Annotated in this window: 51 protein-coding genes, 2 tRNA genes and 2 pseudogenes; 33 read left to right on the top strand and 22 right to left on the bottom strand. The window is 55.9% G+C overall.

The window, feature by feature from the left end; all coding sequences use genetic code 11:
* Positions 1-59 precede the first annotated feature (59 nt).
* The gene (locus H6F46_RS09380) at positions 60-311 is read right to left on the bottom strand and encodes a hypothetical protein (protein WP_190354572.1); all 252 of its coding nucleotides are present in this window, start codon (positions 309-311) and stop codon (positions 60-62) included.
* 15 nt (positions 312-326) lie between these two features.
* Between H6F46_RS09380 and fraC the strand changes: the two genes are divergently transcribed.
* From fraC to cysW, 5 genes are all read left to right on the top strand, one after another.
* A complete protein-coding gene (gene fraC, locus H6F46_RS09375) occupies positions 327-908 on the top strand; it encodes a filament integrity protein FraC (RefSeq protein WP_099535239.1) in 582 nt (193 codons plus the stop codon).
* Between the two features lie 71 nt (positions 909-979).
* Positions 980-1,576: a DUF5357 family protein gene (locus H6F46_RS09370; RefSeq protein ID WP_099535237.1), complete on the top strand. Its 597-nt coding sequence runs from the start codon at positions 980-982 to the stop codon at positions 1,574-1,576.
* A gap of 336 nt (positions 1,577-1,912) precedes the next feature.
* Entirely contained in the window at positions 1,913-2,731 is an 819-nt protein-coding gene (locus tag H6F46_RS09365; protein ID WP_099535235.1) for an ABC transporter permease, read from the top strand.
* A gap of 204 nt (positions 2,732-2,935) precedes the next feature.
* The gene (gene cysT, locus H6F46_RS09360) at positions 2,936-3,781 is read left to right on the top strand and encodes a sulfate ABC transporter permease subunit CysT (RefSeq protein ID WP_190354571.1); all 846 of its coding nucleotides are present in this window, start codon (positions 2,936-2,938) and stop codon (positions 3,779-3,781) included.
* Between the two features lie 160 nt (positions 3,782-3,941).
* Positions 3,942-4,808 carry a sulfate ABC transporter permease subunit CysW gene (gene cysW / locus H6F46_RS09355; protein ID WP_190354570.1) on the top strand — a complete coding sequence of 289 codons (867 nt, stop codon included), beginning with the start codon at positions 3,942-3,944 and terminating at the stop codon, positions 4,806-4,808.
* Positions 4,809-4,902: 94 nt separating this feature from the next.
* Here the strand turns inward: cysW and H6F46_RS09350 are convergent, their stop codons facing one another.
* Entirely contained in the window at positions 4,903-5,058 is a 156-nt protein-coding gene (locus H6F46_RS09350; protein WP_099535229.1) for a PCP reductase family protein, read from the bottom strand.
* Between the two features lie 117 nt (positions 5,059-5,175).
* The gene (locus H6F46_RS09345) at positions 5,176-6,387 is read right to left on the bottom strand and encodes a site-2 protease family protein (protein WP_099535227.1); all 1,212 of its coding nucleotides are present in this window, start codon (positions 6,385-6,387) and stop codon (positions 5,176-5,178) included.
* Between the two features lie 148 nt (positions 6,388-6,535).
* Here H6F46_RS09345 and H6F46_RS09340 point away from each other — a divergent pair.
* Positions 6,536-7,423 (top strand): annotated as a pseudogene (locus H6F46_RS09340) (alpha/beta fold hydrolase); the annotation flags it as partial.
* A 426-nt stretch (positions 7,424-7,849) separates the two neighbouring features.
* Positions 7,850-9,055, top strand: coding sequence for a 4-hydroxy-3-methylbut-2-enyl diphosphate reductase (locus tag H6F46_RS09335; protein ID WP_190354676.1), 1,206 nt, complete (start codon positions 7,850-7,852; stop codon positions 9,053-9,055).
* Between the two features lie 385 nt (positions 9,056-9,440).
* Here the strand turns inward: H6F46_RS09335 and H6F46_RS09330 are convergent, their stop codons facing one another.
* Positions 9,441-9,740 (bottom strand): hypothetical protein, encoded by a 300-nt coding sequence (locus H6F46_RS09330; protein ID WP_099535225.1) that lies wholly within the window; start codon positions 9,738-9,740, stop codon positions 9,441-9,443.
* Positions 9,741-10,420: 680 nt separating this feature from the next.
* On the opposite strand from H6F46_RS09330, the gene sds reads away from it, so the two are divergent.
* Positions 10,421-11,392, top strand: a complete 972-nt coding sequence (sds, locus tag H6F46_RS09325; RefSeq protein WP_099535223.1) for a solanesyl diphosphate synthase — start codon at positions 10,421-10,423, stop codon at positions 11,390-11,392.
* 187 nt (positions 11,393-11,579) lie between these two features.
* Here sds and H6F46_RS09320 read toward each other — a convergent pair whose 3' ends face one another.
* From H6F46_RS09320 to pilM, 5 genes are all read right to left on the bottom strand, one after another.
* On the bottom strand, positions 11,580-12,512 hold the full coding sequence (locus H6F46_RS09320) for an Npun_R2821/Npun_R2822 family protein (RefSeq protein WP_190354569.1): 933 nt from the start codon (positions 12,510-12,512) through the stop codon (positions 11,580-11,582).
* Between the two features lie 320 nt (positions 12,513-12,832).
* A complete protein-coding gene (locus H6F46_RS09315) occupies positions 12,833-15,058 on the bottom strand; it encodes a secretin and TonB N-terminal domain-containing protein (RefSeq protein ID WP_347278303.1) in 2,226 nt (741 codons plus the stop codon).
* A 142-nt stretch (positions 15,059-15,200) separates the two neighbouring features.
* A complete protein-coding gene (locus H6F46_RS09310; RefSeq protein ID WP_099534313.1) occupies positions 15,201-15,977 on the bottom strand; it encodes a hypothetical protein in 777 nt (258 codons plus the stop codon).
* Positions 15,967-16,923 (bottom strand): PilN domain-containing protein, encoded by a 957-nt coding sequence (locus H6F46_RS09305; protein WP_190354568.1) that lies wholly within the window; start codon positions 16,921-16,923, stop codon positions 15,967-15,969. The genes H6F46_RS09310 and H6F46_RS09305 overlap by 11 nt, the downstream gene beginning before the upstream one ends.
* 221 nt (positions 16,924-17,144) lie before the next feature.
* Positions 17,145-18,296, bottom strand: coding sequence for a type IV pilus assembly protein PilM (gene pilM, locus H6F46_RS09300; RefSeq protein WP_099534315.1), 1,152 nt, complete (start codon positions 18,294-18,296; stop codon positions 17,145-17,147).
* A gap of 299 nt (positions 18,297-18,595) precedes the next feature.
* Between pilM and H6F46_RS09295 the strand changes: the two genes are divergently transcribed.
* On the top strand, positions 18,596-19,909 hold the full coding sequence (locus H6F46_RS09295) for an ABC transporter substrate-binding protein (RefSeq protein ID WP_190354567.1): 1,314 nt from the start codon (positions 18,596-18,598) through the stop codon (positions 19,907-19,909).
* A 15-nt stretch (positions 19,910-19,924) separates the two neighbouring features.
* Here H6F46_RS09295 and H6F46_RS09290 read toward each other — a convergent pair whose 3' ends face one another.
* Positions 19,925-20,086 carry a hypothetical protein gene (locus H6F46_RS09290; protein ID WP_190404993.1) on the bottom strand — a complete coding sequence of 54 codons (162 nt, stop codon included), beginning with the start codon at positions 20,084-20,086 and terminating at the stop codon, positions 19,925-19,927.
* Between the two features lie 14 nt (positions 20,087-20,100).
* Positions 20,101-20,520, bottom strand: a complete 420-nt coding sequence (locus H6F46_RS09285; RefSeq protein ID WP_099534318.1) for a CAAD domain-containing protein — start codon at positions 20,518-20,520, stop codon at positions 20,101-20,103.
* Positions 20,521-20,594: 74 nt separating this feature from the next.
* Here H6F46_RS09285 and H6F46_RS19565 point away from each other — a divergent pair, with 74 nt between their 5' ends.
* From H6F46_RS19565 to H6F46_RS09250, 8 genes are all read left to right on the top strand, one after another.
* Positions 20,595-20,720 (top strand): hypothetical protein, encoded by a 126-nt coding sequence (locus H6F46_RS19565; RefSeq protein WP_255508950.1) that lies wholly within the window; start codon positions 20,595-20,597, stop codon positions 20,718-20,720.
* 119 nt (positions 20,721-20,839) lie between these two features.
* Positions 20,840-21,901, top strand: coding sequence for a thiamine phosphate synthase (locus H6F46_RS09280; RefSeq protein ID WP_242027880.1), 1,062 nt, complete (start codon positions 20,840-20,842; stop codon positions 21,899-21,901).
* A gap of 162 nt (positions 21,902-22,063) precedes the next feature.
* Positions 22,064-22,288, top strand: a complete 225-nt coding sequence (gene thiS / locus H6F46_RS09275) for a sulfur carrier protein ThiS (RefSeq protein WP_190354566.1) — start codon at positions 22,064-22,066, stop codon at positions 22,286-22,288.
* A 623-nt stretch (positions 22,289-22,911) separates the two neighbouring features.
* Positions 22,912-25,266, top strand: coding sequence for a CHAT domain-containing protein (locus tag H6F46_RS09270; RefSeq protein WP_190354565.1), 2,355 nt, complete (start codon positions 22,912-22,914; stop codon positions 25,264-25,266).
* Between the two features lie 526 nt (positions 25,267-25,792).
* Positions 25,793-27,217 (top strand): form I ribulose bisphosphate carboxylase large subunit, encoded by a 1,425-nt coding sequence (locus H6F46_RS09265; RefSeq protein ID WP_099534321.1) that lies wholly within the window; start codon positions 25,793-25,795, stop codon positions 27,215-27,217.
* A gap of 134 nt (positions 27,218-27,351) precedes the next feature.
* Positions 27,352-27,759 (top strand): chaperonin family protein RbcX, encoded by a 408-nt coding sequence (locus H6F46_RS09260; RefSeq protein WP_099534322.1) that lies wholly within the window; start codon positions 27,352-27,354, stop codon positions 27,757-27,759.
* A gap of 94 nt (positions 27,760-27,853) precedes the next feature.
* Positions 27,854-28,189, top strand: a complete 336-nt coding sequence (locus H6F46_RS09255) for a ribulose bisphosphate carboxylase small subunit (RefSeq protein ID WP_099534326.1) — start codon at positions 27,854-27,856, stop codon at positions 28,187-28,189.
* Positions 28,190-28,395: 206 nt separating this feature from the next.
* Positions 28,396-28,917 carry a bifunctional nuclease family protein gene (locus H6F46_RS09250; protein ID WP_099534323.1) on the top strand — a complete coding sequence of 174 codons (522 nt, stop codon included), beginning with the start codon at positions 28,396-28,398 and terminating at the stop codon, positions 28,915-28,917.
* On the opposite strand, the gene H6F46_RS09245 is transcribed toward H6F46_RS09250, so the two are convergent.
* Positions 28,898-30,085, bottom strand: coding sequence for a tol-pal system YbgF family protein (locus tag H6F46_RS09245; RefSeq protein WP_190354564.1), 1,188 nt, complete (start codon positions 30,083-30,085; stop codon positions 28,898-28,900). The genes H6F46_RS09250 and H6F46_RS09245 overlap by 20 nt on opposite strands.
* Before the next feature lie 173 nt (positions 30,086-30,258).
* On the opposite strand from H6F46_RS09245, the gene H6F46_RS09240 reads away from it, so the two are divergent.
* The gene (locus tag H6F46_RS09240; RefSeq protein WP_190354563.1) at positions 30,259-30,879 is read left to right on the top strand and encodes a nuclear transport factor 2 family protein; all 621 of its coding nucleotides are present in this window, start codon (positions 30,259-30,261) and stop codon (positions 30,877-30,879) included.
* Between the two features lie 93 nt (positions 30,880-30,972).
* Here H6F46_RS09240 and H6F46_RS09235 read toward each other — a convergent pair whose 3' ends face one another.
* Both H6F46_RS09235 and H6F46_RS09230 read right to left on the bottom strand, forming a co-directional pair.
* Entirely contained in the window at positions 30,973-32,088 is a 1,116-nt protein-coding gene (locus H6F46_RS09235; RefSeq protein WP_190354562.1) for a universal stress protein, read from the bottom strand.
* A gap of 32 nt (positions 32,089-32,120) precedes the next feature.
* Positions 32,121-33,632, bottom strand: coding sequence for an efflux RND transporter periplasmic adaptor subunit (locus tag H6F46_RS09230; protein ID WP_347278302.1), 1,512 nt, complete (start codon positions 33,630-33,632; stop codon positions 32,121-32,123).
* A 35-nt stretch (positions 33,633-33,667) separates the two neighbouring features.
* Here H6F46_RS09230 and H6F46_RS19560 point away from each other — a divergent pair, with 35 nt between their 5' ends.
* The 5 genes from H6F46_RS19560 (at position 33,668) to H6F46_RS09210 (ending at position 36,278) form a co-directional block, all read left to right on the top strand.
* Positions 33,668-33,793 (top strand): hypothetical protein, encoded by a 126-nt coding sequence (locus H6F46_RS19560; RefSeq protein WP_255508948.1) that lies wholly within the window; start codon positions 33,668-33,670, stop codon positions 33,791-33,793.
* 98 nt (positions 33,794-33,891) lie between these two features.
* Positions 33,892-33,976 (top strand) — tRNA-Tyr (locus H6F46_RS09225).
* Positions 33,977-33,980: 4 nt separating this feature from the next.
* A tRNA-Thr gene (locus tag H6F46_RS09220) sits at positions 33,981-34,052 on the top strand.
* Positions 34,053-34,133: 81 nt separating this feature from the next.
* A complete protein-coding gene (gene tyrS / locus H6F46_RS09215) occupies positions 34,134-35,342 on the top strand; it encodes a tyrosine--tRNA ligase (protein ID WP_190354561.1) in 1,209 nt (402 codons plus the stop codon).
* Positions 35,343-35,666: 324 nt separating this feature from the next.
* The gene (locus H6F46_RS09210) at positions 35,667-36,278 is read left to right on the top strand and encodes a PH domain-containing protein (protein WP_099532952.1); all 612 of its coding nucleotides are present in this window, start codon (positions 35,667-35,669) and stop codon (positions 36,276-36,278) included.
* A 33-nt stretch (positions 36,279-36,311) separates the two neighbouring features.
* On the opposite strand, the gene era is transcribed toward H6F46_RS09210, so the two are convergent.
* Entirely contained in the window at positions 36,312-37,241 is a 930-nt protein-coding gene (gene era / locus H6F46_RS09205) for a GTPase Era (RefSeq protein ID WP_190354672.1), read from the bottom strand.
* A gap of 449 nt (positions 37,242-37,690) precedes the next feature.
* Between era and H6F46_RS09200 the strand changes: the two genes are divergently transcribed.
* Positions 37,691-39,046, top strand: coding sequence for a bifunctional 2-polyprenyl-6-hydroxyphenol methylase/3-demethylubiquinol 3-O-methyltransferase UbiG (locus tag H6F46_RS09200; protein ID WP_190354560.1), 1,356 nt, complete (start codon positions 37,691-37,693; stop codon positions 39,044-39,046).
* A gap of 230 nt (positions 39,047-39,276) precedes the next feature.
* A complete protein-coding gene (locus H6F46_RS09195; protein WP_190354559.1) occupies positions 39,277-40,623 on the top strand; it encodes a class I SAM-dependent methyltransferase in 1,347 nt (448 codons plus the stop codon).
* Positions 40,624-40,759: 136 nt separating this feature from the next.
* Here the strand turns inward: H6F46_RS09195 and H6F46_RS09190 are convergent, their stop codons facing one another.
* Positions 40,760-41,062: a hypothetical protein gene (locus H6F46_RS09190; protein WP_190354558.1), complete on the bottom strand. Its 303-nt coding sequence runs from the start codon at positions 41,060-41,062 to the stop codon at positions 40,760-40,762.
* A gap of 43 nt (positions 41,063-41,105) precedes the next feature.
* Here H6F46_RS09190 and H6F46_RS09185 point away from each other — a divergent pair, with 43 nt between their 5' ends.
* A complete protein-coding gene (locus tag H6F46_RS09185; protein ID WP_190354557.1) occupies positions 41,106-41,594 on the top strand; it encodes a type IV pilin-like G/H family protein in 489 nt (162 codons plus the stop codon).
* A gap of 134 nt (positions 41,595-41,728) precedes the next feature.
* Here the strand turns inward: H6F46_RS09185 and H6F46_RS09180 are convergent, their stop codons facing one another.
* Positions 41,729-43,243 carry an aminotransferase class I/II-fold pyridoxal phosphate-dependent enzyme gene (locus tag H6F46_RS09180; protein WP_190354556.1) on the bottom strand — a complete coding sequence of 505 codons (1,515 nt, stop codon included), beginning with the start codon at positions 43,241-43,243 and terminating at the stop codon, positions 41,729-41,731.
* Between H6F46_RS09180 and H6F46_RS09175 the strand changes: the two genes are divergently transcribed.
* On the top strand, positions 43,242-43,565 hold the full coding sequence (locus H6F46_RS09175) for a YiaA/YiaB family inner membrane protein (RefSeq protein ID WP_242027879.1): 324 nt from the start codon (positions 43,242-43,244) through the stop codon (positions 43,563-43,565). The two genes, H6F46_RS09180 and H6F46_RS09175, sit on opposite strands and share 2 nt — an antisense overlap.
* Positions 43,566-43,631: 66 nt before the next feature.
* Here H6F46_RS09175 and H6F46_RS09170 read toward each other — a convergent pair whose 3' ends face one another.
* Positions 43,632-43,799, bottom strand: coding sequence for a hypothetical protein (locus H6F46_RS09170; protein WP_190354555.1), 168 nt, complete (start codon positions 43,797-43,799; stop codon positions 43,632-43,634).
* Positions 43,800-43,864: 65 nt separating this feature from the next.
* Here H6F46_RS09170 and pdhA point away from each other — a divergent pair, with 65 nt between their 5' ends.
* Positions 43,865-44,899 (top strand): pyruvate dehydrogenase (acetyl-transferring) E1 component subunit alpha, encoded by a 1,035-nt coding sequence (gene pdhA, locus H6F46_RS09165; RefSeq protein WP_099532957.1) that lies wholly within the window; start codon positions 43,865-43,867, stop codon positions 44,897-44,899.
* A 381-nt stretch (positions 44,900-45,280) separates the two neighbouring features.
* Positions 45,281-46,795: an ABC transporter substrate-binding protein gene (locus H6F46_RS09160; RefSeq protein WP_190354554.1), complete on the top strand. Its 1,515-nt coding sequence runs from the start codon at positions 45,281-45,283 to the stop codon at positions 46,793-46,795.
* 31 nt (positions 46,796-46,826) lie between these two features.
* On the opposite strand, the gene H6F46_RS09155 is transcribed toward H6F46_RS09160, so the two are convergent.
* Positions 46,827-47,753: an iron chelate uptake ABC transporter family permease subunit gene (locus H6F46_RS09155; RefSeq protein WP_190354670.1), complete on the bottom strand. Its 927-nt coding sequence runs from the start codon at positions 47,751-47,753 to the stop codon at positions 46,827-46,829.
* 8 nt (positions 47,754-47,761) lie between these two features.
* The gene (locus H6F46_RS09150; RefSeq protein WP_099532945.1) at positions 47,762-48,520 is read right to left on the bottom strand and encodes a metal ABC transporter ATP-binding protein; all 759 of its coding nucleotides are present in this window, start codon (positions 48,518-48,520) and stop codon (positions 47,762-47,764) included.
* Between the two features lie 268 nt (positions 48,521-48,788).
* On the opposite strand from H6F46_RS09150, the gene H6F46_RS09145 reads away from it, so the two are divergent.
* Entirely contained in the window at positions 48,789-49,925 is a 1,137-nt protein-coding gene (locus tag H6F46_RS09145; RefSeq protein ID WP_190354553.1) for a metal ABC transporter solute-binding protein, Zn/Mn family, read from the top strand.
* A 24-nt stretch (positions 49,926-49,949) separates the two neighbouring features.
* Here the strand turns inward: H6F46_RS09145 and H6F46_RS09140 are convergent, their stop codons facing one another.
* Both H6F46_RS09140 and H6F46_RS09135 read right to left on the bottom strand, forming a co-directional pair.
* A complete protein-coding gene (locus H6F46_RS09140) occupies positions 49,950-52,418 on the bottom strand; it encodes an ATP-binding protein (RefSeq protein WP_099532943.1) in 2,469 nt (822 codons plus the stop codon).
* Between the two features lie 728 nt (positions 52,419-53,146).
* Positions 53,147-55,432 (bottom strand): HAD-IIB family hydrolase, encoded by a 2,286-nt coding sequence (locus H6F46_RS09135; protein WP_190354552.1) that lies wholly within the window; start codon positions 55,430-55,432, stop codon positions 53,147-53,149.
* 268 nt (positions 55,433-55,700) lie between these two features.
* Here H6F46_RS09135 and H6F46_RS09130 point away from each other — a divergent pair, with 268 nt between their 5' ends.
* The 3 genes and pseudogenes from H6F46_RS09130 to H6F46_RS09120 form a co-directional block, all read left to right on the top strand.
* Positions 55,701-57,236, top strand: coding sequence for a glycoside hydrolase 100 family protein (locus H6F46_RS09130; protein WP_190354551.1), 1,536 nt, complete (start codon positions 55,701-55,703; stop codon positions 57,234-57,236).
* The gene (locus tag H6F46_RS09125) at positions 57,227-57,415 is read left to right on the top strand and encodes a hypothetical protein (protein ID WP_190354550.1); all 189 of its coding nucleotides are present in this window, start codon (positions 57,227-57,229) and stop codon (positions 57,413-57,415) included. Before H6F46_RS09130 ends, H6F46_RS09125 begins: the two co-directional genes overlap by 10 nt.
* 132 nt (positions 57,416-57,547) lie before the next feature.
* A pseudogene (locus H6F46_RS09120) lies at positions 57,548-57,671 on the top strand (photosystem II D2 protein (photosystem q(a) protein)); the annotation flags it as partial.

The following is a 57,671-nucleotide window of genomic DNA, read 5'->3' as shown; positions in this document are numbered from 1 at the left end:
CTGAAAAACCGGAATCTGAGCCATTGCTCAGGGGCCTGTGTCTAGTGCCGCTCGGGTCGTCAACGGGACAGGGAACAAGGCATCGCCCCAGGCTCCGGCCGCCGCTTTTCCCGCAGCGCCAGCGATGCAAAATGCAGGGCCAATGCAGGGTCATAATCCCAATGCCGCGCCCTCAGGATCTTAGACCGAAGCGCCCAGACCCGATCGCCCCGATCAGCTCGATCGCGACCGAACCCCCCCGATCGCAGAGAAGCCAGCCCGGTAAAATCAGCATTAACCGGCCCCAACTTCCAGCCTGCAAACCCTGACACCCCCCGATCGCCCCTATGCCTCTGATCTTGCCTTTGCCCACCGTTATTTTTCAGATTTTGTTTCTGTTTATCGCGATCGCCAGTGAAGCGGTGATCTTCAACCGACTGGCGGGCATGAACCAGCGCCGCAGCGTGGAATATGCCGCCGCCATGGAACTGCTGGTGCTGTGCGTGGGGTGGGCCTGTTTCTTCACGGCCTATGAGCTGTTCCCGCCCTCAATTCAAAACGATTTGCAGTCGCTGATCTTGCAAGGCGTTTGGTCGAGCGAGCTAAATAACTGGCTATTAATTGTTGTCCCGATCGTCTTTTTCCTGATCTTTGAACTGAAGTCGATCGCCGTCCAATTCCTAGACTTAATCTTGAAATATCCTGCCCCCGGTGCTGATTTGGGCCTTCCGGAAGAGCCGGAAACCGAAACAACCCCCACCCTCACCATCACCATGCGCAAGCAGCTCCAGAGCTTCTTTCAGCGCTACCAGTCCATTCAAAGTGAATTAGCCAAAAAAACGATCTTTTGGGGACATATTGCCAGCACCGGCATTGGCGCTTTGGTGATTGCCATTCAAAGCATTCTCTTTGCCCTTCGTCAGGCTTAGGGTGACTCATTGAGTTCAAAGACAACCGTAAGACCACAAGACCACTGTAAGTCATAGGAAATTGACAGACAATGCTCAAAGAAATTAGCGGTGATTTTTGGAAAATTGTACAACCCAGAAAAGCCTTTTCCTGGCAAACTCTGCTCTGGGTCAGTATTGGCTTTTTAATCTTGTCTGTTATGGCACGGTTGGGAGCGAATAACCTGGAATTACAGCGCACCTTTGCGGGCTTCAGTGCCCTGATGTTGGCCCTGTCTGGGGTGGTTTGGTCGATCGAGCAAAAGCCAATTCAAATTCGGGGTGTTTCCCTTGGTCCCTGGATGGCCGGTGCTCTGTGCTCCCTGCTGCTCTATCGGTTTTTGGCGGATCCCAGCAGCGATCGCACCGATGCCCTGTACTTAGCTTGCTTAACCTTTCCGCTCAGTTCAATTACCATCAAAATTGTCCAAGATTTTCTCAGCAAGCCCACGGATTCTCGCTACAAAGTGCCGATCAAAGAACGCATTCCTCTGGCGATGTGGTTGCTGGGCCATTTCTTGCTGGCCTTCTGGATTCGGTTTGCTTTCATGATTCAATCCTGGATTGATCAACATCCAGCTCTGAATAATAACGATGTCCGAGCCTATGCAGCTAGCATGTTTGTCTGGCCAGTCGATCTGTTTCAATAGGGTTGATCGATCTCATCAGGATCATTAGGATCAACAGAGTGATCGTAACTTCGGCTTCATTGGCTTTGAGTTAATTAGTCTTGGATCAATCATCCTTGAACTAATTAGCATCAGATCCAGCGTTAGCCCGTAGGGTGGGCAGTGCCTACCTCATAATTGCTCCATGACACCCACGATATGATGTGCCAATCGTTCTAGGTAAAGGCTGTAATTGATTTAGGATTGATTAGTATTGATTGATCTTGAAGGAATCGACACGCGATCAATCAACGTTGAATTCAGCGACTTTGCCCTTTCTCTCTTGTATTCACGTTGCGTTCAGAATTCGTCAGGAACATGGGTCAATTAACAGGTTGGCGAGCATTCTTGGCTGGGTTCAGTGGCCAGCGAATTTGGGCGATCGCCCACAATGCTTTTCTGGAGGCTTGGCGCGCCAAAATCGGCTATTTACTTTTGGTCTATGCCGTAGCCTTGGTGCTGGCGATCGCCCTAGTACCCTTAATTTCCGCCGGTGATTCCGCTGGCAAAATTGTGCTCGATGGCTGCTTGGCCGCCACCAGTCTGCTGGGGCTGTTGGTGACAATTTTGGTGGGCACAAGGCTGATCGATCGCGAAATCGAACGCCGCACCATTTTGCTCGCGATCGCCAAACCCCTCAGCCGCACAGAATTCATGCTGGGCAAGCACTTGGGTTTGTCGATGCTGTTGGCGGCCTGGGTCACGGGGGCCACGCTGGTGCAAACGGTGGGCCTGTGGTTGTGGGGACGGGCCAGCTTTGAACTCAGTGCCATGGTGTTGACGGCTCTGTTTGCTTGGCTGGAGCTGGTGCTGATTGCGGCGGTGACCCTGTTGCTGGGATCCTTCACCAGCCCCCTGCTGGCGGTTGTGCTGACCCTGGCGATTTACCTGATGGGCCACATCAGCCGCAACCTGCTGACGATCGGGATTCAGCTTCAAGATCCCTTTATGCAGCGGCTGACGGAAATTCTCTATCTGATCCTGCCGGATTTGGAGCGGTTTAACCTCAAAAACCTCGCCGTGTATGGCCTGATTCCCGAGGGGCATCTGTTGATCGGTGATGCGGTGTATGGGGTTTTATACGCTGTGCTGCTGTTGTGTGGGGCAATTTTCGCCTTTTCGCGACGAGAGTTCTAAGGGCCATTCTTCCGCTCAGGGAACGATCGCCCATCCAACGCATCCTATGGCGACTTGTCCGTATATCGCCCCTATATCGCCCCCGTATCGCATATGTGGCGATCATGCCCAGATTTTTCAAGAATCTCCCCTAAATCGATTGGGAATGTGTACTTTCGGGAACCCTTTGGCTTATCCTGAAAACGACTTCGTTGCAAAATCCCTATGACCGCCAACGCAACTTCCCGCCGTCCGCGTCGCAGCTGGGCCTGGCCCCAGAACCTCTCCATTCCCTGGCAGGTCACGATCGGCTACATGTTGCTGCTGTTGCTGTTGCCCTTTGCGGCCATGTTCAGCAAAGCCAGCACCCTCCCGATCGAGAGCTTTTGGGAAACGGCCACCGCCCCGATTGCCCTGGCCACCTATCAGGCCACCTTTTTAACGGCTTTTTTGGCCGCTGCGGTCAATGGTCTGGCGGGGTTCATCGTTGCTTGGGTTCTGGAGCGCTACCAATTTCCCGGTAAGCGGCTGCTGGATGCGGCGATCGACCTGCCCTTCGCCCTGCCCACCGCCGTAGCCGGCCTGACCCTGGCCACGGTTTACAGCGAAACGGGTTGGATTGGCTCCCTGCTGGCTCCCCTGAAAGTCCGCGTTTCCTTCACCATCACTGGGGTTTGGGTAGCTATGCTCTTCATCTCCCTGCCCTTTGTGGTGCGCACTTTGCAGCCCGTGATTCGGGAAATTGAATCGGAACTGGAAGAAGCGGCCTGGAGCTTGGGGGCTTCCCCTTGGCAAACCTTCACCCGAGTGCTGTTGCCGCCCCTGCTGCCCGCCACCATCACGGGGGTGGCCCTGGGATTTGCTCGATCGGTAGGGGAATTCGGCTCAGTTGTGCTGATTGCCAGCAACGTGCCTTTTCAAGATTTGGTCGCTTCCGTCTTGATTTTCCAAAAGCTGGAACAGTACGACATCGAAGGAGCCACCGTCATTGGCACCACCATGCTGCTGATTTCCCTGGTCATGCTGTTGATCATTAACCTGCTGCAAGCTTGGGGTCGCCGCTACGACTAGTTTTTTCCCCAATGGAAGCGACCGCCGCAACCACTGTTTGCAGTCCTTTCACGATTAATCGTTAAAAGTTAATCGTTAAAAGTGCGTCGCGCCTGCCGCCACCAGCCGCACGCCACCCCTTCGTCAATCCACCTTTGCGAACTTTTCCCCGTCGGTCACCATGGCTTCGACCCCTCTGAATCCCCCCAACGCTCCCCAGTCTTTGCCCCAAAAAAACTTCAAAGTTGATTGGGTGAAACTAACTCTCATCTTGGGAGTTGCTGCCTATCTATTGCTGGTGCTGGTAATTCCCCTGCTGAATGTGATTTACCAAGCACTCGCGGGCGGTTTTCCGGGGTTTTGGGCCGCGCTGCAAGAGAGCGACTTTCAAAAAGCTGTTCTGCTGACGCTGCTGATTGCGGTGATTGTGGTTCCTTTGAACACGGTTTTTGGGCTTTGCGCGGCTTGGGCTTTGACGCGGCGCAATTTTCCCGGTCGCGCTTTTCTGTTAAGCGTGATTGACCTGCCGTTTTCCGTGCCGTCGGTGGTGGCGGGGTTGATGTTGGTGCTGCTCTATGGGCGGGAAGGTTGGTTTGGCCCCTTGCTCCAAGATTGGGATGTCAAGATCATCTTTGCGGTTCCAGGCATGGTCTTGGCTTCGGCCTTCGTAACGATGCCCTTTGTGGTGCGGGAAGTGTTGCCGGTGCTCGAGGACTTGGGCAAAGACCAAGAGGAAGCCGCCCGCACCTTGGGCGCGAATGAGTGGCAAATCTTTTGGCGAGTGACGCTGCCATCCATTCGCTGGAGTGTGATGTATGGGGTGATTTTGACCAATGCTCGCACCATGGGCGAGTTTGGGGCGGTGGCGGTGGTTTCCGGCAGCATTGCGGGCAAAACGCAGACCTTGCCGCTGTATGTGGAGGAAGCCTACAAGCAATATCAAACCCAAGCGTCCTATACGGCGGCGTTGCTGTTGGCTTGCTTGGCGTTGGTGACGTTGGTGCTGAAAACGGTGCTGGAACAGCAAACGCAAACAGGGGATGAGTAGTCGATCAAATCGATCGCCCCGCGCCACCAATAGATCAGTAGCCGATCGAGTCGATCTCTCCGCGCCGCCACAGGAGAATAGCCTTGAGCAATCCCTAGCCAAATTTTTTCTTGGCGGCTTCGTAAACTTCAACGGTGATGGTGGTTTCACCGGCTTCTTGGGCGAATTTCTCGATCTTTTTGCGAGCGGCGGGCCGTACAAAGAATGGAATTTCTTTGAGCTTGGCTTCGGCTTCGGGAGTCCAGTTCATAAGTAAGCAAATCAAGACGAGCAAGTTAACAAGATTGCCTGGGATTTACGACTGGTCAAGCGGTCGCCACCCAGGACAGCGGCAACTGAGAGCGGTGGCAACCGGGTCAGCAGGCCCCTAGGCCATCTCTTCAGCCAGGGTGCGGGCGATCGCCCCGAGGTTAAAGCCCGATGGGTAGCAATGTTCGGCTTTGCACCGCTTCAGTTCCGTTTCATTGATCACGATTTTGAGCCGCTGCATGATTTGGCGGGTGAGGTCAGCGCGATCGAGCGTGCCCACCACGGAACCGATCGGACTCAAAACCACCAACCGCTTCACCTGCCGTTCTTCCATTAGCAGGGCCGCTTCGGCCAGGGTGGCACTGTCCGCGATCGAGGCGAGGCGGTCAATGGGTTCAATGGCATCCACCACCCGAATCCAGGGCCAGCGCTCATGGTCAATGGCTTTGAGGCTTTCGGGATCAATCCGGCCCCGATCTCGGCCATCCATGGCCACAAAGTACTCCGGGCGATCGGCCGTCAGCAGATAGTTATCCACAAAATCCCGCAGGCTCAGGTGGCCATCCACGATCCGGAATTCCCGGGACTGGGCATTGGCCACCCGTTCATTCACCAGGGCTTCTTGCACGGTGGTCAGGCGTTCGTAACTGGCGGCATTTCGCAAACAGAACCAGCCAATTAACCCAATCCACCACCCCTGGAGACCACCGGGCACAAACAGGATCAGGCAGGCCGCCAAGCTGATGCCCAACCAGCCGATCGCCTGGCCAGCTTTGGCGGCCCAACGCACGCCCGTAAACCGGCTGCCGGTGGCTTTCCAAACCAGTGCCTTCAGAACCTGGCCGCCATCAAGGGGCAAACCGGGAATCAGGTTAAACACCGCCAGCACTAAATTAATCCGCGCCAAATTCAAGCAAAGAATGGTGAGCGGGCTGGTGGGAGCCAACCGCCCGATCGCGGACAGCAAAATAAACAGGCTCAAGCTGACGAGGGGCCCCGCGATCGCCACTTGCATTGCGCCGCCGGGGGTTTTGGATTCCCGGTCGATCGCAGCCACACCGCCAAACATGAACAGGGTGATCGAATTCACGGCGATGCCTTGCGATCGGGCCGCCAAGCTGTGACCCAACTCATGCACCAGCACGGAGCCAAAGAGCAACAAAGCGGTCAGCAAACCCAACAGCCAAGTTAGCCCCGCGCCCCAATCGGGATAGCGGTTCGCCCACTCAACACTGTTGGCGGCCGAAAACCAAACCAAAATTAAAAACCACGATGGATCGACTAGTAGCGGAATGTTAAAGATCGACCCCACGCGCCAACCGCTTTGCATGGTAACCGCCTCAATCGATCGAACTCTTTCTTCCAGGGTAACGCGCTTCCTTGGATCGACTGAATCGACGCAAGGAAATTGATAATTATCAGCTTTACAATCTCGTTAGGCTCCCTTTTCCAATCCCTTTCCCCCTGCCGTGACTGCGATCGCCCCTGAACTCACCCAATTTTCCGCCACCGATGCTTGTCCTTATGTTTGGACTTGGCAAGGCCATCGCATTTGCTATCAGCATTCGGGTGATGCTGGCCCCGCTGTGGTTTTAATCCATGGGTTTGGCGCTTCCTGGCGGCATTGGCGTAAAAATATTCCCTTTTTGGCGCAACATTGCCGAGTATTTGCCCTTGATCTAATTGGTTTTGGGGGGTCAGCCAAGCCCACGCCCGATCGGGAAATTCGCTACACCTTCGAGACTTGGGGGCAGTTAGTGGCGGACTTTTGCCGCGAGGTGGTTGGGGAAGCGGCGTTTTTGGTGGGCAACTCGATCGGCTGCGTGGTGGCCATGCAGGCGGCCGTTGACCACCCCGAGCTGGCGCGGGCGGTGGTGTTGTTGAACTGTTCCTTGCGCCTGTTGCACGATCGCCGCCGGGCCGAGCTGCCCTGGTTCAAGCGAGTTGGCTCCGGCTATTTGCAAAAAATCTTGGGTTGGCCTTGGTTGGGCCGAACTTTTTTCCAACAAATTGCCCAGCCGGCCACCGTGCGCAAAATTCTTTGCCAAGCCTACCGAGACACCAGCGCGGTGACGGATGAGCTGGTGGAGATCCTGATGGAACCGGCACGTGATCCGGGGGCGGCCGATGTGTTCTTGGCCTTCACGCGCTATTCCCAAGGGCCGTTGCCAGAGGACTTGCTCCCGAAGCTGCCTTGTCCGGCCATGATTCTGTGGGGCGCGGCGGATCCTTGGGAGCCGATCGAGCGTGGGTTGGCCTTCGAGCAATACCCAGCCGTTGAGCGGTTTGTGAATTTGGAAGGAGTCGGCCACTGCCCCCAAGACGAGGCTCCCAAGCAGGTGAACTATTTGCTGCGGGATTGGATTCTTTGGAAAGCGGCAGCCAAGCAGCAGCATTCACCCTTGTCGATCGGGGATTGGGTGGAAATTGCAGTGGTGCGGCCCGATGGAGACCCAATTTGGAACGGCTTGCGCGGCCAGGTGGCACAGGTGGGCGATCGGGCGGTGACGGTGCGAGTGGAACAGGGCCAAGGCATCCGGCACTTCTATCGAGAAGATGTGAGGGCGATCGAACCGCCAACGGATTTGGAGTGGGAAAAAGATGGGGAATAGGTTGCGCAGGAAGTCCATCACTGCCGCCGGATCCGGCCCATCACTGCCCGATCGCCCCTGATACAATGGGGCCGAGCCGTTTAAACAAAACTCGATTTAAATCCCGAGAGCGATCGCATGGAAACGCCCGTCACCGACCTGGCCCCCGAGACCCAAGACAGCGCCGCCCAAACCGCCCCTCTGGATACCAAAGCATTTCGGCGATCGCTGAACCATTCTGATAATTACTTTCGGCGCGGATTTGGTCACGGAGAAGCGGTGGCTGAAACCATGGCCACCTCTTACCAAAGCGGTTTAATTCAAGAACTGCGGGCCAATGGCAACGTGTTGACCCGGGGCGATGTGACCATTCGCTTGGCCCAAGCATTCGGGTTTTGTTGGGGGGTGGAACGGGCGGTGGCCATGGCCTATGAAGCCCGCAAACAATTCCCCACGGAGCGCATTTGGATCACCAATGAAATCATCCACAATCCATCGGTAAATGACCATTTGCGACAGATGGGTGTGTTGTTCATTGAAGTGAACCATGGCCAAAAAGACTTCTCGGTGGTGGAACGAGGAGACGTGGTGATTCTGCCGGCGTTTGGGGCCAGTGTGCAGGAAATGCAACTGCTGAACGATCGCGGTTGCATCATCGTAGACACCACCTGTCCTTGGGTGGCGAAGGTGTGGAACAGCGTTGAAAAACACAAAAAAAGTGATTACACCTCGATCGTCCATGGGAAATACAACCATGAGGAAACGATCGCCACAAGTTCCTTTGCCAATAAATATTTGGTTGTGCTGAATATGGAGCAGGCGGAATACGTCAGCAACTATATTCTGCACGGCGGAGATAAGACAGAATTTCTCGCTAAGTTTGCCAAGGCTTGTTCTCAAGGGTTCGATCCCGATCGGGATCTCGATCGGGTGGGTGTGGCGAACCAAACCACCATGCTCAAGAGCGAAACCGAGGCGATCGGGAAACTATTTGAGCGCACCATGATGCAACGGTTTGGCCCCGACAAACTGAACGATCACTTCATGAGTTTCAACACCATTTGTGATGCCACCCAAGAACGGCAAGATGCCATGTTTGAGTTGGTGGATGCGCCGATGGATTTGATGATTGTGATTGGTGGGTTTAACTCTTCCAACACCACCCATTTGCAGGAAATTGCCATCGAACGCCACATTCCTTCCTATCACATTGACAGTGCCGATCGAATTGTGGATGAGCGGGCGATCGAGCACAAACCCCTCCACGGCGACATCGAACGCGCCGAAAACTGGTTACCCGCCGGGCCGATCACCGTGGGCATCACTTCCGGTGCATCCACGCCGGATAAGGCCGTTGAGGAAACGATCGAGCGGATTTTTGCCTGCAAAGAACGCCTCGCTCAATAGGTTAGCCAGAATTTTTATTCTGAGAGGCGGTCTAGAACGTTAACGGTTGATGGGCGATCTAATGGGCGATCTTAATGGGTGATCGTGATAGGCAACTTTGTTAACCCACGAAAGCCCCATCAAAAGCCTCATCAGAAGCCCCGCCAAAAACACTATAAAAACGGGGTACTGGCTCTTAACCAGCACCCCGTTTCTGTTGTGGCAAAAGCTTACAGCAACTTGGATTGACTAGGGACTTGAGATCCTTATATTTGAACCCAAGAGTTGAATCCAATCTTGGTTGAACTCAATCATTTCATCAGAGAAATGCTGCTAGAGAGAACCTGTTGGATATTGTGTCCTTTGCCTTCTTGGTTTGACCTTTATTCAACTTTTGCTCCTGGAGCTAAAAGCGTCTGGTGGCCAGGTCGCGACCATCCGATAACCCCAACGATTCCACCCGATCGCCTCTGGATTCCGTAACTCGTTCAGCGACTTCTTGGTAGCGGTTTTTATAGCGTTGCTGTGCGATCGACAGCAGCAAATAAACCACCGCCAAATAGACTACCGATGCCCCCAAAATAGTCCAAGACGTTTGCTGCGGAAACACCAAATGCGCCACGTTATTAATCGGTAATGAATACCGATTTGCGATCACCAATCCTTGGTAGAGGGCCAATCCCACCAACAGTCCCAGCGCGTTCATAGCAGTAACTGTACATGAATATAGTTTTTGTGAGCTGAAAATATGGTCGCGCTGAAGCCAGCACTGAAATATGGTTCAAAACGCGATCGACATCCCCCGGTCGCCGTTTCAAAACAATGACAGCACTCACCATGGCGCACACCAAGGCCGAACCCTGACTCAAGGCAATTGAGAATCGGAGTCCAACCTAGTGCTTAACCCCTATCTGGGTCTGGGCCTCACTGAATAGAACCATCCCATCGGGAACCGGAACACCCTTTAAGGATGCTGATTCGCGATCGCTACCGGATTGGTTCGGGTCAGCAGACCTGATAGCGGCTTGGATCTGGTCGTCTTTGTGTGAGAGTGCTCACGCAATTCACATTTCGGAGTCCAGTCCTATTCAATTCGGCAAAGCTTGCAGCGGGCAGCTTTCCCATGAAGTTTTTAGAAACCCCTGACCTATAGAATAACACCTGATTTCTCAGGGTTGACAGTGAATTTTTGGTGGTTTTTACAAATCTTTAGAAATCCCCAAAAGCCCGTATTGATGGGCATTCGTGCAACAGCGATCCCCGATCAATCACCGTAACCTTGACAAATCCCGATCCCACTCATCTACACGGATTGGTCTGGGGTTAGCTTAAAATAATCACAGAATGCGTAAAATTTCGTAACCTGATGCTGCACCGGGCCAATCCATGACCTCGACGATTTCCCTGCTTTCTCCGGTTGAAGCCGATCTTGATGCCATGACGATGAACCTGCGCAAGCTGGTTGGCGCAAAGCATCCGATCCTCTATGCAGCGGCAGAGCACTTGTTCAGTGCAGGCGGCAAGCGTTTGCGACCGGCGATTGTGTTGTTGGTGGCCCGGGCCACGATGGGGTCAGCGGAAATTACGGCCCGACATCGACGGTTGGCAGAAATTACGGAAATGATCCACACGGCCAGCTTGGTTCACGATGATGTGGTGGACGAAGCCGGAACGCGGCGGGGTGTACCCACCGTACACAGTCGTTTCAACAACCGGGTGGCGGTGCTGGCGGGCGATTTCCTCTTTGCCCAGTCCTCTTGGTACTTGGCGAATTTAGACAATCTGGAAGTGGTGAAGCTGCTTTCGGAAGTGATTATGAATTTGGCGGAGGGCGAAATTGACCAGGGCCTCAATCGCTTTGACACCAGCCTGACCCTGGAAGCCTATCTACAAAAGAGCTACTACAAAACCGCATCGCTGGTGGCCAACAGTTCCAAGGCGGCGGCGATTCTGAGCGATGTGGAGCGATCGGTGGCTGAACGGCTCTATAGCTACGGTCGCCATGTGGGTTTGGCGTTCCAGGTGGTGGATGACATTCTCGATTTCACCAGCTCCGATGAGGTGCTCGGGAAACCGGCAGGGTCGGATTTGCGCAGCGGCAATCTGACGGCTCCGGTTTTGTATGCGCTGGAGGAGTTCCCCCAACTGGAGGGGCCGATCGAGCGGGAGTTTTCAGAGGAGGGCGATATTGAAACGGCCCTAGAATTGGTGCGATCGAGCCAGGGTATTGAGCGGTCTCGTGCTTTGGCGAAACATCACGTGGAGCAGGCGATCGAGGATGTGATGGTGTTGGCTCCGTCGGCGGCGCGGGAGGCCTTGGTGGGGTTGGCACATTACGCGATCGAACGGATTTACTAAGGTTGGCTGGGTTTCAAGGGGGGCGATCGGGTGATGGTCGCCAACGGGTGATCATCCCAGAGCAATCACGATCCAGAGCAATCACGATCTCAAACCAACAGCCACTCCAGACAAGGGGCTTAAGCCCCTTGCCCTCCAGGATTCTGCGACGCAAGAACCGGTGTTTGGCGAATCCGAGTGATCGGCCCTAGCGTTTGGGATGGGGCTTCAGGATGCGTTTGGCCTTGGTCAGTGCCCGTTGCCAGATCGATCGCGGGGGTGGCGGGGCCAACGGGGAGACGGTCGGTTTCGGTTCGTGTAAATATCGATATTGCTCCCACAGTTCCCAGTAGGGACAACCGGGCTGGAGTCGAATGCCGGCCCAATGCAGATAGGGAACGGGTTTGTTGACCTTCGGATCGATCAAGCGATCGCCCTGCCAAACAAAATGTTTGCTACCGGCCCAGCTTCCGGGCCCCTTTGCGGGCCGCTGTGTCCAATTCCAACGCCGAGGAAACCGACGTAAAACCATGTAGTTAATGATCGGTTGGTCGGATGTTTTCTTAGAAAAATCAAAATATTCTGGGTGGGCGGCACATTCAGCAAAGGTGTCGTACAAATCCTGTTCGGTAATTAATCCCTTGCGAGATCCCCACAAACCACCGTTAAAAGTTCCCCGCAAATCTTCTTCTGTAAAAATGCCTTGCTCTAGAACGGTGGATGTGAAAACGTCCTTCAGACCTCCAGCATGTTGATAGTCATAGCAAACAAAGTCTGCTTCAGAGAGGGCATCAAGGCATTGAATAATCGGCTCAAAAACAATCAGGTCTGTGTCAATGTAGAGAAATTCATCAAAGGGGCCAAACCAGCAAGCTTGTTTACGAAACTGATTAGGACGAGCGAAAAATTCCTGACCAAAGATGCTTTGAAGCTGAACGGAAAGACGCTGAATAAACTCTAGATCTTCAAATAATAAAACACCGAAGCGATCGCTCAGAATTTTGGCAACCTTTTGGTAGTGATCATCATAGGGAATGAGCATAACGGGTGTTTCGGAATCAGTTGCCCGAATACTTTCGAGCAGCGCGATCGCATGTTCCGTTACTTTGTCATTGGCGATGATATAAAATCCACGACTCATAGTCGATCGATCCTTTGCAATTCAGTTCAGCCGATCCTTGGCCATTTCAGCATAGGCCTGAACCTCTATTCTTGCCATCGGTTGCCAAATCCCCATAAATCGGAGCTATCTTGGATTGTGCTCAAAGATGATGCGCCCAAGAATCATGCGCCCAAGAGTCATGCGCTCAGGGCTGATCGGCTGAGAAAGAATTGGGCGATGAGATTGATCAAGAATAATCTGCTCAGAAATTCAAAGGGGCGATCGAACCTGCTCGATCGCCCCTTAATTTGCTCGATGGATGCCGTTAACCCCTGAAAACGGCAACCGCCAGTGTTTTTCTATCGCATGTTGGTGCGTTGAATTAGCTCTTGGGCTTCTCGGCTGGGCGTGTAGCTGTAGCCAGCGGTTGAAGCATTCGAGTCGTCCAGCAATTGCGGTGTGAGCAACACCACCAACTCCTTGCGCTCGTTGCGGCGATCGGTGCGGCGGAACAGAGAACCCAACAGCGGTAAGTCACCCAAAATCGGAATCTTGCGCACTTCGCTGCGGTCAATGTCCTGGATGATACCTGCTAGAACCAAAGTCTGACCATCTCGTAAGCGAATGGTTCCAGAGGACAATTTTCGCTCATTTAGCAGTGTAATGAGCGTGCCATCGTCCAAGGATCCTTCAATGCTAACTGGAGTTTTGAGCGAGGGCGAAACCGATAGGGTCACAAAACCATTGTCATCGATGCGATCAATTTGGATTCCCAAAATTAAGCCAGCCTTTTCCTTTTCTGGCTCGGAGGTTGTTACTGCTGCACTGCTATTTGTCGTCGTGGTTGACTTGATTTTACCGATTACTTCCTCGGTGAGTTCGACATTGGCAACTTGCCCTTCTTGAACCACAAGTGTTGGGTCAGTCAGAATCTTGGCATTGCCATTGACCACTGAAGCCTGTAACTGTGCCAGAAAGTCATTGGCAATGTTAAATCCGTTCGGATTTTGCCCATTCCGAATCGCAACATTATTGACTACATTGACACCTTCACCAATCACTGAAGATGGGCGTAATCCCACTTCTCGATCTGCGACATCCACTGAAAATGGTGCACCACGATCACTCCAGTTCACAACACCAAGACCGCCGGTGTTAATAATCCGAGTGCCTCCAATTCCAAAAGAGAAACTTGTACCCAGGCGCTCATTTTGCAGCAAATTGATATCAATGACTCGCACATTGACCACCGCCTGTCGAAGGCGGCTATCAATTCGTGATAGTTGGTCAGATGCTAGAACAATTAGGTCTCGCCGTCCTACTAGCGTGATTGAGTTAGTCCGTGCATCTACAGCAATTTGCAATCCACGCAAAATAGGAACTGAGTCTTTGGGGTCATGGCGCAGCGGGTTGATAATGGTGCGCTCGCTGGTGCGAGTTTGAGTCAAGGGAGCTGCCTGAACAGATGCTGAAACCCTAGAAACACCTTGATTATCATCTGAGCCGCCATCCAGGCGCACAACTTCCGTTGTTCGCTCCGTGGCTGCCGTGGCACTTTCGGCCCCCAAAATCACCAAATAGCCGGCCGCTTCGTTGGCCCGCACTTGGTTAAGCCGCACGGAACGCATGGCCACATCCTGGGCTGAGTTCGGGAGGTTACGCCCCACGAAAATGGTTCGACCACTTCGGTTAGCCTGAAGACCGCTAATCCGCAAGACGTAGTTAAAAACGTCCTGGGCCGATTCGTTTTCAATGTCGAGGCTAATGCGAGCATCGGCTCCGCTGGTGGGAGGCGTGCCGGGAGCGGTGGGGCCAGCCGCGTTGTCTGCGAAGGCAATGTTCACGCCGCTGGCCCGGGCTAGCAGCGACAACACCTCGCGCACGGGGGCTTCTCGCAACACCAAACGGGGAATGATTTGGTTGCTGCCCAGGTTAATGGTGTAGGGCTGGATCGGCAGATCGGAAATGGCAATGTCGCCAACGGGTGGGGCGATCGCCCGGGGCATGGTGGGAGGAGCCACCGCCGGACTGAGCACGGCCGGTTGACCATCGATGGTGATGGTGGGGTTGGGAACCAGGACGTTGGGTGCGCCGTTGCCAACCGGCGAGCCGGTGTTGGCCGGTGTTTGGGCTACGGGACTGCCAGTATTGCTGGGGGTGCTTGGGGTGCTGGGGGTGGTCGTGCCGGCATAGCTCAGCAGAACGGCATTGTTGTTGCTGGGGCGAATGCGACCGGTGGGGCGAGCCGTAGTGCCACGTACCGTCACCTGGACGGTGCTGCCATCCAGTTGGGTCACTTCCACTGCTGCAATCCCGGGGGCTGGGTTGGCTCGGGTCACGTTGCCGCCGGGAACCACCAACCGCGCGCCGGCCACATGGGCAATCAGGCTGGTTCCTTGGGGCGGCAACAGGAACACCTGGGGTCGATCGACCGAATCGGTCACCAATTCCACATCCACGCCGCTGCCGCTGCCGCTGATCCGCACATCCAGCACGTTGGTTTCGGCCAAGGCGGGCTGCACGATCGCCACCGTTGCCAACCCACCCATCAGCGCTGCATTGCCCAAAATCCGCTCGTAGTTCACCGTTCGCTCCTCACTGCTGTTTTGTCGATCGTGGTTGTTGGGGTTAGGGAAAGGAAAATGGGTGTTCGCCAGGGCGATCGAGTCAGAACATCATGATGCTGCGGATCCCTCGGCCACCAATCTCGTGATTACTTTCTGGCGATTACTTGGGTGCTTCGCCCTCCGGTTTATCTGCGTTTTCGCCTGCTTTGTTGGCTTCGGCGGCGGCCTGTTGGGCCAACTCCCGAGCCGAGAGTGGTAGGAGCACCTTCAACGAAAAATTGGTTTGAATCCGAACCTGGGGCGCACCTTGGGCGACAAACTGCCCAGTTTTGTCATCAAACCGCACCGCCTGCTTGGAGAGTTTTAGCTCGGAGGTCAAATCATCGATCGCCAGCATTGACTGATAGCGCTCAAGGTTGCGCAGGATGTTGCCGGTGCGATCGTAGTCCGCCTCGAACCCCACCTTCAGCACCAGTTGCCGAATTTTGCTGTTGACCGCATCGCCCCAAGAGCCATCGGTGACCATCTCCTCCGATGGACTTTTGACCGGGACAGGTTCCAGCTTGGTGATTTGGCCAAACTGTTCAGAAACAATCCGGTTGAGATCCAGCGGCAGCACCGAAACCGTTGTGGGAGCGGGAAACAAAGCCAGTACTTGCTCTTGGGTGGCGCGGGCCCGCTGCAAATTGTCGAGGGTTTGCTGCACCTTGCGCTTTTCTTCGGCCACCTGCTCTAGGCGTTCTCGTTTGGTGGCCACATCCTCTTCAAGCTTTTTGTATTCTTCGTATTGGGGCATCACCACCTGAATCAGGAGCGCCACGCCGCCAATGACACCGACGGCGGCCACAACACCGCCGAGGATGGTGGGTGTGAAGGTAATCCCAAAAACAACGGGATCGCTGGGTTCCGTGACCGCTTGCTGTGCGCTAAACGCCATTGTTGGTATTCTCCTTAGGCTCGCTGTCGCCGGCCGGTGGGGTGAGACCGGTGTTGGGGGTTTTGCCTTGTTCAGCCAAAATGCGGCGAATGGTTTCGATGCGCACCACAAGGCCGGAGGCTCCGTTGCGATCGAGCACCGGCAGCAACTCTTCAGCGGGCTTGGTCGTATAAGCCGACTGAATCGTGTACCTAATGACCTTCGGCGCAACGATTCTAACTTGGCCACCGGCGGCCGCCGCAGTGGGCGGGGGCGCGGCTAGCACATAGGCAATGCCATCTTGCACCTCTTGGTTCGCCTGGACGATCTGGGCGGGGTTATCGATCGCCTGGCTGCCCACTAACTGAGTTTTAGCCGCATCCAAAAAGGGCGACTTTTGCAGCAGCAGCAAAAACTCGCCCACCCCTTCCAGGGAGTTGGCATAACCCTCGATGGTCAGGGTTTTCGGGGGACGAATGGGTTTGTTGGCCGCGGGCGCGGCGGCTGCGCCAGGGCTGGGTTTGGGGGTGCTGGCGGCGGCGGTGGCAGCGTTTTTGTCTTCGACCTCGCGGATGGCCGTCATCTGCACGCCCACCGGCAGTCGATCGCGCAAATCACCCAGCAGGGCAGACCAAGACTTCACGCGACTGAACACTCCCACCAAGCCTTGGGTGAGCTGGTCGATCGCCTTCATCTCTGCTTCGGCCTGGGCCGCTTTGGCCAATTCCGCTTCCAATTCCTGCAAGTCTTTATTGAGTTCGGCTTGGCTCTGTTCCAAGGCGGCTTTTTGGAACTGGAGATAGCCCCAAAATCCACCGATGGCCGCCGGAACCGCCAAACCCACCATCACACCCAAAATCAGCGGCAACTTACTCGCCTGGGCGACAGCCGCACCCGCTGTTTTGCCGGCCCCGGCGGTTTGGTACTCGGGGCGATCCTTCAGGAAGTTGATGTTGAGACTATACATAGCGAGGGCAACAGTCGGGTGGCTCGGGGTTTGCAGTCTCGGGATTCAGCTCGGTCATCACCCGGGGCAGAAGGGTGGACGATCGACAAGGGGCGATCGGGCAGGGAGTCGATGGGTCAATTCAGAAGTTGAGCGGTTGAACCGACATTAATCAACAGGGGTAACAGCAACAACCCTTGCGAGTCAATGGCTGCGCGTCGGTGGCTACGTGCTAGGGCCCCCTATTCCCGGTCATCGAGTGCATTCCGCAGCCCCAACCCTAACACGACTCCCAAGCTGGCGCGTTGGGCTTCGGTGATGTCGCTGTCGGCCTCCAAACCCAAGGACTCGATCGGGTCAACCCGCATCACGGGCACGTTTAACCGTTGAGTAAAAAACTCATCAATTTCCCCGATCGCCGCGCCGGGCCCCGCCAACATCAACTGGGCAATTTCCAAATTTTCGCTTTGGTTGAGATAGAAATCGACCGATCGCCGCAACTCATCGGCCAACTCGCCCATCATCTTCACGATCGCCACCGAACCGGGACTCATGCCCGTTGTGCCCGAAGCGGCCCCCACGGCCTCGATTTGCGAAATGGGAATGGTCATCTCCATCAGCATGTCCGTGCTGCGGCTGGGGGGCGTGTTCATCGCCCGATTCAAGGCCTCTTGCATTTGTAATGTCCCGATCGGGACTGTCCGCGAAAATTGCGGCACGCCATCCACCACAATCGCAATTTCACTGCTATCAAACTGAATATCCACCAGCACCACGGCCTGATTGGAAGCATAGCCCCGGAGCTGTTCGCGGATGGTTCGGATCAGGGCAAAGCTGCTGATTTCTAAGGTCTTGATTCGTAGCCCCGCCTGCTCAAAGGTGTCCAGGTAAGCATCTGTGACCTCCCGACGTGTGGCCACCAGCAACACTTGCACCTTTTCAATCCCATCTTCATCGGTGAAGTAGCCGAGTTTTTGATAGTCAACATCCGCCTCTTCCCGAGGAAAAGGCAGATAAAGACCCGCTTCCTGGTTCATGTATTGCCGTAGTTCATCATCATTGAGTTCCGCTGGCACAGGAATCAAACGAATCACGGTTTCACGCCCCGGAATCGCCGTGGCCACTTCCTTGACCTTGACGCGGCTATCTTGAATGACCGCCTGAATGAGTTCGGCGGCGGCGGGGGGATCCACAATCGCTCCCTCCTCAATCACGCCTTCAGGAACTTCCACGGAAGAGAGGATATTGAGCTTGAATTTCTGGCCCTTTTTTTGGAGTTGAACCAGGTTAATTCGTTCGGGTGAAATTTCGATGCCGATGCCTTTTTTCCCGCCTCCTAAGAGACTGCCGATCGCGTTGGTTAAGGGGGCAAACAAGTTTCCAGCAGCGTTCATAGTTGGGGACGGTTAGGAGACCCGAAAATGGCAGTCAAGGGGCCGATGGGCAACCATCAGGGATCCAAAATCAGGGGGATTGTTTGGCCCCAAATGGGTTGGCAGGCAGGGAATGGATGGCTCAAAAAGCCGAAAACGCTGATGGTTTCAGCACTACCATGGACTACGACGCATGGTATCCAATTTCGTTTAAGATCGCCATACCCGAGGGTAAAGAAATCTTGCTGGCCGTAGGTTTTCACGATTGACGGTGATCGGGAAATCGCCGCAAAATTCCGTGTAAATTCGGAGAGAGCACCATGGGGATGGCCAAGATGCAGCGGAGAGGGCAGCACGGAGGGTGGAGCCGTCGATCGTTCTTGCAGTTGGCTGGCGGCACGGCGATCGGGCTGGCGGCCTGTGGCCGATCAAATTCATCATCGGCGCTGCAATTTTGGACAATGCAGCTCCAGCCCAAATTCACGGACTATTTTCAGCGGGCGATCGGGGAGTTTGAATCGGCTCGATCGGGCCTGCGGGTGAATTGGCTCGATGTGCCCTGGGCCGCCATGGAAAGCAAAATTCTGACGGCGGTGGCGGCCCGCCAGGCTCCGGATGTGGTGAATTTGAACCCCAGCTTTGCCTCCCGGCTGGCGGCACGCGGGGCTTGGCTGACCTTGGGCGATCGGGTGCCTGCGGCCGTTCAAAGGCGCTACTTGCCCAATATTTGGCAAGCGAACGCGATCGGGGGCGAACCCTTTGGCGTGCCTTGGTATTTGACCACCAAGGTGACGATTTATAACCGATCGCTCCTGGAACGGGCCGGGATCGATCGGCCGCCCGCCACCTACGAGGACTTGGCGGAGTTGGCCCAACGAGTGCGCGAAAAAACTGGCAAATATGGCTTTTTCATCACCTTTGCTCCCAATGATTCGGCTGAGGTGCTGGAAGCTTTGGTGCAAATGGGGGTGACCTTGGTGGACGATCGGGGGCGGGCCGCCTTTGAGTCGGCCGCCGGGCGAGCCGCCGTGAACTACTGGGTTAACCTGTTTCGGCGGGGCTGGTTACCCCCGGAAGCCCTCACCCAAGGCCACCGTCGCGGCATTGAGCTATATCAGGCGGGAGAATCGGCTCTGGTTGGTTCCAGTCCTGAATTTTTGAATGCGATCGCCACCAATGCCCCCTCGATCGCGGCCCTGTCGGCGGCGGCTCCCCAAGTGGTTGGTTCCTCCGGGGTGCGCAGTGTGGCCGTGATGAATCTCACCATTCCCAAAAAATCGCCCCGAGCCGAAGCGGCCGTCGATTTTGCTCTGTTTTTAACGGACGATCGCCACCAACTCAGCTTTGCCCAGGCTGCCAACGTGTTGCCCTCCACCCAAGGCGCTCTGGCCAGCTTGCGGGCTAGCCTGGCCCAGGCCACGCGCCAAGGTAACTCCAGCGCGATCGACCAAGCCCGCAAAATTGCCGCCGACCAACTGACCAGCGCCCGCGTGTTGCTGCCCCCAATTAAAAACCTGAAGGATCTTCAGCAAATTTTGTATGAAAACATCCAAGGCGCGTTGCTAGACGAAAAAAGCGTTGATCAAGCCCTGCGGGATGCGGCGATCGAGTGGAATCGTTTAGCCCCCAGCTAGGTAGATTCCCAAACATCAAAAGGGACAGCACCACACAGGGCTGTCCCTTTCATCGGTCTTGGTCGAAAATTGGGGTTGCGATCGATACCGCACCGGTTTGCGATCAAACACCTCACCCGTGGCGAGGGGCGATCGAGCGATAGGAACTGGCGCGGCCTGAGATTGCCCAATCTCCATAGCCAACCAGGAAACTACTTTTGACCCAACACCTGACCCTTCAGGGTTGCAATCTTGCTGGAGAGTTCCTGACGGTTTTCGGCCCGCAGCAGGTAGCGATAAATGAACCAACCGGTGTAGGTGGCCCCAATCAGCTCGAACGTGGGCGACAGCAGCGGGATCTCGTTGATTGCACCCAACAGGGCCAACAGGATCTTCACTGAAATCAGCGCGAAAACAATCAGAGCGACGGTGACTACGGGCTGACGGTATTCGCCATAGAACTTGCCGATGTATTCCGGCAGTTTGGCCAAAAAGTCAGAAACTTGGTCAAGGATTTGCTGAAACTCAGCGTTGCTTGCTTCTTCGCTACTGGCCGGGGCTAGCGAACCGCCTTTTTCGGCACTTACGGAGCCAGCGTCGGCATAGTCAGATTTTTGCAGTTCGGGTTCCATTGTTCACGACCGATATACAGCGTTTCGATAGTAGACTGCTGCCGCAAAGGGGGACTGTCCGATCAAAACATCCGATGGGAACAGTTGTTTTGGGGGGACAGCTCACGGTTTACGCAGTCAGTCCGGTGTGTGGTGGGTTGGGCTGGAGCGAGGGGCATTCCCGATCGAGCGATCGTGGTTTAGCTAGGAAAATACCCTAGACTCTTCAGAACTGCAATCCTGGGACGATCGCCCGGCAAGGGGCCTGCCGAAAGTCTAACCAAGCTAGCACGGCCGATGAATATCGGTAGATGGAAGTTTTGTTGAGCAGGGCGAAACCATGAGTGAACCAATGGAACAACGGGGACTGGCTTCTCAATCCCGATCGACCCGATCGGCCGTTTTGCGAATTTTGGATGCCAACCTCGATCGGGCCCGGGAAGGCCTGCGGATTGTCGAGGAATGGTGTCGGTTTGGCCTAGAAAGTGCCGAACTCACCGAGCAGTGCAAAGCCATGCGCCACGAGTTGGCCCAATGGCACAGCGATGAAATGCGATCGGCCCGCAACACCCCCGCCGATCCCGGCACAGCCCTGACCCACAGCAACGAAGAGACCCGATCGAGCATTCAAGCCGTTTTGCAGGCCAATCTGTGCCGAGTGCAGGAAGCCCTCCGCTCGATCGAGGAATATGGCAAGCTGCTATCCCCCGAGCTATCCCAAGCTTGCAAGCAACTGCGCTACCAAACTTACAGCCTAGAGAGCCGTTTGCAGGGACGGAACCGCCACCAACAATTGGCAGCCGCCCGGCTTTATTTGGTCACCTCACCCCATGAATACCTCTTTGAGGTGGTGGAAGAGGCCCTCAAGGGGGGGCTGTCCCTCGTGCAATATCGCGACAAAAACGAGGACGATGGGCGGCGCTTGGCCAATGCCCAACGACTTTGCGACTTGTGCCATCACTACGGGGCGCTGTTTTTGGTGAACGATCGGGTTGATGTGGCGATCTCCGTCGGGGCCGATGGGGTTCACCTGGGTCAGCAGGATTTTCCTTTGGAAGCGGCCCGGCAGATTTTGGGACCCGAATATCTCATTGGCTGCTCCACCACCAACCCGGCTGAAATGGAGCGGGCCCTGCGAGGCGGTGCTGATTACATCGGTGTGGGCCCCGTCTATGAAACCCCCACCAAAGCGGGCAAGGCGGCCGCTGGGTTGGAGTATGTGGCTTTTGCGGCGGAAAAGTCGCCGGTTCCCTGGTTTGCGATCGGGGGCATTGATGCCCAAAACTTGCCGGCCGTTTTGGAAGCCGGTGCGCAACGGGTGGCCGTGGTGCGGGCCCTGATGGCCGCAGAGCAACCCAAACAAGTCACTCAATATTTACTGTCCCAACTTTACGCCCGATAACTTCGCGTCCTTTAACTTCGCGCCTTTTAACTCCAAGCCCTTGAGTCCTTTGGGCAGGACGGGGGCACAACCCGATCGCCGGGACTGTTGCCCCAATTGCAGCAAACTTTCCACATACCCAGACCCTTTGAGCCGTTTTTGAGCCGTTTTGGAGGATCCTTCATGAGTGAGCTATCCAGTTCAACCATTGCCTTGCAGGTGAATGGCGAAGCCCGCCACTGTGCTCCTGGCACGCAGCTCCCGGATTTTTTGACACAATTGGGACTAAATCCGCGTTTGGTGGCTGTGGAATATAACGGTGAAATCTTGCATCGGCAGTTCTGGGAGCGCACCACGCTACAGGGGGGCGATCGGCTGGAGATTGTCACGATCGTGGGTGGCGGCTAAGGGTGGGGCTAGGGGTTTAGCCCCCTTGTCTGTCAGGTAGGCGGGCCGACAATCTGGAGATGGAGTCGTCGGAATTGCCTGATCGGGCCCGATCGGGATGGATTGCCCACCGATGCCCAAACCATCAAAGGCGGATGATTTTGAAGCGGATGATTTTGAAGGATTGCGACTCGGGAAATTGCAATTCAGGAAATTTGGATCCAGGGCAATAACGATTCAGCTCGATTTAGGTTGATTTAGGTTGATTTAGGTTGATTGCCCATCAGGTTGATTGCTCACCGATCGCTACTGATCGCCCAGTGATCACCCAGTGATCTCCACCGATTGCTCACCGATCATCTAAACCGATCGTCCGATGGGGCGCGATCGCAAAAAAAGCTCCCCACCCGAAGGCGGAGAGCTGAGATATCGTCAGGGTGCATCTACCTGTCTTTTCCCTTCGCAGAACCATACGGTTGATCCGGAGAAGCTGACGAAAAAAGTTTTAGCTAGTTTGGTTTTTGATTGTTCTTATTTACTTTCCGCTTGTTCGCTTTCCTTTTGTTCGCTTTTTTCCATTGCCACCCTATGGCTGTCTGATTTTTGGCTGTCTGATTGTTCGCCCGCTGTAGCGCCCTTGTCCTATGCCGACTTCCGTGATCGCCAAAGCCGTCTTGGAATTTCACCTGTCGATTACGCCGTTGGGTGGGGACGATCGGGTGTTGATTCGCACGGAGCGAGCGCCTAAGGGAGTGATGTTGGCAGAAGAGCAAGCCATTTGGCCGATCGGGGAATGGTTGGTGCAGGCGGAACGGTTGATGGCGGATCCTCTGTGGGATCTGTTTCGCACGGAGCCAGCAACCGATGAGCGCCTGGCCAGTCTGGTGGCCTTGGGAGAACAGCTATACAGCGCTTTATTTCAAGGCTCCATTCGCGATCGATGGATTTCTGCCCAAAGCGTGGCCGATAGCCAAGATGCGGCACTGCATTTGCGGTTGGGACTGCGGGGCGATCGACTGCTGCAATTGCCCTGGGAAGCGCTCTATGGCGATGGGCGATTGTTGACCACGGGCACGGATATCACCTTTTCTCGCTATCGATCGCAGTTTGGCCGCTCCGGTAGCTTTGATGCGCGGCGGTTGACCCTGCGCCGTTCAGACTCATTGCGAATTTTGGTGGCCCTGGCGGCTCCCGACGACCAAGCGGCCTTGGCCGTGGAGCAAGAAGTGGGGCGGTTGCGCCAAGAGCTGCAACAAACCACCGCCCACATGGAAATTGATGTGCTGGATCAGCCCGATCGGGAACAACTCACCCACGCCCTTGAACAGGGGCAATACCATGTTTTTCACTACGCCGGCCACAGTGACCCGGGCCCCGATGGGGGCAGTTTGCACTTGGTGAATCGGCGCACGGGTCTGGCGGAACCCTTGGCGGGCAACGACTTGGCGGGGCTGTTGGTGAATAACGGCGTGTGGCTGGCTTTTTTGAATTCTTGTCGGGGCAGCGACTCGCCGGTTTATCGATCGGATGCGCCGGAAACCGATGCGGACACGTTGGCGGCGGCCCTGATGCGGCGCGGTGTGCCGGGGGTGCTGGCGATGTCGGAGCAAATTCCCGACGATGTGGCGATTACTCTGATGCAGTTGTTTTATCGCAACCTGCGTCCAGACTATTCCCTAGATTTAGCCACCAGTCGAATGCGTCAGGGGTTGGTTTCCACCTATGGTTCGGCGCAGTTCTATTGGGCCTTGCCCATTTTGTATTTGCATCCCGATTTTGACGGGCTGCTATTTGCGGCGGGTGTACCCATCTCGCTGCCGGGGCGATCGCCCTTAATTCCCAACGGTGAGCCACTGCCCACCACGCCCCGATCGCCCGATGAGTCGGGGTTGCGGCCCCCAATGCCCCTCAAGGGTCTGGCGGATGAGCAGCTAGCGGATGATCAGTGGGCTGACCAAACCATGGCGGTGAATCTGGAGGAACTGGTGGCGCGATCGCCCTCAGATGCCTCAAGGGGTGATCACCCGGCAGCGAGCCAGGGTGGCTCCAATCATCAAAAGGGCCAAGAGGGTCAGGGGCATTTATTTTCTGCGGCCTCCTCATCCGCTGCGGCCTCATCCCCTGCGGCTCCATCGGCGGATCGATCGCACCCTCGGTTTGACCTGGGATCCGCCGACGCGGACAACGCTGCCCGATCGGGGGCTGCCAAGGCCGTCACAGTGCCCCAATCTTGGTTAGTGGCCGGAGCCTTGGCCGTGCTGTTGGGGGCGGGCGGGTTGTGGTGGACGGGGGCCCGATCGGGAACCCAATCGCAGCCAACGCCCCAACCCACCGCCCCGATCGCCCAATCCCTGAATCCGCCAAACGACTGGAACAACACCGACACGGAAACAGTGCAGGCGATCGCCCTGCAAGCCTTGCGCCAAAAGCAACTCCCCACCGCTGTTCAGGCGATCGAAGCCCTGCTGGCCCCCAACCGCAACGCCGCCGCCATTGCTCGGGACGTGCTGCAAACCCTCCCCAACAGCCAAGACACCGCCGAAACCCTCTTCTTGCGCGGGCGGGTGACCTGGCAACTGGCACGCCAACAGCAACCGGACTACAGCTTCAACGATGCCCAGCGGTTTTGGGAGCTGGCCATTCAACAAAACCCCAATGATCCGCGCTATCACCTGGCCTTAGGGTTTGCGCATTTTCAGACCCAAACCCTCGATCGGGCTGAGCAAGCCTTTGCCGAATCCCTGAACCTCTCCCAAACGGCTGACGGAGCCATCCTCAGCGATAACCTGGCCCTCACCGCCCAAGCCGGACTCGCACTGGTGGCCCAGGCCCGGGCCCAACAAAACAACGACTCCGCAGCCCTGCAACAGGCCATTCGCTACCGTGATCAGGTGCAAGCCAATGCTGGCAGCCAGTTTCAGCCCCCCGTTTTGGCGCAAAATTGGCTCTGGACAGAGTTGGCCCTCAGTCAATGGCAGCAACTACTCAGCCGATCGTAATCTTTTGAAATCTTGCCATTTGCCCCGATCGAGCGACCCCAAAACCGGGGCCAGATCTCCCCTTTGTTGGCCAGAGTTTGGCTCCGTTGGCTTGCGCTGTGCCCCTTTGCCCCGTTTTCTCGATCCCAATGCTCGATCGCCTTTGCTACGAACCGTAACGTTAATTACGAAAATTCATAAGATCCCAAAGTATTTGCAAAGTTCTAGCTATACCTTTCCTGATATATTTTTTTTGGGCAATTCGGCTACAACTTCGCGAGAGTGCAGCCCGTTGGCGGTATCGTCTCGACCGTCACCTTTGAAGAAACTGCTTCTCTCGGATTTCTAGCTGCTTGATCGCTCGTCTAAGCGCCGATTCATCGAAAATAATGCAATTTGCATAATGCGGTTCGCATTCCTCGGTTTGCGAAGCTCCAAGATCTAAGGGGCTTCGCAAGATTCTGCTGTGAAGACGCTGCTGATCTCTCAATCGCCCACCACTTTCGCCGACCCTCGATCGACGAAGCAGTTCTTAGGAAGGGACGTTATGGCTTACGCACAGACGCAATCAAAAGCTGGCTACGACGCTGGCGTAAAAGACTACAAGCTGACCTATTACACGCCGGACTACACGCCGAAAGATACTGATATTTTGGCTGCGTTCCGCATGACCCCGCAACCGGGCGTTCCCCCGGAAGAAGCTGGGGCAGCCGTGGCCGCTGAGTCCTCGACCGGGACTTGGACCACTGTGTGGACTGACCTGCTGACCGACCTCGATCGCTACAAGGGTCGTTGCTACGATCTAGAGCCGGTTCCCGGTGAAGACAACCAATACATTGCCTACATCGCCTATCCCCTGGATCTGTTTGAAGAAGGCTCCGTTACCAACCTGCTGACCTCGCTGGTGGGTAACGTTTTCGGCTTTAAAGCCCTGAAAGCGCTGCGTCTGGAAGACTTGCGGATTCCCGTCGCTTACCTGAAGACCTTCCAAGGCCCCCCGCACGGGATCCAAGTAGAGCGCGATCGGATCAACAAGTACGGTCGTCCCCTGCTGGGTTGCACCATCAAACCCAAATTGGGTCTGTCGGCGAAGAACTACGGTCGTGCAGTGTACGAATGTCTGCGCGGCGGTCTGGACTTCACCAAAGACGACGAAAACATCAACTCGCAGCCCTTCCAACGTTGGCGCGATCGCTTCTTGTTTGTGGCTGATGCCATTCACAAGGCGCAAGCGGAAACCGGCGAAATCAAGGGTCACTACCTGAACGTGACCGCTGCCACCTGCGAAGAAATGCTGAAGCGGGCCGAGTACGCCAAAGAACTCGAAATGCCCATCATCATGCATGACTTCTTGACGGCTGGCTTCACCGCCAACACCACCCTGTCGCACTGGTGCCGTAACAACGGCGTGCTGCTGCACATCCACCGCGCCATGCACGCGGTAATCGACCGTCAGAAGAACCACGGGATCCACTTCCGTGTGCTGTCGAAGTGCTTGCGGATGTCCGGTGGTGACCACATCCACACCGGTACGGTGGTCGGTAAGCTGGAAGGCGACCAAGCCGTAACCCTGGGCTTTGTGGACTTGCTGCGCGAAAACTACATCGAGCAAGACCGCAGCCGTGGGATCTACTTCACCCAAGACTGGGCTTCGATGCCGGGCGTGATGGCCGTGGCTTCGGGTGGTATTCACGTGTGGCACATGCCCGCACTGGTTGACATCTTCGGCGATGACGCGGTGCTGCAATTCGGCGGTGGTACGCTGGGTCACCCCTGGGGTAATGCTCCGGGTGCAACGGCCAACCGTGTGGCTCTGGAAGCTTGCGTCCAAGCCCGTAACGAAGGCCGCAACCTGCTGCGTGAAGGCGGCGACATCCTGCGTGAGGCTGCTCGTTGGTCTCCTGACCTGGCTGTGGCCCTGGAACTGTGGAAGGAAATCAAGTTCGAGTTCGAGGCGGTTGATACCGTCTGATGATGCGGCGAGCCGGTTGATTGGCCGATCGAGGGGGAAGCTGCGCACCGATGGAAATCGGTAAGCCGGTAGCGGTTTCTGAAGCTGCGATCGTCTAGCATCGTGAGAACGTTGGGCGATCGCGGAGGCTGCGTATGGATCTCAAGCAAATTGCCAAGGATACGGCCAAAACGCTGCAAAGCTATTTGACCTACCAGGCAATGCGGACTGTCCTCGCGCAACTACATGAAACTAATCCCCCCAAGGCGGTTTGGCTGCATCGGTTTTCGGCGGAGAGCAACTTGCAAGATGGGGAAGCCTACTTGCAATCCCTGCTGACTGTTGATCCGGATTTGGCCTTTCGTCTGATGACGGTGCGTGATGAGTTGGTCAGTGATGTGACTGACTATTTGCCGGAGATGGTGCGTGAAGGGGTTCAAAAGTCCAATGGCCATCTCCGTCGCCAGCACCTCGAACGGCTAACACAACTGGTTTTGGCTGAGGAACCCGATCGACTCCTGGAATCGGAGCGGCGATCGGGTGACCACTCGATCGATGATTAATTCCACTCCTGGAATTAGCCACGGGATGAGTGAATCGCATTCGAATTGCATTCGTTGAAGTTTTTTCTCTTCGCCCCGTTTGGAGACAACTGGCATGAAGACTCTGCCCAAAGAGCGTCGTTTTGAGACCTTCTCGTATCTGCCTCCCCTCAGCGACCAACAGATCGCCAAGCAAATCCAGTACATGATCGACCAGGGCTACATCCCCGGTGTTGAGTTCAACGAGAACTCGGATCCCGAGGTGTACTACTGGACGATGTGGAAGTTGCCCCTGTTCAACGCGCGTTCGGTGCAAGAAGTGTTGACCGAAGTGCAAGCTTGCCGCTCGGAATATGGCAACTGCTACATCCGTGTTGTGGGCTTCGACAACATCAAGCAGTGCCAATCGGTGGGCTTCATTGTGCACCGTCCTAACCTGAGCCGCTACTAAGTCGCGGTGGGAGCTAGCTAGCGCGATCGAGATCGTTAGCGGCTAAAGTGGTCATTTTGAATCAGCAGCAGGGGTGAGGTTGACTCGCCCCTGTTTGTTTTTCTGCGGGTTTTTTCCGTAATCCCGCCGATTGGCAGGGCATACTGAGAACAGGCTTGAAGGCGAATACCGGTCAATCGCTCACGGATGCTACGGATGCTGGGTCTATGGTGGAAATGAAGGTTGCGGGAATTGCATTGGATGCGGCGAGCCGCACGCCGATCGTGTTGCTTCGAGATACGGCCGATCGGCGTGCCCTCCCGATCTACATTGGGCCGGATCAAGCCAAGGCGATCATCAGTGCCATGGAGGATCGGCCACCGCCGCGCCCGCTCACCCATGATTTGATGGCGAATCTGCTCCAGGCTTGGGAAATGACTCTGGAGAAGGTGATTGTCCATTCGCTGCAAGATGGCACGTTCTATGCGGTGCTCTGTGTACGGCAAGGGGATGTGCAAAAGGATATTGATGCGCGCCCAAGCGACGCGATCGCCCTGGCCCTGCGCACCGATAGCCCCATTTGGGTGATGGAGGAGGTGATTGCCGATGCTTCGGTGCCGGTCGATCGGGACGCGGACGAGGCCGAGCAAGCTGCTTTTCGGGACTTTCTTGCCAATTTACGCCCGGAGGACTTCTCGGAGCGGGGCAATCGTTTCCAGGGCGAGCCGACTAGCGAATCGGAGAGTTAGGGCGACAGAAGCTGACGCGGCTGTAAAGGGCGAAGGCGGCATCTTCGCGCATGGGCTGGGCGTTGCGGCGAGGAACAGGGACTTGGGGATTGAGCCGATCGAGCAATTCTCGGTAATCCAAGGCTGTTTCCGCAAAACCGGTGAACCGATCAAACACCCGGGCGATCGGGGTTTGTTGAGCCACAAAGGTCACGAGGGCGTTCCATTGGGTGCGCCGGGTGGGGCGACCGTCATCCAATTCCTGCACAAAGGAGTTGGGCGAGAATCCCATGGGCGCAAAGGCCACACCCCGATCGAACTGATAGGCACTTTCGCAAAGGCGCAAAATGCAGCCCCGATCGGGTAAATGCAAATCCACAAGAGGAACCCAATCTTGGGTTTGATCTCGGCGCACAATTTGGCCGCGTGCATTCAAATCAATCACCGATTCCACCACGGGCACGGCTCCTAACACGCGCTGGCTCACCTCTGCCCACCGGAAAGCCAAGGTTCCCAACTGGTGTCGATCGTTTTCGCAAATCACGATCGGGTCTGGATCAACGGATTGGAAATGCTTGATGGTGAAAGCTTTGACGGCTTGTACCGCTTTTTCATCCACACAAAAGCAGGGAATTTGGTGCGATTGGAGGGCTTCCGCATAGACTTGCAGTTCTCCCAAGAGGCCGGTGCGATAGAGTCGCCAATCGCGGCTGGGCAACTGCATCCGGGCGGTGTAGGGATCTAAGTCAAAAATGCGGGCAAATTGTTTCGCCGCTTCCGGGCGATCGTCCGAGGCGATCGGTTCCAAAATTAAGATGCCGTGGGCTGGTTTTTGGGGTCGATCGCCCTGGTTCGCGCCTTGATGGGTGGCTTGGCTGGCGGCGGCTCGGGCTTGGGTAATGGCGGCTTGGCGTTGGGTGCGATCGGCTGTTTCCAATCGCTGCAACCCCTGGCGAGCTTGGGCCAAAATCTTGGGATTGGGGTTAGTTGTGTTTTTCAGCAGCTCTCGATAAATGGGTTCCGCCACCGTCGGCCGCCCCGCCAGCTCATGGAGCCGTGCCGCATAGAGTTGCACCCAAGGATCGCGTGGGTGGCTGGTGAGCAGTGGATTCAGCAACCGGGCGGCGGTGCGATAGTCCTTGTTTTTAAAGGCTTCGATCACGCGATCGATTTCGGGAGGACGACTCATGGGCGATCGAACCTACGATGGCCGTTGCAGCAAGGGATGGGGGAACTAAACTCAACTCAATTCAACCAAACCCAAAAATCTAGATCCCAAAAACCTAGATCCCAAAAATCTAGATCCCAAACTAGACGCTAACAACGATTCAAGGGGAAGGAATTGTGATGATGGATCCAAGCATGGCACAGGTATGGCGGCGGTTGCGAGTGGCGATCCTTGGCGCTGTAATTGGCGCGATCGGAACCGGAGCCATGGTTTGCCCGCAGTCGCTGGCCGCCGCCCTCACTCAGCCCCACCGGGCCGAGACCCAACCGGAGCGCCCCCAAATGCCACCCCGAATGCCACCCCGAACGCCACCCCGGATGCGTTCACCCGTGGAGTTGACCGAAAATCAGGTTCGATCGCGCTTGGAAGGGCTGCTGGCCGCCATCAAAAACCAAGATATTGAGGCGATCGTCAGCTTCTATGCACCCAATGCGGCAATTCGGGCAACGGTGAACCTCGCCGGAGGATCTCAAATGATTCGGCTTGACGGTCGCCAACAAATTCGAGATTTGCTGGAGCTAGCCTATCCCCAAATGCGCATGACCGCCGTTCGCTACGAAGATTTGGTGATTGAGATTTCGCCCGATCGCTCCCAAGCGGTGGTGACCTGCACCCTGTTTCAGTCGGCGCTGGCTCGCGATCAGCCCCTGAACAGTGTGGCGAATCAGCGGTTGGTGTTTCGCGTCATTGATCAAGAAATTCTGATTACCGAAGACATTTCTGAGGAAACGAGTCGTAGTTTTCCCAAAAATTAGCCCTAACCTAGCGGCCCTGTGGGAAATTCGTGACCGGGAAAATTGCCTAAAAATTCCCGCGCTGAAAACCGGAAACCCCTTGGAAAATATTGATCAAGACTCAGCAGAATTCTGAGAGCGTGGGGCGCGGCTGTCATGACTCATGATGTGCAAATCCACTGACTGCTCCGTTAGGAGATTCATCAATCGGTAGGTTAAAGAACCGCGCAGCAATAATTGCCACCGCGATCGACGGGTTTCGCCCAGCACAATTTGTGTAATTCGATAATCTCGGGCCACTTTGGCGATCGCCTGGGGAATGTTGGAGGCTTGAACTTGTAAAAACTCCCCCCCAAACTCCTCACAAAGTCGCTGACAGCCCTCAATTTGGAGAGCTTCGCTTTTGCTTAAAAACCGATCGGGCGGACAAACAAATAAGCCATATAAGGGCGCATTCATATAGCTCGCCAAACGCGCTGCCCGTCGTAATAGGCGCATCGATCCTTCGTAGGTCGAAACACAGACCAACACGCGCTCGTGAATGTTACAAAATGGAGTGCTGGGATCTTGGTCGATCGCCTGTTCTTCAACATTGTCGGCCACTTCCCGCAAGGCCAATTCTCGCAGAGCAATCAGGTGGCGACGCTGAAAGAAATTGGTCAACGCTTGGGGAATTTTATCCAGGGCATAAACCTTCCCATCCTGTAGGCGCTCTTCCAAGGTTTCAGGGGTGACATCAATCACCACCACCTCATTCGCTTCCTCAAGAATTCGATCGGGCACGCGCTCTCGAATCACCACACCGGTAATTTGAGTCACGAGATCGTTGAGGCTTTCTAAATGCTGAATATTCAGCGTGGAAAACACATCAATTCCCGCCGCCAAAATCAGCTCCACATCTTGATAGCGCTTGGGGCGATCGCTCGTGGGCACATTGGTATGGGCCAGCTCATCAATTAACACCAACTGGGGCTGGCGATCGCAAATGGCGGCCACATCCATCTCTGGCAGCAATCGATTTTGGTAAGCAATTTGGGCGGGGGAAACCACCTCCAACCCGATCGCTTTGTCGGCGGTTTCTTTGCGGCCATGGGTTTCCAATAACCCAATCACCACATCCACGCCCTCTGCTTTTAATTGCTGGCCTTCTTCCAACATGCGGTAAGTTTTGCCAACACCGGGAGCCATGCCGATGAAGACTTTATGTTTACCGCGTTTGGGAATATGCATGAGCCGATCGCCCTTTCAAACTGACTGCGCCCCTAGGGATTGGCCGATCGCCCATTGCCGGGTTTCGCCTTGTTATTCAAGATGCTGTCGAGGGTCTGCCCCGGGGGCAAATCCGTGAAGACCCGATCGCCCGGCTTAATGCCTTGGAGTACCTGCACCTGATTGCCCAAGGTGGGGCCCAAAACCACCGCGCGAAACTCGGGCTTTTGGGTGGCATTGGGGACTAAAACGCCCGTGCGCCCGCGATCGGTCACCACGGCCACCGTCGGCACAACCACGGCTTGGGGCAGGCGATCGCCCACAAAGACCAAATCCACATTCATGCCCGATCGCAACACCTCCTGCCCTGACAGAATCGCCACGCGCACTTCAAAGGAGGTGACATCGCGCTCCCGAATCGCTTCCGGAGCCACCAGCTTCACCCGTCCCCGAAAGACCCGATCGGGATAGGCATCGGCCGTAATTTCCACCGTTTGCCCCAACTTGATTTGCCCAATGTCCACTTCCGGAACCCGCGCCAACACCTCCAACCCGCTGGCCAGAGCCGCGATCGAGGTGGAAGTTGCTCCACTGCCGGAGGAAGCGGACGTGGTGGGGGTCACGAAGGAGCCGGGTTCCGCATACTTTTGGGAAATGAATCCGGCAAAGGGCGCACGGACCACGGTGTCATTCAATTGCGTTTGGATCAGGGCCATTTGGGCGCGGGCCTCGGCCACATCGGCCCGGGCGGCGGCGATGTCCTCAATCCGGGAACCGTTCCGAATTCGATCGCGCCCCTTTTGGGATTCCACCAACGCCGCCTTGGCTCGATCGACATCCGCCTTGGCACTGCGGGCCTCTTGCTCAAACCCATCCAGGCGATCGCGCTCAATTACTCCCGCTTCCGCCAGCGATCGGTTGCGTTCCAGCCGTTCCCGCGCCAAATCCAGCCGCGCCTGGGCACTCACCACATCCGCGCGCGATCGATTAACGCGAGCTTCCGCCTCGGCAATTTCTTCCGGTCGGTTGCCGGTTTGGGCCTCCGCCAGCCTTGCTTGGGCCCGCGCCAAGCCGGCCTGGGCCCGTGCCAGTTGCGCCTGTAGCTCCGCATCATCCATCCGGGCAATCACTTGGCCCTTTTGCACCGCATCTCCCTGTTCCACATACAACTCCAGCAGTCGTCCAGAGGTTTTGGGACTCAGGTTCACGGTTTGGATCGGGCGGATAGTGCCGCTTGCATCAATCTTGACCGTCAAATCAGCGGAGGTGACCGGAACGGTCAGCTTGGCCAAGGGATCAACCGCCGGATCCGCTGGCTTGCGCAATTGCCACAGACCCCAACCGGCGGCTCCCAAGATGGCCGTGGCCGCCACCCCAAACAAAGGCCAAAACAAACGGCGCGATCGCTGCTCCCATTGGTTCAGCTCCTGGAGTGCCGAGGGTGAGGCTGGGGGGGCAGATCCAGAGTCCGAATCAGCAGCCGGGGCACTTGATGGAGATCGCTGGGCCGTGCCCGATCGACCCGCATTCGATCGCTGGGTATCAGGCTGAGACTCAAGTTGCACAGGTTGCTACTCAGAACGCGCTAACTATATCCATTATGAAAGGGATTGGGCGAACTGCGGGAGCCGCCGCCCGGCGAAATCTCCACACCCGGCGATCGCCCCAGCGGCCTCCCGATCGTCCCCAGTTTTTGCCCCCAGCGTTGCCCAAGATCCCGCCCTAGCCGGGCCAAGCGCTGCCTCAAAAAAATTTAAAAAAATTTTGGGCTGCCTATTGGGAATTTTCGATCCTTGTGCTATTGTTATCTCCCGTGGTGGAAGCGGGTCGATGCCCGAGTGGTTAATGGGGACGGACTGTAAATCCGTTGGCTATGCCTACGCTGGTTCAAATCCAGCTCGGCCCACCACCCCGCCTCTGTAGCTCAGTGGTAGAGCGCACCCTTGGTAAGGGTGAGGTCACGAGTTCAATCCTCGTCAGAGGCTCTTTTGATCAGCTCATTGAAATCTTTGAGCTTCGATTGTCAACCCCTATTCAGTCCCTATAGCGAATTGAGCGCACCAGTTATGGCAGCGTCTAACTTCGATTGGCTCCATCGCGGAACCGCCGATATTTTTCCCAACCAACCCGACTCAGCGGATCCGACCCAGAACCTAGAGCGGTTGTTGGCCACGACCGATCGCCCCTTGCGCGTCAAGCTCGGCATTGACCCCACCGGCAGCGAGATTCACCTGGGGCACAGCATTCCCGTTCGCAAATTGCGCGCTTTCCAGGATGCGGGCCACACCGCCGTCCTGATTATTGGCGATTTCACCGCTCGCATTGGCGACCCCACCGGTAAATCGGAAGTGCGCAAGCAACTGACCGAAGCGCAAGTGCAAGCCAACGCGGAAACCTATTTGGAACAGGTGCGATCGATCCTGGATTTTGAAACGCCTGGCCGCCTGGAGGTGCGCTACAACTCCGAGTGGTTAGCCAAGCTGGACTTAGGCAAAATCCTGGAACTCCTCAGCACCATGACCGTTGGCCAAATGTTGGCCAAGGAAGGATTTGCGGAGCGCTATCAGCAGGAAAGTCCCATCTTTTTGCATGAATTTCTTTATCCGTTGATGCAGGGCTACGATTCCGTGGCTGTGCGGGCGGATGTGGAACTGGGTGGCACAGACCAAAAGTTCAACCTAGCCGTAGGGCGAGATTTGCAGCGCCACTTTGGCCAAAAACCACAATTTGGATTGCTCACGCCCATCTTGATCGGGACAGATGGGGTGCAAAAAATGTCCAAATCCTTGGGGAACTATGTGGCCCTGCGAGAAGACCCGCTCACCATGTATTCCAAGCTGGAAAAGGTGGCCGATGCGCAACTGGAAACCTACTTTGAACTGATGACGGATTTACCGTTGGATCAGTTGCCCGAAAATCCCCGCGATCGCCAGAAATTGTTGGCCCTGGAAATTACCCAACAAATCCATGGCGAGGCGATCGCCCTGCAAGCCCAAAAAGATGCCATGAATTTGGTGTCGGGCGGTGGCGGTGCGGAAAATGTACCGGAATTTTCCTTGGCGCAGGTGGAATTTCCGGCTCCAATTTTCTATCTTTTGAGTGCCACAAAGTTATGCACCACCAGTAGCGAAGCCCGTCGCCAAATTCAAGGGGGCGGTGTGAAACTGGATGGCGAAAAGCTGGCGGATGTGAACCAAAAGTTTGAATCGGCGGCGGATTTGTTGGGCAAAGTGCTGCAAGTGGGAAAAAAGAAATTTGTGCGATTAGTCGCCTAGGAACAGCCCAAAGCCTAGTAGCGCGATAGGGTTAATACATTGGGTCAACGTTGCGGGGCCAGTCGTGGTAACAAGGGGCTTAAGCCCCTTGCTGCTTAACGATCAGGTGATGGCAACAGCCATATCATTTAACCCAGCGAATTAAGGCAGCCACGCTACTAGCCTGAGAGTTGATTGCCCCTGGCAACCAACAAAATTCGATTGTTATACTGGCCGGCCGGGCTAGCCTCAAAATGGTTACTCAAGCCAGCCTGGCAAGGTTGGGCAAAGTAATGCTGGGCTGGGCAATGCTGGGCTAGGGCTAATCAACAATCGGTGATTCCCATGTTTAAGAGTTTGGCTTCGGATGCCTTGGGTCTCAGTGATATTGGGGTGGTGATTCGTCCCCAGGATTACGGCAAAGTTGATGCGGACGACTACATCATCAATGAAGAAGGCGAGAAAATCTATTTTTTGATTAAGTCCAAGATGGATGAATATTGCTTCACCAACTTGGCGCTAATCCATGTGGATGGCACATCGGCTGTCAGCAAAAAACGCACTTTGCGGCGCTTTAACTATGCCCACCATGCCATTTCCCATGTGACTTTGGAAACGGCGGGAACGCTCGATCGGGATGTGGAAATTAAGTTTTCCATGGGCAGCCAGCATTACTCGATCGATGTGGCCAAAGTCCATATTCACGAACTCAAGGACTTGTATAAGGCCCTGCTGAAAATTGCCTTGATTCAGCAGGAAAATACTGCGTTCCACGGCTATGCACAAACCAGTTTGAACACGGCGGCCACCACCATCAGCCGATCGACCAGCACTTCAACGGCCGAAGAGCAATTCAAGGCAATTAACCAATACGCATTCAATTGGTTAAAGCTGGCCCATGAGTCCTATGTGCGCAAGGATTTTGGGGAAGTTTTCGAGAAGTTTATTAATAACTAATCGCTCGCGGCTAACTTCTTGCGGGGTTGTCGCCTAATCTTCTTCAATTCGGTAACCCAAATCGGCCAGGCGAGCGGGCGATCGCCGCCATTTGGGTTGCAGCTTCACGTACAACTCCAGGTAAACCTTGCCATCAATTAACTTTTGAATTTGTTCGCGGGCTGCCGTGCCGATCGCCTTCAGCATGGAACCACCTTTGCCGATCAAGATTGCCTTTTGGCTGGCCCGTTCAATGTGAATGGTGGCTAATACGCGGGTAATTTTCGGGGTTTCCTCTACCCGATCGATTTCCACCGCCACGGAATGGGGAATTTCGTCCCGGGCATGGAGCAAAATTTGCTCGCGAATTAGTTCGCCCATAATGAATCGCTCGGGGCGATCGGTCACCAATTCCGGGGGGTAATAAAACGGGCCCGGCGGCAGTCGATCGATCAGCGCCTGCAATAGGTCTTCTGTCCCTTCGCCCTGGAGCGCCGAAAACCGCACGATCGGCCAACCCCGATCGGCCGCCAGGGCCACGTAGGACGCTTCCACCGTCGGATCCGTTTGCAGATCAATTTTGTTCAGCCCCAAAACCACCGGTACGGGTGCTTGGGCCAGCCACTCGGCCACGAAGCGATCGCCCCCGCCTGCTTCCACCGACCCATCGACCACAAACAGCAGCAAATCTGCCGAATGGATGGCCATGCGTGCATTGGCCACCAACACTTTGCCCAATTCGTGGTGGGGCTTATGAATCCCGGGCGTGTCTACAAACACAATTTGCGCATCATCCCGGGTCAGGATGCCCCGCAGTCGGTTGCGAGTGGTTTGGGCGATCGGGGAGACAATGGCCACCTTTTGCCCCACCAAACCATTCATCAGCGTGGACTTGCCCATATTTGGCCGCCCCACAATTCCCACAAAGCCCGATCGAAAATCGTCGGGAGCCGTCGGAATTCCCAAGTTCAGCGCCTCTAGCATTTCATCCAACGAGTTGGCCACAGCGGCGCGATCGTCCGTTGGCTGGGAATGCTGTTCAATGCTCATAGGGTTGCGACTGACGATGTGGGAAATGGTGTTGGAGAAGATGGCAGGACAAGCCGTTCAAAAGTTTTCAGCCCACGGTGAAATCCATGGTGAGGCCGATTGCTGAGCCGATTGTGCAGCCAATCGCTAGACAAGTTGTTCAACAAATTGTTAAACAATTTGTTAAACAAATCGTGAAACCAACTGTTAAAACGGATCGGCGATCGGGCGGCAGGTAGCGGATTTGGGGCGATCGCTTCGGGATCGAAATGGGGCAATATGGCCAAGGTAGCCTCGGCAACCGCTTGACCACGGCCAATCCATGGCCCCGTCAAGATTCTAACCCGCCCTTGCCGTTGGGTCTTCCCACCCTTGCGTTAGGACAACTATTCGTTAACCCCCGCATGACCGAGCCATCCCTCTTGCCTTCTCCCACGAATCCCGCTGACGATCCGCTTGAGGATCCCCTTGCCAAGGTGCGGGCCCAGTTCGATCGCGCCCCCTATCCCCGCATTCCGCTCGATCGCTTACCGGCCGAAACCCATACCTACTGGCACGATTTCCGCACCGCCTACTATCGTCGCAACCAAAAAATCGCCAACACCGAAGGGCGGTTGATGCTGGATGTGGGCTGTGGCAGTGGATACGGCGTGTTGAGCATGGCTTTGGCCAACCCCGGTGCGCGCATTGTGGGGGTGGACTTGTCGCCCGCTTCCGTGGACTTGGCCCAAAAGCGCTTGGAGCATCATGGATTGGGCGATCGCGTGGAATTTCATGCATTGGCAATGGAAGAATTGCCGCAATTAGGCATGGAATTTGACTACATTAACTGCGATGAATTGCTATATCTGCAACCGGATCCTGCCGATGGGTTGGCGGCCATGAAAGCCGTCTTGAAACCCGATGGCATTATTCGTTCCAATCTCCATAGTCTTTATCAGCGATTTGACTATTTCAAGGCCCAAAGCTTGGCTCACCTGATTGGGTTGATGGATGACAATCCGGGTGAGCTGGAAATGGGAATTCTGACTGAGTTGATGGAGTCTTTGAAGGATACAACACTCCTGAAAATGCGAATTTGGGATTCTGGAAAAATGAAGGATGAACAGCGGGTGATGATGAACCTGTTGTTTCAGCGCGATCGGGGATTTACTATTCCGCAGCTTTTTGACTATATTGATCGCTCCGGTCTGGAATTCATTAGCATGACCGATTGGCAGTCCTGGGAAGTGACGGATCTGTTCAAAGACCCAGAAAATATGCCCATTTCGATCGCTTTTGGATTATCAGAAGCGCCGATTTCCGATCAACTACACTTTTTTGACTTGATTCGATCGAACCATCGACTTTTAGATTTCTGGTGTGGTCATCCTGACGCGGCGCAACCCTGGACAGCCCTCAGCGATTGGGAACCAGAAGATTGGCATCAGTCCCGAGCCGCGCTTCACCCGCAGTTAGATACGCCAGAATTTGCCGCAGACCTCAAAAATGTGGTTTTAAAGGGCACTGATTTAAAGTTGAGTCAACACTTGTCTCTGAACTGGGGTTGGGAGTCGGTCAGCAGCGCGATCGCCCTTGGGTTGTTGCCCCTGTTGGAAGGGACGAAAACCTTTACGGAACTCGCAGATTCGCTGCAACAATTGCGCCCTGTAGATCCAGTAACCTTGGAACCCATTGCGCGATCGGAAGTGGAAGCCGCCTTGCGTTATCTGCTCTCGGAATTGGGTCAAGCGGGTTATTTGTTGGTTGAACTTGCCTGAATTGAACTCGCTTGAGTTGAACTGAATTAATTGGTGAATTGAACTGACGAGTTGACGAATTAACTTGACTTGGCACGAATTTTGTGAAAATTCACGAGAACGCGAACAAAGTAAAGCCAAATTAATCCGAGTCAAATCAAATTCAAACCAAACTCAAGTCAAATTCAAGTCAAGCCAGATTGAATCGAATTGATTGATTTTGCAGCCCTGATTGGAAGCCCTGATTTGCCATGAATTTTGAATCTTCCGCTGAACGAGAAGCCTGGATTCAGCGACAGTTTGACCAAACGCCTTATCCTCGCGAACCGATCGAAACGGCTCCCGATAGTCAGCCCGACGAATTTCATGCCCACTCCTTGGCTACCGCATTCTATGCCCGTGATCGCCGATCGGTCAGCTCCGAAGGAATGCAGATTCTGGATGTGGGTTGCGGCAGCGGCTTTAAGGGGTTGATGTTGGCTCACCTGAACCCGGGAACAACCATTACCGGCATCGATCTTTCTCCGGCTTCGATCGATGTGGCGATCGAGCGATTTCGGCGGTTTGATTTGCTCGATCGGGCCAAATTTTTAACCCTCAATATCGATCAGCTTCCTAGCCTCAATCAGCAATTTGACTACATCAACTGCGATGAGGTGCTGTATCTGTTGGAAGATCCCCTCGCTAGTTTGCGGTTGATGGCCAGCGTGCTGAAACCAACGGGTATTTTGCGAGTGAATCTGCATAGCTTCAACACTCGAATTCCCGTGCTTTGTGCCCAGGAATTTTTGCGGGATGTGGGCGCAATTACACCTGATCGGGATGAAAAAACCACCATGGCCCTGGTGGAATCCATTGTGTTGTCCCTGAATCCGCGCAATGTGGATGTGCGGAAAATGTGGGATCGCAATGACACTGACAATCCTGATATTCGCGAGCGGATCTTGGCTTTTAATTTCATGCTCCACGGCGATCGGGGATTTTCAGTGCCGGAGGTGTTTGACCTAGTTGATGGTGCAAACTTACAGGTCATTGCCCCGGTGGAACCCCAGGATTGGGCAGTGAAAACTATGCTGGATCTGGAGCAATTTCCCGAGGAACTGCGATCGCGATTTGAGAAAATCAGTTGGCGTGAGCAGATGTATTGGCACGATCTGTTGGTTAGCCGCAACCGATTGATCGACATATTCTGTACGCCAAAAACCATGGCAGAACCGCCGCAGTCGCCCACGGTTGAGCAGTTGATCCAGCAGCCCGATCGCACCCAAGCGGTGCTGCACCCACTTCTGAACAATCCAGAATTTGAAGCTGCCCTCGTGGAATCCTGCCGCTACCTCAAGCCCCTGAACTTCGCGAAATTTTTGCGGCGGCCGGAAGGCATCGCAGCGGCCAGTGCCAGCCTAGTGCCTGTGTTGGTTCCGCTGTTGACGGGGCCCCAACCGATTACGCAACTGATCGATCGGTTCATGCGGGTGCGGCCCCTGAACCCAGTCGATCGCTCACCAGTCGATCGCGCCAGTGCCACCCAAGCGGTTTGCAGCTTCTTGCGGGACTTGGAAACCTTCGGCTACATCTTCCTAGAGTCCACTGAGGCCTAGAGCCTGTCGTCAAATCGCCTGAGACCCTGATCTCACTGTTCATGGATCGTGGAAGACAAGGGGCTTAAGCCCCTTGCTACCGAACGATTTGGCAACGGTAGCAATCACTTGAACGGTAGCAATCATTTGAGCTGACCTATAAAAATAAGCTTGCCGCAGTACTGGGATTGACCCAAAATTCAGCATTTCCCAAACGGCATTCCTTGGGCATCCCGAAAAATGGTGCTGAACAGGTGCTCCGCTCGCCCGTCAGGATCGCGGAAATCATGATCCTGATCCAAAAGCCACCTAAAAATTCCTTGGGGTTAACTCGCGAATATGCCTGTTTAGCAAGGGTTTTCAGGCTTTTTCCCTTGACCCCAAAAAAATTCTGCTGCGGTTGATATGAATCCCCGGTAACCTGGGTAAGTTGCAAGCATGAGGGGAACAAAATCCCCACCTTCCCAACCTTCCTCCCCCGACTCTCGAGGAGACTATCCCAGATGAAAGCTGAATTCAAAGCCAAGCTGATCCAACACCTCGCCCAGCGCCGCAACAGCGAAGAAGGCTTCACCCTGATTGAACTGCTGGTTGTAATCATCATCATCGGTATTCTGGCAGCAATTGCTCTGCCCTCCTTCCTCAACCAAGCCGCTAAGGCTCGTCAGTCGGAAGGTAGCACCTATGTTGGTTCGCTCAACCGTGCTCAACAGGCTTACTACGTGGAGCAAGGTAAGTTTGCTGCTGACCTGAAGACCCTGAACGCTGGTATCAAGGAAAAAACCGATAACTTCGAGTACAAGACCGTTGGTACCGACACGGAAGCAACCAGCACCGCTGATAAGCTGCAAGCTTCTCTGAAGAGCTTCAAGGGCGTGGTGAAGTTGGAAGACCAACAAGCCAAGGCTATCTTGTGCATCACGGCTAAGGAAAATGAAGCTGCTAGCGCCGCTACCAAGTTGGCTAGCGACTCTACCAAGGATTGCAACTAATCAAGGCTAGCGCAGTCCATTGCGAAAATGGATAGCCTTGGGTGGAGCCAGTGTTGTCGCTGGCTCCACCTTGTTTTTTGGGAATTTTTCCTTGGGAATTTTTTTTCTTTGGGAACTTTTCAAGGATCCGATCGCTAGTGATCGGCTGAAATGAGGACAAGACATTGTTGAACGCTGAGGTCCGCACAGCCGGTGCAGTCGCCGCCGAGGGCCAGGGTTTGCTGAATTTGGCCGATCGCCTCGGCAGTGATGACTTCTCCAGGCACGATTGCGGGAATTCCCGGTGGATAGGGACAGATCCACTCAGCGGCAATGCGCCCGATCGCCCGGTTAAGGTCGATCGCCTCGGTGGGGCGCTGGCTGGCCTGGCGCGGGGTCAGCGGGGCCGGACTGGGAGGCGCAAGTAACCCGACAATGGCATCCAGCCCCCGATCGGGAGCCACTTGGGGCGATCGCGCCAGGGCCCCCAAAGCCGCCACCAAGCGATCGGCTTCCTGGTCAGTGTTGGCCGGTGTCCAAACAAAGGTTAAGTGCTGGGGGCTGCTGAGTTCGGCGGTGATGCTCCAATCTTGGTCTAACGCTTCATCGGCCTGGTAACCATTCCAACCAACCAAGTGAACGGTCAAGCGCGATCGATCCAGATTTGGCCCCGAAAGCACCCGAATCGCTCGATCGCCCGCCAACTGCGATCGCACCTGATCGACCCGCACCAACGTTTGGCCCCAATCAACTTGACCCCACAGCGCCGCCCGCCGCCGAGCCGCGTCCAAGCTAGCCATCAGCAAGTAGCTGGGGCTGCTGGAAGTGACCCATCGCAACACTTGATTCAGCCGATCGCGATCAATCAAAGCCTGGGAGTGTAGATGAAGCAGCGCCGATTGGGTTAAGGAACCAAGGGTTTTGTGAGCCGAAGCCACCACCAAGTCAGCGCCGGCCGCCAAGGGAGCGATCGGGAGTTCCGGATGCAGCCCAAAGTGGGCCCCGTGGGCCGCATCGACAATTAAAGGAATACCGTGCGATCGAGTGAGTTGGGCGATCGCGGGCAAATCCGAAACCCAACCGTGATAGGTCGGTGACACCAGCAGCACCGCCTTCGCTTGGGGATAGGTCGCCAGGGCTTGGGCGATCGCCTCGGGAGTCACCACCGTGGGCATTTGCCATTCCCGATCGACCGTTGGCCAAACCCAGCAGGGCCGCGCCCCCGCAAGAATTAAACCTGCCAAAACAGATTGATGGGCATTGCGAGCCACAATCAGGGAGTCGCCATCTTGGCAAACTGCCCCGATCGCCGCCACCAGTCCGCTCGTGGCCCCATTCACCAAAAATCGAGTGAGGCCCGCCCCAAAGCAATCGGCCGCCAACGCTTCGGCCGCCGCGATCACGCCCTGGGGAGCCGCCCAATTATCCAACCCATCCAGTTCTGTTAAATCCCAGGCCCAGCAATCGCCCCAAGCATCCGCCAACAGTGGGTCGATCGCCCGGCCCTTATGACCCGGCACATGAAACCGCCCCGATCGACGGCCCGCGCGATCGGCCAGCGCTTTGAGCAGGGGTGCGGCTTGCTGACACTCAGCATGATGATCCGTGTGATGACCCGTGTGATGACCCGTGATTGCGTTTGCGATCGCAAACTGTCCCCCCAATTCCATGCATCCCCATCCTGTATTTCACAATCAATTCATTCAAGAGCCATTCCTTCCACCCAAAACACCCTCTACCATGCGCCACACCACCGCCTGGATCGTCCAAGTTTGGCTATCGTTCCTGTTTTCAACCGGGGGGACAGCCCTTTGCATCTATTACCTTCCGGTCGATACCTGGATGAAATTTGCCATGTCCATGGGTTTGGGTTTCACCATCAGCTCAACCCTGACGCTGGCCAAAACCACCCGCGACCAATATGAAGTCAAACAATTGGTGGCCAAGGTCGAAGAAGCAAAGGTTGAAAAACTGTTGGCCCAACATCATTAACAGAAGGAGACTGAGACATCTCTTGAGGTGCTCGCAAATCACCAATCACCTTGGCTTGGGCAATCTCTAGGGGTAGTCATCCACAACGGCAACCTGACCCGTCGCCCCCGCGCCCAACCAGTGCCGCGATCGCCCAACCGCGCGGGGGCTGCCAAAGTCCGGTACTATGTTGAACTGGATTTCCCAAAAAATTAGCCGCGCAACCGGTGGGATGGCGCAATCGATCGCCGCCACCCTTGCCCAGGCAATCCGAACCCTCTGAATTGACCGACTCAGCCCGCAACCCCAGCACCAGCGAAATGGTACAAGAACGCGTACTTCCCGCAACCCCGACCACCCGCGCCACCGTCACCCGCGAAGAAGGGCTTATGCTCTACGAAGACATGGTGCTGGGTCGCCTTTTTGAAGACAAGTGCGCCGAGATGTACTATCGCGGCAAAATGTTTGGCTTCGTTCACCTCTACAACGGCCAAGAAGCCGTTTCGACGGGGGTGATTCGGGCTTTGCGCCGCGATGCCAATGATTACGTGTGTAGCACCTACCGCGATCACGTTCATGCCCTGAGTGCTGGTGTGCCTGCCCGGGAAGTGATGTCAGAGCTGTTTGGTAAGGTGACGGGTTGCAGCAAGGGCCGTGGCGGTTCCATGCACTTGTTCTCGGAGCCGCACCGCCTGCTGGGGGGCTATGCCTTTGTGTCGGAAGGAATTCCGGTGGCAACGGGCGTGGCCTTCCAAAGCAAGTATCGACGAGAAGCCATGAATGACCCCAGTTCCGACGGGGTGACCGTTTGCTTCTTTGGGGACGGAGCCGCAAACAATGGCCAGTTCTTTGAATGCTTGAACATGGCGGCCCTTTGGAAGCTGCCGGTGATCTATGTCATTGAGAACAATAAATGGGCGATCGGGATGGCCCACGAACGGGCCACCTCTGTACCCGAAATCTACAAAAAAGGCCCCGCGTTTGGGATGCCCGGCGTAGAAGTGGACGGGATGGATGTGTTGGCGGTGCGCGGTGTGGCCCAAGAGGCGATCGCCCGCGCCCGCGCTGGCGAAGGCCCCACGGTCATTGAAGCCTTGACCTATCGTTTCCGGGGTCACTCCTTGGCCGATCCGGATGAACTGCGGGCGAAGGAAGAAAAGGAAGTTTGGGGTAAGCGCGATCCGATCACTCGCCTGGCCGATCACCTGCTTGGTGAAGGATTGGTTAAGGCGGAAGAACTGAAAGAGATCGATCGCCGGATCCAAGAGCATGTGAACGATGCGGTGAAATTTGCCCTCGACAGCCCTGAACCGGATCCCAAGGATCTGTACAAGTACATTTTTGCGGAAGATTAAGCTAGCCAGAACCGTCAAAGATCGAATGAACGGGCTAATCGAAAGCTAAGGCGATCGTCCGTCAGAAACCGCGAAATTCCGCATAAACTGGGGCAAAGGGTCATCCTTCCTGCCCCAGTTTTTGATCGGACAAATCCGACAAATCGGACAAACAGATCGCACAGATTTTCCGATCGAGCGATTGGCGCGAATGATTGAGCGAACCTATCGATCGAAGACTGGCAACAGCAATGGGGCAAAACAGAAATGGTCAAAACCAAGGACTGCCGGATCGGGTCATTGTTGATCGGGTCGTTGTTGATCGGGTCATTGTTTTGATTGATGGGCTGTGGGGTGACCTATTGATCCAGCCATCTTGATCCAGCCATCGCGGTTTTGCCCATGAGTCGTCGCTCCCAAGATGCCCCATTACTGATTACGGCTCTGTTCATGTCCTTGGCCCTGTTGGGCGGGGGCTATTGGTTGGTGCGATCGAACGGTCTTTTGGGCAACGAGGGCCAGACCCCGCCAACTGCTAATCCTCAAGGGGGGCCGGCCCCGTCCTTGAGCAGTGGCGAGCAGGTTTTGTTGGCAGATTCGCCCGATAAGTTGGCGGCGGCCGCGGCGGGACAAGCTGGAGATCCAATCCAGGCGATCGCCCTGTTGCGCAAAAGCCTGCAACAGCGGCCTAACGATCCGGAAGCCCTGATTTATTTGAATAATTGGCTGGCGCGGGAGGCTCCGCAACGGACGATCGCCGTGGTTGTACCGGCGGCTAATTTGCCCGATGTGGCCAAGGAGTTGCTGCGGGGAGTGGCGCAGGCCCAAGCCCAATGGAACCAGGGCGATCGGGAGCGATCCGGCCCGAAACCTGCCTGGCAATTACGAGTGGTGATTGCGGACGACAGCAACAACCCAGTCACCGCCAAGGCCGTGGCCGAAACCCTAGCGGCAGATCCCCGAGTGTTGGGGGTGGTGGGCCACTTCAGCTCCACCACTTCGCTGGCGGCGGCTGGGGTTTATCAACGGGCTGGGCTGCCGATGATTTCCCCTTCCAGCACGGCGGTGACCCTCAGTGGGTTGGGGGATGCGGTGTTGCGAACGGTTCCGAGCGATCGCCAGGCGGGACAGGCCCTGGCAATGGTGGCCCGTCAGCAATTGAAACTGGCGCGGGTCTCGGTGTTTTACAACCCCAAAAGCACTTACAGCCAATCCCTGAAAACGGAATTTGTGCAACAGTTCATGGCCGACGGCCGGGGCCAGGTGCAGTTGCAAGAGATGGGTTCCGAGCCGATCGATGCGCAACGGGCGATCGGTCAGGCCCAATCGTTCAACACGGAGGGCTTGGTGCTGTTTGGGGAACGCCAAAGCCAGGGTAGCGAAGGGTTAGTGCTTTTGGGCGATCGCTCGACGCTGCCGTCAGCTTTGGCGATCGTGGAAGCCAATCAAGGACGGCTGCCGGTGTTGGGGGGCGATTCAATTTATTCACTGGACTTGTTGAAGTTGGGAGCCAGTGCGCAGGGCACGATTCTGGCAATTCCCTGGCATCCCGATTTGCCCCAATCGCTGGATTTTGCCAAGGCCATGCGTCGTCGTTGGGGTGGGGATGTGAATTGGCGAACGGCGATGGCCTACGATGCGGCCCAGGCTTTGATTCAAGCAATTAATCAGGAAATTACTCAAAAACCAGACCAAAAACCGGTTTCCGGCAGTGATCTGAACGAGGCCCAAGACCCCACGCGATCGGCTGTGAAGGCTGCGTTGCATCGGCCAGATTTCCAAGCGGCGGGGTCTTCCGCTTCCGTGCGCTTTGCCAATACGGGCGATCGCTCATTGCCCCTGGTGTTGATCACGGTGCGGGAGGGCAATCGATCGGGAACGGGGTTTGATTTCCGGCTGTTGAATCCTGGCCCCTAAGCGCCCAATTTTTGCTGATTTCTGTTGATTTCTAGGGATCGGTTCCGTCTGTGGATTCTGAGTCGATCAAGCTGGAATCGATCGAGCTGGAATCGATCGGGGCGTGGCCCGCGGCCTTGGCCCGCCAGCCTTGGAACAAAACCCCCTGACGCGGGCTAAACAACAGCGACAGCACAAAGAACCCGGAAGCCACCAGCACGATCGCCGGCCCCGAAGGCAAATTGAAAAAATAACTGAGATATAGCCCCGCCACGCTGGAGCAACAACCCAACAGGGCCCCTAGCCCCATCATTTGGTGGAGTCGAGGGACGAGCAAATAGGCTGTGGCTGGCGGCGTAATCAACAGGGCCAACACCAACACCACCCCCACCGCCTTCATGCTGGCCACGATCGTGATCGCGATCGCGGTGGTCAGCCCCCAATCTAGCCAACGGACGGGCAAGCCAGCCGCTTGGGCCCCGAGGCGATCGAACGTATAAAAGTGCAGTTCCTTATAGCAAAGGGCGATCGCTCCGAGCACCAGCGCCGCCGCCAGCCCCGTGTCCCACAGGTCACCGCTGGTCACCGCCAGAAGGTTGCCAAACAGGAAATGATTGAGATCGATTTTGTTGTCTTTTTGGATTGTGGTGATCAGCACAATCCCCAGGGCGAAAAAGGCCGAAAGGACAATGCCCATGGCCGCATCTTCCTTGAGGGGCGATCGATTGCGGATAAAGTCAATGGCCGCCGCGCTTACCAACCCAGCCACCAGGGCCCCTAGGAACAAGCTGCCACCCATGGCAAAGGCGATCGCCAAGCCCACCAACAGAGAATGGCTGATGGCATCGCCCAACAGGGCCATGCGCTGCACCAAAAGATAGCTGCCCGTGCAGGCACAAAGCAGGCCCACCACCACCGCCGCCACCAACGATCGCTGAAAAAAGGTGTATTGCAGCGGTTCCGCTAGGGCTTGCAGCAGCCCGTCCATTAGGCGGCCTCCTGGAAAAATTTCACCCGGCTGCCATAGGCCCGTTGCAAATTCAGGTCATTCAACACCGCCGCCCGATCGCCCGCGGCCACCAGTTGGCGATTGAGCAGCACCAAATCATCAAAATGGGTAATCGATTCGCCCAAGTCATGATTCACCACCATCACCACCTTGCCGTCTTGGGCCAGTTCCCGAAACAGGTCAAACAAGATAGCTTCATTGCGCCGATCGACCCCCACGAAGGGTTCATCAAAACAAAACACATCCGCTTCTTGGGCGATCGAGCGTGCCAAAAACACCCGCTGCTGTTGTCCTCCCGATAGCTGAGCGATCGGGCGATCGCGCAATTCCCACAGGCCCACCCGCTCCAGGGCCGCCCGGGCCGCTTGGCGGCTGGTGTTGGAAAAGGGCCGCAGCCAGCCCGTTTTGCGCGTTCGCCCCATCAACACCACATCCCAAACCGTGGCCGGGTAATCCAAATCCACCTGCGATCGTTGGGCCACATAGGCCACGCGATCGAGCTGTTGTTGCAAAGGGCGATCGCCATAGACCACCCGCCCCGCCGCGATCGGCACCAGGCCCAGCATGGCCTTCATCAGGGTGCTTTTGCCCGCCCCATTGGGCCCCACCACGCCCGTCAGCCGTCCGGGCTGGATGCGCAAACTCACATCCAGGAGCGCCTGCACGCCGCGATAGGCAGCATTTAAGTGGTCAATTTCGATCGCATGAGTGCTCATCATCATTGGAGTTGGGCCCATGGGCAAAAAAAGTCCAGATCAAATCGTGCGAAATGACCTGAACCCGATCTAGCAGCTACCTGCCTTTCACGATATCAAACCGAGAAAGATCATGAAAAGATTATGAATGCAATTATGAAATGATAATGAAAGTTAAGTCAAGCCCTCCCAGTGCTCTGATTGGGGCCAGGCTGCGGGCCCTTGGGCAAAAACACCGCGATCGGGCTGGGGTTGGCCCCGGTCTTGGACTGCTGGCGGTGGCTTGATGATGGCAATGGAGAAACGGCACATGATTCGACCCTTAGAACCCCGAAAACCACGGCAGAAATTACCCCAATTACCCCAGAAAGCACGCCAGCAATTACGCCAGCAATCACAACTGGCATCACTGCGAAAACACCACACAACCGGCCAGCCCTCGATCGGGCAGCGGGGCCCCGGTTTTTCTTGGGGGCGATGGCTGGGCAGTTTGGGGATTGGGGTCTTGCTGGTGAGCTGTGGGTTAGGAGAACGATCCAGTGGGCCCGATCGGCCCACGGTGGTGGTCACCAACACGATCTTGACGGACTTAACCCAACGGGTGGCGGGTGATGAAGTGATCGTGAAAGGTTTGCTCCGACCCGGTGATGACCCCCACCTCTATGAACCCGTGCCGCGCGATACGGTGGCGATCGAGCGAGCAAATCGGATTTTTTACAATGGCTATAACCTGGAGCCGGGAATTATTAAGCTGATTCAATCTTCAGGACAGACGGCAAAGGCCGTGGCGATCGGGGAGCGAGTGCCGGCCCTCACCTTGACTGAGCAGGGGGCAACGGTTCCGGATCCCCACGTGTGGGGCAGTGCCCGCAATGGAATGGTGATGGTGATGGCGATTCGGGATGAATTAAGCAAGCTTTCCCCGGGCGATCGGGCGGAGTTTGTGGCCAATGCCGATCGGTTGTTGGGGGAACTCAAACAGCTTGATCAATGGATTGGTGTCCAAATCCAAACCATTCCCGCCGCCCAGCGACGACTGGTGACCACCCACGATGCTTTTCAGTACTATGCCCAGACCTATCGGATTCCAGTGCTCGGAACCCTGATTGGCATTAGCACGGAGGAGCAACCCAGCGCCCAAACCATGGCCCGGATGGCGGCGGCCATTCGCCAAGCCAAAGTGCCAGCAATTTTTGCAGAAACAACCATTAACCCGGCTTTGATTGAGACGGTGGCGGCTGAAAGTGGGGTCGCCCTGGCTCCCGACAAGCTCTATGCGGATTCGATCGGGGTGGCTGGGGGGCCGGCCGAGAGCTACGTGAAGATGTTGGCGCAAAATACGCGGGCGATCGTGCGGGCCTTGGGTGGGCACGATCGCCCCTTTACGCCAAACCTTGCGCCCGCCAGCGCACCCACTCCCTCAAGCGCCCCAGCCATGCCGCGTTAGGCTGGTTGGCCAAACTGCAACCGCTCAGGTGCGGCAACTGGGCGGCAGGGGCAGCAACACCGGCAGTCGAATCACAAATTCTGTGCCCCATTCCGGGTCGGAGGTCCAGTCGATCGTGCCGCCGTGATTTTCCACCACAATTTGATAAGTGATGGACAGGCCCAAGCCCGTGCCGCGACCCACGGGCTTGGTGGTGAAGAAGGGATTAAACAGATGGGGGCGAATGTCGTCAGAAATCCCATAGCCCGAATCACGAATGGCAATTTCCGCGATCGATTGGGGGCCGTTGCTCAACAGGCGAGTGCTGATTTTCAAGATGGCGGGCCGATCGATCGACTCCATCGCGTCAATGGCATTGCCAATGAGGTTCATCAACACCTGGGCCATCTGCCCCCCATGGCAGGTCACCAGGGGCAATTCTCCCCGATCGATCTCCAATTGAATGCCCCCAAACCGCCCATTGGGTTCCAGTCGGTGGCGCAGGAGGGTGAGGGTTTCGTCCAAGCATTCGTGGAGATTGGTGGGTTTCATTCCTGCCCGATCGAGGCGAGCAAAGTTGCGCAGGGAAAGGACAATTTGCCGAATTCGCTCCGCTGCCAACCCCATGGCTTCTAGGAGTTTCGTGAAGTCTTGGCGAACAAAGGTTAAGTCAATGTCCCGCAACAGTTGGTCGATCGCCTCGTGGGCTTCGGGATAGGTCGATCGATAGGTGTCAATCACCCTCAGCAATTCCGCCAAATATTGCCGGGCATATTTCAAATTGCCATGGACAACGGCGATCGGGTTGTTGATTTCGTGGGCAATGCCGGCCACCATTTGCCCCAAGCTGGACATCTTTTCGCTTTGAAACAGTTGCATTTGGGTGGACTGCAACTCATCCAGGGCTTGGGCCAGGCGATCGGCCTGGTCGCGGGCTTGGCGGGCCTTGTCTTGGGCATCGGTGTAAAGGGCCGCTTGATCCAGGGCGATCGCCAATTGGTCGCACACCCCCCGCAACAGGCCCACCTCGCTTTCGCTCCAAATGCGATCGCCCCGATGCTCCACACAGGCCACCGCCCCCAAAAAGGTGGTGCGGCTGCCCTGAACCGGCAAAATCAACGCGGCCCCCGCCGACAGTTGCGCCAAAAATTCCTGCACCGTAATCGCCGCCGGCCGCACCACCTCATCGGTGCAAACAATTTCCCACTGCAACAGCAACGGCGCAACTCCCGCCGCCAAGCCGTGTAACTGCTTGCCCACAAAGCTTGGTAGACCGCCCTGGGCCGACTCGGCCGCCACTTCCCAATAGGATTGCTCCAGGAAGGTCACATCCTTGTTCACCGGCCGGGGGCAATAGTTCAAAAACAAGCAGCGATCGACATGCAGCAGCGATCGAATCTCCTGCACCGCCGCTTGCAAAACCACTTCCACATCCAGGGATTGGCGAATTTGCCCCGCCAACCGAAACAGCAGCGCCTCCCGCCGCGACATCAGGGCCTCGCGGGCCCAGGCTCGGTCAATGGCCATGGCCAAGACGCTGGCAATCCAACCCAGGGCCCCATGTTCCGCCGACACCATGGGCCGCCGCCCAAACAGGGCCATCACCCCCACCAATTGGTCATCCACAATCAGGGGATAGCCCGCAAAGGCCACAACCTGCTCACTGTCGAGCCAATCGCGGGCCTCAAAGTTGGGGTCGGTGGCGGTGCAGTTGGTCAGGTAGGGTTGGCGACTTTGGGCGATCGCCCCCACCAAGGAAGCCCCGATCGGGATATAGGTGGGAAATTCCGCCACCAGGGAATGTTGGCCGGCTGAGGCTCGCAACTCCAGCAACCGCGCCTCCCGGTTATAGGTCCAAACCCGCACAAAGGGCACTTGCAGGGCCCCGGCGATCGTTTGGGTGCAACGTTGCAACACTTCCGACAGCGATCCCCCAGAAGCGAGGGCCGCCCCCACCTCTGCCTCCAACTTGGACAGCCGGGCCCGTTCAATTAACACCCGATCGGCCAAGCGCCGTTCTGTGATGTCGTGGCAGTTCACCACAATGCCGCGCACGGCCGAATCGTCCAGCAGATTGGTGGTGACCGCATCAAAAAAACGCCAAGAGCCGTCCCCATGGCGCACGCGATAATCCGACAGCCGTTGACTCACGCCGGGTTGGGCCAGGGCCGCCGCGATCGTGCCTTGGACGGCGGGCAAATCTACCGGATGCACGAAGTTTTCGACCGGTTGCCCCACGGTTTCAGCGGAGGTGTAGCCCAAAATGCCCTCGGTGGAGGGGCTGACGTAGCGAAAAATTCCGCAACTGTCCAAAATCACTACAATATCCGTGGCTTTTTCAATCAGAGATTGAAAATTGACCTGATGCTCATCAAAGCTCACGGCCCGGTAGGGGGGAGCCGAATCGGCCTCCGGGTGCAGAGCAATGCTCGCGTCAGGTTCTGACCGAGACGGTGGGGTCGATGGTGAGGTCGATCCAGCAGGAGATGAGGCGGTGCTGAACGGGTCGGTCATGGGGCTAGGCAACAGGACTTCTCGAAGGCAGGATGACGGATCCCCAGGGGCGATCGCACGGGACGATCAACGCTTCCCATACGTTAACAACAGTCTGAAAGGACGGCCTGAATTATTTTGGGAAGAATTGCTTTGGGAAGAATGACTTTGGAAAGTCCGTCGGGAATGATTGGGGGACTGGGTTGAAGCTGAGGAGACTGGGGCCAGCGGCTTGCGGGCATGACTCCAGGGCAATAGAGGCACAAGCGAATGGGGCAGGGCAGCACGCGATCGGCCATGGTGCAAGAGGCTTGGTTTGAGCAAGCGACAATTCCCTCAGCACAGACTAACTGAGATTACCCGGACGCTGCCGCAGAAAGTCCCGATTTCAAGGTTTTGATTCGCTCCCTGAAGCCCACCAAATTAGAGATGCGAACAGAGATGCAAACTGACATCTAGACTGATCCACCAACCGATCGACTAGCCGATCGACCAGCCGATTGATCAGCCGATCTATAAAACAGAAAACAAAACAGAAAACAGATGCGGGCTAAGCAGCCTCGCCAGGATGGGACTGCTGAACCCGCATGGATGTTGTTGGAGTTGCCCGATCCCTCATGATTTGAGCATGAGACCCTGCTAGCTTCCGTCGCAACGATCACGCTTCGGAGGCCAACCAGCGCCCGATCGAGCACTGAATTATGGGAAGGAGCGGTTTTGGGATGTGACTTGGTTGTCGCCCATTAGGCTCAAGACAGGGCCCGCTGCAAGGTTGACTGTTTGGGGCCACCGGGGCGATCGCCCGAAATTGAGCTGCTACCGAAACGGGCGATCGGGCTGGGATATACCAACGGGGACGGAGGCTGATCGCCAAAGCCAGGAATTTGGTAATGGGCCAACCCTTCCAAAATGCCCCAAGCGTAGTGCCCTCCGGCAAAGTAGATGTTTGGATGAGTGCGCAGCCGATCGAGTTCGCGGCTGTGGTTCCCCACCACCACGGCCCGGGTGTTGCCCCGCAGCATGGAAACATCATTGCCCGAATCGCCCGCCACCAGCAGGTTTTTGATCAAAAATCCCCACTTCAGAGCGCAGTAGCGAAGGGCATCGCCCTTGGAGGCACGCCAGGGCAAAATATCTAAATATTGCCCATGGGAGCTAATTAGCCGGACATTTAGCCCCTGACGGCGCAGATATTGGCGAATTTGGCGAACTTGGGGCGCAATTTGCGGATCAATCCAATAGCTGATCTTGTGTGATCGCTGGTTGGCAGCGGGCTGCAACACCAGGCCTTCCATGTCGTTCAAGGCGTTGCGGATGGCGTTCGGTTGCCAATTGTGGCTGATGTATTGTCGCCAACGGGTGTCGGGAACCAGGTCGGGGCCGTAGTGAATTTCGCTACCAACGGCCGTGATCAACACATCCGGGAGCGGAATTTGCCAATCTTGCAGGGTTTCGAGGGCGCTGGGCAGGGTGCGCCCGGTGGCCACACCAAACCCGATCGCCCGATCGTCCACCAGCAACTGGGCCAAGAGCTGATCCAGTCCTTCGCGATCGCCAATCAGGGTGTTGTCAATGTCGGAAATGAACAGATGTTCTGCCCGAATCAGCGGATTCGTGGAAACCTCCCGCCGCTGGCGATGGGCCGGGGTGGTGACGCTGAGGGCGCTGCCCACATGCAAGGCCTTGGGTTGCAGCAGTTGCCGAATCTGTTGCAGATATTTTTCCGTATGGGCTTCCCAGGAAAAGGTGCGTCGCACGCCTGCCAAACCTTGCTCAGACCATTGTTGCCAACGATCGGGCTGGGTCAAGGCTTGGTAAAGGGCCGATCGAATTTGGTCAAGATTTAACGGATCCACCAACTGCCCGTTGGCACAGGCCGCCAGAATATCGCGCGGGCCGCCGTCATTGGTGGCCACCACCGGCAAACCGCTGGCCGCCGCCTCAATCAACGTTAAGCCAAAGGGTTCCGTCAGGGCCGGATTAATGAACACGCCCCGAGTTTGGGTGGCCAGGCGGTATAAATCCGCCACGTCGGTGCTTTGGTGTTGCTTGGGATAGGCCACCTTGCCGTAGAGATCGTAGCGATCGATCAACAGCATCAGTTCCGTCATCACCTGCCTGGGGCCCGGCTCCATGGCTGCAATGTCCGTTCGGCTGCCCAGCACCAACACCAGGTTGGCCAGGGATTGCAACTCCGGCGACTCGCCATAGGCCTGCACCAAACTGGCCACATTCTTGCGCCGCTCTGCCCGCGACAGGGCCAGGATCATCGGCTTTTGCGGCTCGGTGAGGAATCGATCGAGCTGGGTTTGGATCGGTGGGGTGGGCCATTGGTCCGGCGGTGGATAGAACTGCTGCAGCTCCGTGCCCGGCGGAATCACCACCATCCGATCGGGCTGGTAATTGTCATAAACCTGATATTGCTCCTGCACTTCCTGTTGTGTGCTGGCCACAATCAAGCTGGCACTGGCCAGGGTGACTTCCTCCGCTTCAATGCGGGTGTTGAAGTGAAACTGCTCCTCCAGGGCGGCCGGCTTGCTGCCTTGCTCCAACATCCGCTGCAACTTCACCCGCCCCAGTGAATGGCCCGTATGTACCAGGGGTACCCCCAGCCACCCGGCCACCCGGGATCCCACATAGCCCGCATCGGCGTAGTGACTGTGAATCAAATCCGGCGTGCGGCCCACCGTGCGCAGGTAGCGCAAGACTTCATCGGCAAAGATATCGAGATGGGGCCAAAGTACCTCCTTGCGCAGATAGCGACGCGGCCCGGCCGGCAGCCGAACGATTTGCGATTTGGGGCTGAGGGGTTCAATGGGCTGGGCATAGTCGGCGCTCACTTTCGGGTCTTGGATGCGGCGAGTGATGAGATCGACCCGATCAATTTCTGGACGCTGGGCAAGCGATCGCGCCAGCTCCACCACGTACTTGGTTTGACCACCCGTATCAGCATCGCGGCCTAGTTCCAAATTGCTGCCCCGCAGCAGGCCGTGAATGCTAATGGTGACGATATACAGGTTTTTCAAGTCAGTCATGGTTCTGTTGGAATCCTCCATGAACAGCCCGTTCTTCAGCGATGGGTAATGACCAATGACCCTCGGGATGCTGAATCGAGCCTTGAGTAACTCGGCAACTGACGGTGAAACGACTGGTTGAACGACCGGCCGAAACGTGCCGCTCGGCCTCTCCAGCATAACCAGCGAATTTTGAGTAGCTTGGAGGGGTTACCCGAACCTCAAATTGCCCGGCGATCGGTTAAGCACCGGCCACAAGGCGATAGATTTCCGCTAAGGATTTGCATTTATGGCTCGATTTGACAGCGTTCAAAGTATTCATCACGCGCGGCATTTGCTCTATGACAAATCAATTGTTTACTGTCGAGATCGCCCCGTGGGAACCTTTGCCGCCTTGCCACAACCTCGGCGCGATCGACCCGATGCCCCGCCGGATCCTGACCTGAATTACAACGAAGTTTTCATCCGGGATAACGTACCCGTGATGATTTATTTTTTGCTGGATGGACGAGCGGATTTACTGCGAGATTTCCTAGATATTTGCCTGGACTTGCAAAGCACCGATCCCCAAACGGAAGGCATTTTTCCCAGCAGCTTTTATGTGGAACCCAACAGCCAAACCCTGGTGGCTGACTATGGCCAACGGGCGATCGGGCGGGTTTCCTCCGTTGATGCCAGCCTTTGGTGGCCGATTTTGGCCCATGTTTATGTGCAACGCACGGGCGATTGGAGTTGGAGCCAACAACCCAAAGTCCAACAGGGAATCCAGCGGTTTCTGCGGCTGATTTTGCATCCTTGGTTTCGGCACGCTCCAACCCTTTACGTACCCGATGGAGCCTTCATGATCGATCGTCCCTTGGATGTGTGGGGCGCACCCTTAGAAATTCAAACCTTGCTGTATGGAGCCTTGCTCAGTTCCGTTGTTTTAATTCATAGCGATCTGAAGGAAAAAGTGATTGGTAGCACTGCCGGATCGGCAGCCCTCACCGATCCCTTTATCCGGCAGCAAATTTGGCAATTACGATACGCCACTGCCCTGGCCCGTCGCCTGCGTCGCTATCTGCTTCAGCACTATTGGATTAATGGCAAAACCATTCAAATCCTCCGCCGTCGCCCCACTGATCAATATGGTGAGCGAGTCTCCAATGAATATAATATTCGCACCGAAACGATTCCCCACTGGTTGCAAACCTGGCTGGGCGATCAAGGGGGATATCTGATTGGTAATATCCGTACAGGTCGCCCCGATTTTCGCTTTTTTTCCTTGGGCAATTGCTTGGGCGCGATTTTTGATGTGCTCACCTTTTCCCAACAGCGTGCCCTCTTTCAATTGGTGCTGAATAACCAAGCCGATTTGTTTGGAGAAATGCCTTTGCGCATTTGCCATCCTCCGTTGGATGCCAGTGATTGGCGCAATAAGACCGGGTATGACTCCAAAAATCGCCCCTGGTGCTATCACAATGGCGGTCACTGGCCCTGCCTGCTTTGGTATTTTGTGGTCGCTGTTTTGCGACATCAACAAACGTCAACCACGCCCTACTATCGCTTTGGACATTTGCATGAGTCGCTCTGGGATTGCTTGCAAGATGCCTATCAGGTGTTGTTGAAGCGGTTACCGGAACAAAAATGGCCGGAATATTTTGATGGGCCCACGGGGGTTTGGTTGGGGCAAGAGGCGCGTCTTTACCAAACCTGGACTTTTACGGGCCTGCTGTTGGTTCATCATTTTTTGAATAAGCCGGCCGATGCCACGGTGTTGGATATGCCGGGATTGCGATCGATCCTGTCGATCGAGGCGCAATATCAGGATTTGCGATGGGATTGAGGACGCTGGCAGCCAACGCGATCGCCCATGGCGACCGAACCAGGCCCCGCAGCGGGCGATCGCGTGAGTTGCCGGTTCGGGCCCGGCGATCGCCCCAGGGCCCTGCCCTGAGCATCGACCCGCAAAATGCCGGGGAACTCCCGGCCGAATTCCTGGGGCGATCCCCTAGCCGGATTTAGGTAAAGAAAGTTAAACTTTTCTGAGAGTGATTGTGGCGATTCGATCGCTTTGTGCTTAGTCGCCCTTGGCCATCGATCATCCCTGACCTCTCATTTTTGTCATTTATTTCCCTTCTTACTCGGAGTTCTTCCATGACCATCGCAGTTGGACGCGTGGGCACGGAACGCGGGTGGTTCGACGTAGTGGACGACTGGCTGAAGCGGGATCGCTTCGTCTTCGTCGGCTGGTCGGGTCTGCTGCTGTTCCCCTGCGCAT

This window comes from Limnothrix sp. FACHB-1083, assembly GCF_014696485.1.
Taxonomy (GTDB): domain Bacteria; phylum Cyanobacteriota; class Cyanobacteriia; order CACIAM-69d; family CACIAM-69d; genus CACIAM-69d.
Note: the sequence above shows the minus strand (reverse complement) of the source record. Positions and strands in the feature narration are given on the sequence as shown.

Coding starts and splice junctions, on each gene's coding strand:
- fraC (WP_099535239.1), top strand. CDS start 327: ATGCCTCTGATCTTGCCTTTGCCCACCGTTATTTTTCAGATTTTGTTT.
- H6F46_RS09370 (WP_099535237.1), top strand. CDS start 980: ATGCTCAAAGAAATTAGCGGTGATTTTTGGAAAATTGTACAACCCAGA.
- H6F46_RS09365 (WP_099535235.1), top strand. CDS start 1,913: ATGGGTCAATTAACAGGTTGGCGAGCATTCTTGGCTGGGTTCAGTGGC.
- cysT (WP_190354571.1), top strand. CDS start 2,936: ATGACCGCCAACGCAACTTCCCGCCGTCCGCGTCGCAGCTGGGCCTGG.
- cysW (WP_190354570.1), top strand. CDS start 3,942: ATGGCTTCGACCCCTCTGAATCCCCCCAACGCTCCCCAGTCTTTGCCC.
- H6F46_RS09350 (WP_099535229.1), bottom strand. CDS start 5,058: ATGAACTGGACTCCCGAAGCCGAAGCCAAGCTCAAAGAAATTCCATTC.
- H6F46_RS09345 (WP_099535227.1), bottom strand. CDS start 6,387: ATGCAAAGCGGTTGGCGCGTGGGGTCGATCTTTAACATTCCGCTACTA.
- H6F46_RS09330 (WP_099535225.1), bottom strand. CDS start 9,740: ATGAACGCGCTGGGACTGTTGGTGGGATTGGCCCTCTACCAAGGATTG.
- sds (WP_099535223.1), top strand. CDS start 10,421: ATGACCTCGACGATTTCCCTGCTTTCTCCGGTTGAAGCCGATCTTGAT.
- H6F46_RS09320 (WP_190354569.1), bottom strand. CDS start 12,512: ATGAGTCGTGGATTTTATATCATCGCCAATGACAAAGTAACGGAACAT.
- H6F46_RS09310 (WP_099534313.1), bottom strand. CDS start 15,977: ATGGCGTTTAGCGCACAGCAAGCGGTCACGGAACCCAGCGATCCCGTT.
- H6F46_RS09305 (WP_190354568.1), bottom strand. CDS start 16,923: ATGTATAGTCTCAACATCAACTTCCTGAAGGATCGCCCCGAGTACCAA.
- pilM (WP_099534315.1), bottom strand. CDS start 18,296: ATGAACGCTGCTGGAAACTTGTTTGCCCCCTTAACCAACGCGATCGGC.
- H6F46_RS09295 (WP_190354567.1), top strand. CDS start 18,596: ATGGGGATGGCCAAGATGCAGCGGAGAGGGCAGCACGGAGGGTGGAGC.
- H6F46_RS09290 (WP_190404993.1), bottom strand. CDS start 20,086: ATGGAGATTGGGCAATCTCAGGCCGCGCCAGTTCCTATCGCTCGATCG.
- H6F46_RS09285 (WP_099534318.1), bottom strand. CDS start 20,520: ATGGAACCCGAACTGCAAAAATCTGACTATGCCGACGCTGGCTCCGTA.
- H6F46_RS19565 (WP_255508950.1), top strand. CDS start 20,595: ATGGGAACAGTTGTTTTGGGGGGACAGCTCACGGTTTACGCAGTCAGT.
- H6F46_RS09280 (WP_242027880.1), top strand. CDS start 20,840: ATGAGTGAACCAATGGAACAACGGGGACTGGCTTCTCAATCCCGATCG.
- thiS (WP_190354566.1), top strand. CDS start 22,064: ATGAGTGAGCTATCCAGTTCAACCATTGCCTTGCAGGTGAATGGCGAA.
- H6F46_RS09270 (WP_190354565.1), top strand. CDS start 22,912: ATGCCGACTTCCGTGATCGCCAAAGCCGTCTTGGAATTTCACCTGTCG.
- H6F46_RS09265 (WP_099534321.1), top strand. CDS start 25,793: ATGGCTTACGCACAGACGCAATCAAAAGCTGGCTACGACGCTGGCGTA.
- H6F46_RS09260 (WP_099534322.1), top strand. CDS start 27,352: ATGGATCTCAAGCAAATTGCCAAGGATACGGCCAAAACGCTGCAAAGC.
- H6F46_RS09255 (WP_099534326.1), top strand. CDS start 27,854: ATGAAGACTCTGCCCAAAGAGCGTCGTTTTGAGACCTTCTCGTATCTG.
- H6F46_RS09250 (WP_099534323.1), top strand. CDS start 28,396: ATGGTGGAAATGAAGGTTGCGGGAATTGCATTGGATGCGGCGAGCCGC.
- H6F46_RS09245 (WP_190354564.1), bottom strand. CDS start 30,085: ATGAGTCGTCCTCCCGAAATCGATCGCGTGATCGAAGCCTTTAAAAAC.
- H6F46_RS09240 (WP_190354563.1), top strand. CDS start 30,259: ATGGCACAGGTATGGCGGCGGTTGCGAGTGGCGATCCTTGGCGCTGTA.
- H6F46_RS09235 (WP_190354562.1), bottom strand. CDS start 32,088: ATGCATATTCCCAAACGCGGTAAACATAAAGTCTTCATCGGCATGGCT.
- H6F46_RS19560 (WP_255508948.1), top strand. CDS start 33,668: ATGAAAGGGATTGGGCGAACTGCGGGAGCCGCCGCCCGGCGAAATCTC.
- tyrS (WP_190354561.1), top strand. CDS start 34,134: ATGGCAGCGTCTAACTTCGATTGGCTCCATCGCGGAACCGCCGATATT.
- H6F46_RS09210 (WP_099532952.1), top strand. CDS start 35,667: ATGTTTAAGAGTTTGGCTTCGGATGCCTTGGGTCTCAGTGATATTGGG.
- era (WP_190354672.1), bottom strand. CDS start 37,241: ATGCTAGAGGCGCTGAACTTGGGAATTCCGACGGCTCCCGACGATTTT.
- H6F46_RS09200 (WP_190354560.1), top strand. CDS start 37,691: ATGACCGAGCCATCCCTCTTGCCTTCTCCCACGAATCCCGCTGACGAT.
- H6F46_RS09195 (WP_190354559.1), top strand. CDS start 39,277: ATGAATTTTGAATCTTCCGCTGAACGAGAAGCCTGGATTCAGCGACAG.
- H6F46_RS09185 (WP_190354557.1), top strand. CDS start 41,106: ATGAAAGCTGAATTCAAAGCCAAGCTGATCCAACACCTCGCCCAGCGC.
- H6F46_RS09175 (WP_242027879.1), top strand. CDS start 43,242: ATGCATCCCCATCCTGTATTTCACAATCAATTCATTCAAGAGCCATTC.
- H6F46_RS09180 (WP_190354556.1), bottom strand. CDS start 43,243: ATGGAATTGGGGGGACAGTTTGCGATCGCAAACGCAATCACGGGTCAT.
- pdhA (WP_099532957.1), top strand. CDS start 43,865: ATGGTACAAGAACGCGTACTTCCCGCAACCCCGACCACCCGCGCCACC.
- H6F46_RS09160 (WP_190354554.1), top strand. CDS start 45,281: ATGAGTCGTCGCTCCCAAGATGCCCCATTACTGATTACGGCTCTGTTC.
- H6F46_RS09150 (WP_099532945.1), bottom strand. CDS start 48,520: ATGGGCCCAACTCCAATGATGATGAGCACTCATGCGATCGAAATTGAC.
- H6F46_RS09145 (WP_190354553.1), top strand. CDS start 48,789: ATGATTCGACCCTTAGAACCCCGAAAACCACGGCAGAAATTACCCCAA.
- H6F46_RS09140 (WP_099532943.1), bottom strand. CDS start 52,418: ATGACCGACCCGTTCAGCACCGCCTCATCTCCTGCTGGATCGACCTCA.
- H6F46_RS09135 (WP_190354552.1), bottom strand. CDS start 55,432: ATGACTGACTTGAAAAACCTGTATATCGTCACCATTAGCATTCACGGC.
- H6F46_RS09130 (WP_190354551.1), top strand. CDS start 55,701: ATGGCTCGATTTGACAGCGTTCAAAGTATTCATCACGCGCGGCATTTG.
- H6F46_RS09125 (WP_190354550.1), top strand. CDS start 57,227: ATGGGATTGAGGACGCTGGCAGCCAACGCGATCGCCCATGGCGACCGA.